Source organism: Flavobacterium sp. 9AF (assembly GCF_902506265.1).
Taxonomy (GTDB): Bacteria; Bacteroidota; Bacteroidia; order Flavobacteriales; family Flavobacteriaceae; genus Flavobacterium.
In genome coordinates, this window is record NZ_LR733556.1 from 403,701 (window position 1) to 461,371 (window position 57,671).

At 29.9% G+C, this 57,671-nt stretch carries 54 protein-coding genes and 1 tRNA gene (2 of these 55 cut by a window edge); 27 read left to right on the plus strand and 28 right to left on the minus strand.

Going from position 1 to position 57,671, the window contains the following annotated elements:
* Positions 1-387, plus strand: the end of a protein-coding gene (locus tag HALO113_RS02020) for a DEAD/DEAH box helicase (protein WP_159777428.1). Its footprint begins 879 nt before the window's first position; the window shows 387 of its 1,266 coding nt (coding positions 880-1,266); the start codon falls outside the window, past its left edge; its stop codon occupies positions 385-387.
* Here HALO113_RS02020 and HALO113_RS02025 read toward each other — a convergent pair.
* From HALO113_RS02025 to holA, 4 genes are all read right to left on the minus strand, one after another.
* Positions 384-2,597 (minus strand): ATP-binding protein, encoded by a 2,214-nt coding sequence (locus tag HALO113_RS02025; protein ID WP_159777429.1) that lies wholly within the window; start codon positions 2,595-2,597, stop codon positions 384-386. The two genes, HALO113_RS02020 and HALO113_RS02025, sit on opposite strands and share 4 nt — an antisense overlap.
* 229 nt (positions 2,598-2,826) lie before the next feature.
* Positions 2,827-4,521: an energy-dependent translational throttle protein EttA gene (gene ettA / locus HALO113_RS02030; protein WP_159777430.1), complete on the minus strand. Its 1,695-nt coding sequence runs from the start codon at positions 4,519-4,521 to the stop codon at positions 2,827-2,829.
* A 42-nt stretch (positions 4,522-4,563) separates the two neighbouring features.
* Positions 4,564-4,746, minus strand: a complete 183-nt coding sequence (locus HALO113_RS02035; RefSeq protein WP_008258152.1) for a CAL67264 family membrane protein — start codon at positions 4,744-4,746, stop codon at positions 4,564-4,566.
* A gap of 63 nt (positions 4,747-4,809) precedes the next feature.
* The gene (gene holA / locus HALO113_RS02040; RefSeq protein ID WP_159777431.1) at positions 4,810-5,814 is read right to left on the minus strand and encodes a DNA polymerase III subunit delta; all 1,005 of its coding nucleotides are present in this window, start codon (positions 5,812-5,814) and stop codon (positions 4,810-4,812) included.
* Positions 5,815-5,871: 57 nt separating this feature from the next.
* Here holA and HALO113_RS02045 point away from each other — a divergent pair, with 57 nt between their 5' ends.
* The 5 genes from HALO113_RS02045 to HALO113_RS02065 all read left to right on the plus strand — a co-directional run bounded on the left by HALO113_RS02045 (position 5,872) and on the right by HALO113_RS02065 (position 9,393).
* Positions 5,872-6,318, plus strand: a complete 447-nt coding sequence (locus tag HALO113_RS02045; protein ID WP_159777432.1) for a type I restriction enzyme HsdR N-terminal domain-containing protein — start codon at positions 5,872-5,874, stop codon at positions 6,316-6,318.
* A 5-nt stretch (positions 6,319-6,323) separates the two neighbouring features.
* Positions 6,324-6,746 carry a hypothetical protein gene (locus HALO113_RS02050; protein ID WP_159777433.1) on the plus strand — a complete coding sequence of 141 codons (423 nt, stop codon included), beginning with the start codon at positions 6,324-6,326 and terminating at the stop codon, positions 6,744-6,746.
* Positions 6,747-7,742 carry a glycosyltransferase family 2 protein gene (locus HALO113_RS02055; RefSeq protein WP_159777434.1) on the plus strand — a complete coding sequence of 332 codons (996 nt, stop codon included), beginning with the start codon at positions 6,747-6,749 and terminating at the stop codon, positions 7,740-7,742.
* A 70-nt stretch (positions 7,743-7,812) separates the two neighbouring features.
* Positions 7,813-8,655 (plus strand): OmpA family protein, encoded by an 843-nt coding sequence (locus tag HALO113_RS02060; RefSeq protein ID WP_159777435.1) that lies wholly within the window; start codon positions 7,813-7,815, stop codon positions 8,653-8,655.
* A 162-nt stretch (positions 8,656-8,817) separates the two neighbouring features.
* The gene (locus tag HALO113_RS02065; RefSeq protein WP_159777436.1) at positions 8,818-9,393 is read left to right on the plus strand and encodes a chalcone isomerase family protein; all 576 of its coding nucleotides are present in this window, start codon (positions 8,818-8,820) and stop codon (positions 9,391-9,393) included.
* 36 nt (positions 9,394-9,429) lie between these two features.
* Here HALO113_RS02065 and HALO113_RS02070 read toward each other — a convergent pair whose 3' ends face one another.
* Positions 9,430-10,452 (minus strand): carboxypeptidase-like regulatory domain-containing protein, encoded by a 1,023-nt coding sequence (locus HALO113_RS02070; RefSeq protein WP_159777437.1) that lies wholly within the window; start codon positions 10,450-10,452, stop codon positions 9,430-9,432.
* Between the two features lie 2 nt (positions 10,453-10,454).
* The gene (locus HALO113_RS02075; protein WP_159777438.1) at positions 10,455-11,075 is read right to left on the minus strand and encodes an L-threonylcarbamoyladenylate synthase; all 621 of its coding nucleotides are present in this window, start codon (positions 11,073-11,075) and stop codon (positions 10,455-10,457) included.
* 196 nt (positions 11,076-11,271) lie between these two features.
* On the opposite strand from HALO113_RS02075, the gene HALO113_RS02080 reads away from it, so the two are divergent.
* The 3 genes from HALO113_RS02080 (at position 11,272) to HALO113_RS02090 (ending at position 16,371) form a co-directional block, all read left to right on the plus strand.
* Positions 11,272-11,667: a hypothetical protein gene (locus tag HALO113_RS02080; RefSeq protein WP_159777439.1), complete on the plus strand. Its 396-nt coding sequence runs from the start codon at positions 11,272-11,274 to the stop codon at positions 11,665-11,667.
* Between the two features lie 135 nt (positions 11,668-11,802).
* Positions 11,803-14,082 (plus strand): GH92 family glycosyl hydrolase, encoded by a 2,280-nt coding sequence (locus HALO113_RS02085; RefSeq protein WP_159777440.1) that lies wholly within the window; start codon positions 11,803-11,805, stop codon positions 14,080-14,082.
* Between the two features lie 3 nt (positions 14,083-14,085).
* On the plus strand, positions 14,086-16,371 hold the full coding sequence (locus HALO113_RS02090) for a GH92 family glycosyl hydrolase (RefSeq protein ID WP_159777441.1): 2,286 nt from the start codon (positions 14,086-14,088) through the stop codon (positions 16,369-16,371).
* Here HALO113_RS02090 and HALO113_RS02095 read toward each other — a convergent pair whose 3' ends face one another.
* Positions 16,372-16,716, minus strand: coding sequence for a helix-turn-helix domain-containing protein (locus HALO113_RS02095; RefSeq protein ID WP_159777442.1), 345 nt, complete (start codon positions 16,714-16,716; stop codon positions 16,372-16,374). It lies immediately after the preceding gene.
* A gap of 114 nt (positions 16,717-16,830) precedes the next feature.
* Between HALO113_RS02095 and HALO113_RS02100 the strand changes: the two genes are divergently transcribed.
* Positions 16,831-17,430, plus strand: coding sequence for an NAD(P)H-dependent oxidoreductase (locus tag HALO113_RS02100; RefSeq protein WP_201297554.1), 600 nt, complete (start codon positions 16,831-16,833; stop codon positions 17,428-17,430).
* Positions 17,431-17,539: 109 nt separating this feature from the next.
* Positions 17,540-18,037, plus strand: a complete 498-nt coding sequence (locus tag HALO113_RS02105) for a hypothetical protein (RefSeq protein ID WP_159777443.1) — start codon at positions 17,540-17,542, stop codon at positions 18,035-18,037.
* A 441-nt stretch (positions 18,038-18,478) separates the two neighbouring features.
* Here the strand turns inward: HALO113_RS02105 and HALO113_RS02110 are convergent, their stop codons facing one another.
* A complete protein-coding gene (locus HALO113_RS02110) occupies positions 18,479-19,522 on the minus strand; it encodes an oxidoreductase (protein ID WP_159777444.1) in 1,044 nt (347 codons plus the stop codon).
* Between the two features lie 352 nt (positions 19,523-19,874).
* On the opposite strand from HALO113_RS02110, the gene hemN reads away from it, so the two are divergent.
* Complete coding sequence (gene hemN / locus HALO113_RS02115) at positions 19,875-21,233, plus strand: oxygen-independent coproporphyrinogen III oxidase (protein WP_159777445.1); 1,359 nt, start codon at positions 19,875-19,877, stop codon at positions 21,231-21,233.
* A gap of 148 nt (positions 21,234-21,381) precedes the next feature.
* A complete protein-coding gene (locus tag HALO113_RS02120; protein ID WP_159777446.1) occupies positions 21,382-22,482 on the plus strand; it encodes a YCF48-related protein in 1,101 nt (366 codons plus the stop codon).
* A gap of 79 nt (positions 22,483-22,561) precedes the next feature.
* Here the strand turns inward: HALO113_RS02120 and HALO113_RS02125 are convergent, their stop codons facing one another.
* Positions 22,562-22,735, minus strand: a complete 174-nt coding sequence (locus HALO113_RS02125; RefSeq protein WP_159777447.1) for a bacteriocin — start codon at positions 22,733-22,735, stop codon at positions 22,562-22,564.
* A gap of 468 nt (positions 22,736-23,203) precedes the next feature.
* Between HALO113_RS02125 and HALO113_RS02130 the strand changes: the two genes are divergently transcribed.
* A complete protein-coding gene (locus HALO113_RS02130; RefSeq protein ID WP_159777448.1) occupies positions 23,204-23,746 on the plus strand; it encodes a hypothetical protein in 543 nt (180 codons plus the stop codon).
* Positions 23,747-23,902: 156 nt separating this feature from the next.
* Here the strand turns inward: HALO113_RS02130 and HALO113_RS02135 are convergent, their stop codons facing one another.
* The 8 genes from HALO113_RS02135 to HALO113_RS02170 all read right to left on the minus strand — a co-directional run bounded on the left by HALO113_RS02135 (position 23,903) and on the right by HALO113_RS02170 (position 32,961).
* Positions 23,903-24,604 carry a sulfite exporter TauE/SafE family protein gene (locus tag HALO113_RS02135; protein ID WP_159777449.1) on the minus strand — a complete coding sequence of 234 codons (702 nt, stop codon included), beginning with the start codon at positions 24,602-24,604 and terminating at the stop codon, positions 23,903-23,905.
* Between the two features lie 228 nt (positions 24,605-24,832).
* Entirely contained in the window at positions 24,833-25,279 is a 447-nt protein-coding gene (locus HALO113_RS02140; protein WP_159777450.1) for a FixH family protein, read from the minus strand.
* A 165-nt stretch (positions 25,280-25,444) separates the two neighbouring features.
* Positions 25,445-26,863: a cytochrome c oxidase accessory protein CcoG gene (gene ccoG, locus HALO113_RS02145; RefSeq protein WP_159777451.1), complete on the minus strand. Its 1,419-nt coding sequence runs from the start codon at positions 26,861-26,863 to the stop codon at positions 25,445-25,447.
* Positions 26,864-26,917: 54 nt separating this feature from the next.
* Positions 26,918-27,868, minus strand: a complete 951-nt coding sequence (locus HALO113_RS02150; RefSeq protein WP_159777452.1) for a cbb3-type cytochrome c oxidase N-terminal domain-containing protein — start codon at positions 27,866-27,868, stop codon at positions 26,918-26,920.
* Positions 27,869-27,905: 37 nt separating this feature from the next.
* Positions 27,906-28,079: a CcoQ/FixQ family Cbb3-type cytochrome c oxidase assembly chaperone gene (locus tag HALO113_RS02155; RefSeq protein WP_159777453.1), complete on the minus strand. Its 174-nt coding sequence runs from the start codon at positions 28,077-28,079 to the stop codon at positions 27,906-27,908.
* A gap of 5 nt (positions 28,080-28,084) precedes the next feature.
* The gene (ccoN, locus tag HALO113_RS02160; protein WP_159777454.1) at positions 28,085-30,283 is read right to left on the minus strand and encodes a cytochrome-c oxidase, cbb3-type subunit I; all 2,199 of its coding nucleotides are present in this window, start codon (positions 30,281-30,283) and stop codon (positions 28,085-28,087) included.
* Positions 30,284-30,307: 24 nt separating this feature from the next.
* A complete protein-coding gene (ccoS, locus tag HALO113_RS02165) occupies positions 30,308-30,481 on the minus strand; it encodes a cbb3-type cytochrome oxidase assembly protein CcoS (RefSeq protein WP_159777455.1) in 174 nt (57 codons plus the stop codon).
* A 98-nt stretch (positions 30,482-30,579) separates the two neighbouring features.
* Positions 30,580-32,961: a heavy metal translocating P-type ATPase metal-binding domain-containing protein gene (locus HALO113_RS02170; RefSeq protein ID WP_159777456.1), complete on the minus strand. Its 2,382-nt coding sequence runs from the start codon at positions 32,959-32,961 to the stop codon at positions 30,580-30,582.
* A 103-nt stretch (positions 32,962-33,064) separates the two neighbouring features.
* On the opposite strand from HALO113_RS02170, the gene HALO113_RS02175 reads away from it, so the two are divergent.
* The 4 genes from HALO113_RS02175 to HALO113_RS02190 all read left to right on the plus strand — a co-directional run bounded on the left by HALO113_RS02175 (position 33,065) and on the right by HALO113_RS02190 (position 37,551).
* The gene (locus tag HALO113_RS02175; RefSeq protein WP_159777457.1) at positions 33,065-33,742 is read left to right on the plus strand and encodes a Crp/Fnr family transcriptional regulator; all 678 of its coding nucleotides are present in this window, start codon (positions 33,065-33,067) and stop codon (positions 33,740-33,742) included.
* Between the two features lie 56 nt (positions 33,743-33,798).
* Complete coding sequence (locus HALO113_RS02180; RefSeq protein ID WP_159777458.1) at positions 33,799-35,055, plus strand: hypothetical protein; 1,257 nt, start codon at positions 33,799-33,801, stop codon at positions 35,053-35,055.
* Positions 35,056-35,137: 82 nt separating this feature from the next.
* A complete protein-coding gene (locus HALO113_RS02185) occupies positions 35,138-36,352 on the plus strand; it encodes an RsmB/NOP family class I SAM-dependent RNA methyltransferase (protein WP_159777459.1) in 1,215 nt (404 codons plus the stop codon).
* A 5-nt stretch (positions 36,353-36,357) separates the two neighbouring features.
* Positions 36,358-37,551, plus strand: coding sequence for an endonuclease (locus tag HALO113_RS02190; RefSeq protein ID WP_159777460.1), 1,194 nt, complete (start codon positions 36,358-36,360; stop codon positions 37,549-37,551).
* 62 nt (positions 37,552-37,613) lie between these two features.
* On the opposite strand, the gene HALO113_RS02195 is transcribed toward HALO113_RS02190, so the two are convergent.
* From HALO113_RS02195 to HALO113_RS02225, 7 genes are all read right to left on the minus strand, one after another.
* A complete protein-coding gene (locus HALO113_RS02195) occupies positions 37,614-37,907 on the minus strand; it encodes an antibiotic biosynthesis monooxygenase (protein WP_159777461.1) in 294 nt (97 codons plus the stop codon).
* Positions 37,908-38,141: 234 nt separating this feature from the next.
* Positions 38,142-38,324, minus strand: coding sequence for a hypothetical protein (locus HALO113_RS02200; RefSeq protein ID WP_159777462.1), 183 nt, complete (start codon positions 38,322-38,324; stop codon positions 38,142-38,144).
* Between the two features lie 7 nt (positions 38,325-38,331).
* Positions 38,332-39,108 (minus strand): HNH endonuclease, encoded by a 777-nt coding sequence (locus tag HALO113_RS02205; protein ID WP_159777463.1) that lies wholly within the window; start codon positions 39,106-39,108, stop codon positions 38,332-38,334.
* 99 nt (positions 39,109-39,207) lie between these two features.
* Entirely contained in the window at positions 39,208-42,855 is a 3,648-nt protein-coding gene (gene purL / locus HALO113_RS02210) for a phosphoribosylformylglycinamidine synthase (RefSeq protein ID WP_159777464.1), read from the minus strand.
* Positions 42,856-43,031: 176 nt separating this feature from the next.
* A complete protein-coding gene (locus HALO113_RS02215; protein ID WP_159777465.1) occupies positions 43,032-44,606 on the minus strand; it encodes an endonuclease in 1,575 nt (524 codons plus the stop codon).
* A gap of 123 nt (positions 44,607-44,729) precedes the next feature.
* The gene (locus HALO113_RS02220) at positions 44,730-45,365 is read right to left on the minus strand and encodes a DUF1579 domain-containing protein (RefSeq protein ID WP_159777466.1); all 636 of its coding nucleotides are present in this window, start codon (positions 45,363-45,365) and stop codon (positions 44,730-44,732) included.
* 115 nt (positions 45,366-45,480) lie between these two features.
* A complete protein-coding gene (locus HALO113_RS02225) occupies positions 45,481-47,016 on the minus strand; it encodes a hypothetical protein (protein WP_159777467.1) in 1,536 nt (511 codons plus the stop codon).
* Positions 47,017-47,144: 128 nt separating this feature from the next.
* Between HALO113_RS02225 and HALO113_RS02230 the strand changes: the two genes are divergently transcribed.
* The 4 genes from HALO113_RS02230 (at position 47,145) to HALO113_RS02245 (ending at position 49,554) form a co-directional block, all read left to right on the plus strand.
* Entirely contained in the window at positions 47,145-47,570 is a 426-nt protein-coding gene (locus tag HALO113_RS02230; RefSeq protein WP_159777468.1) for a PaaI family thioesterase, read from the plus strand.
* The gene (locus tag HALO113_RS02235; RefSeq protein ID WP_159777469.1) at positions 47,570-48,607 is read left to right on the plus strand and encodes a chorismate-binding protein; all 1,038 of its coding nucleotides are present in this window, start codon (positions 47,570-47,572) and stop codon (positions 48,605-48,607) included. The genes HALO113_RS02230 and HALO113_RS02235 overlap by 1 nt, the downstream gene beginning before the upstream one ends.
* A gap of 35 nt (positions 48,608-48,642) precedes the next feature.
* Entirely contained in the window at positions 48,643-49,359 is a 717-nt protein-coding gene (bshB1, locus tag HALO113_RS02240; RefSeq protein ID WP_159777470.1) for a bacillithiol biosynthesis deacetylase BshB1, read from the plus strand.
* Between the two features lie 119 nt (positions 49,360-49,478).
* Positions 49,479-49,554 (plus strand) — tRNA-His (locus HALO113_RS02245).
* A 37-nt stretch (positions 49,555-49,591) separates the two neighbouring features.
* On the opposite strand, the gene HALO113_RS02250 is transcribed toward HALO113_RS02245, so the two are convergent.
* From HALO113_RS02250 to pyrE, 3 genes are all read right to left on the minus strand, one after another.
* Positions 49,592-50,326 carry a sulfite exporter TauE/SafE family protein gene (locus HALO113_RS02250; protein WP_159777471.1) on the minus strand — a complete coding sequence of 245 codons (735 nt, stop codon included), beginning with the start codon at positions 50,324-50,326 and terminating at the stop codon, positions 49,592-49,594.
* A gap of 78 nt (positions 50,327-50,404) precedes the next feature.
* Positions 50,405-50,797 carry an SRPBCC family protein gene (locus HALO113_RS02255; protein WP_159777472.1) on the minus strand — a complete coding sequence of 131 codons (393 nt, stop codon included), beginning with the start codon at positions 50,795-50,797 and terminating at the stop codon, positions 50,405-50,407.
* Positions 50,798-50,810: 13 nt separating this feature from the next.
* A complete protein-coding gene (pyrE, locus tag HALO113_RS02260) occupies positions 50,811-51,458 on the minus strand; it encodes an orotate phosphoribosyltransferase (protein WP_159777473.1) in 648 nt (215 codons plus the stop codon).
* A 7-nt stretch (positions 51,459-51,465) separates the two neighbouring features.
* Here pyrE and HALO113_RS02265 point away from each other — a divergent pair, with 7 nt between their 5' ends.
* From HALO113_RS02265 to HALO113_RS02275, 3 genes are all read left to right on the plus strand, one after another.
* Positions 51,466-52,053: an NUDIX hydrolase gene (locus tag HALO113_RS02265; RefSeq protein WP_159777474.1), complete on the plus strand. Its 588-nt coding sequence runs from the start codon at positions 51,466-51,468 to the stop codon at positions 52,051-52,053.
* Positions 52,054-52,060: 7 nt separating this feature from the next.
* Positions 52,061-53,128, plus strand: coding sequence for a glycosyl hydrolase 53 family protein (locus tag HALO113_RS02270; RefSeq protein WP_159777475.1), 1,068 nt, complete (start codon positions 52,061-52,063; stop codon positions 53,126-53,128).
* Between the two features lie 95 nt (positions 53,129-53,223).
* The gene (locus HALO113_RS02275; protein ID WP_159777476.1) at positions 53,224-53,670 is read left to right on the plus strand and encodes a PA2169 family four-helix-bundle protein; all 447 of its coding nucleotides are present in this window, start codon (positions 53,224-53,226) and stop codon (positions 53,668-53,670) included.
* Between the two features lie 138 nt (positions 53,671-53,808).
* Here HALO113_RS02275 and HALO113_RS02280 read toward each other — a convergent pair whose 3' ends face one another.
* On the minus strand, positions 53,809-55,515 hold the full coding sequence (locus HALO113_RS02280) for a M14 family metallopeptidase (protein WP_159777477.1): 1,707 nt from the start codon (positions 55,513-55,515) through the stop codon (positions 53,809-53,811).
* Between the two features lie 97 nt (positions 55,516-55,612).
* Between HALO113_RS02280 and HALO113_RS02285 the strand changes: the two genes are divergently transcribed.
* A complete protein-coding gene (locus HALO113_RS02285) occupies positions 55,613-56,959 on the plus strand; it encodes a DEAD/DEAH box helicase (protein WP_159777478.1) in 1,347 nt (448 codons plus the stop codon).
* Positions 56,960-56,973: 14 nt separating this feature from the next.
* Positions 56,974-57,671: the 5' portion of a DUF4348 domain-containing protein gene (locus HALO113_RS02290; RefSeq protein ID WP_159777479.1), read on the plus strand. Its footprint extends 34 nt past the window's final position; 698 of the gene's 732 nt are visible here — the first part of the coding sequence; it begins with the start codon at positions 56,974-56,976; its stop codon lies beyond the right edge, outside the window.

Sequence of the window (57,671 nt, forward strand, 5' to 3'; positions counted from 1 at the left end):
CAAGAGATTCCAGTATTAATAGCTACCGATATTGCTGCTCGAGGAATTGACATTGAAAGTTTACCTTTTGTAATTAACTTTGATATCCCAAATATTTCAGAAACCTATGTCCATCGAATAGGGAGAACAGGAAGAGCAGGCAATTCTGGATTAGCTATTTCATTTTGTGGTAAAGATGAGAAAGGCTATTGGAATGATATTGAAAAATTAATTAGAATAAAAGTTAAGATCGTAGAAAACCATCCCTTTCCTTGGAAAGAAGAAGAAGAAAAAAAAGAGGGTACAAAAACGGATTACAGAAATAAAAACAAATCTAAATCAGGCAACAAAAATAATACTTCTCGAAAATCAGATGCTTCTAAAAAGAATAAAAAAAGATGGTATTAATTTAATTCTTCTTCCTTAGAATTAATATATAAACGTATCATTTGAAATAGTTTTCTTGTATCAAAAGGTTTTGCTATAATATCATCAATACCAGCTTGTTTTGCTTTTATTTGTACTTCTTCTTTTTCAAAAGCGGTTACTGCAATAATTGGAATAGTAAAGCCTTTCTGACGTATTAGTTTTGTCGTTTCAAAACCATTGATTTTTGGCATATTGATATCCATTAAAATAGCATCAAATTTTTGTGACTCTAACAATTCTAATGCCACAAAACCGTCATCAGCAATTTCACATTGAAATTTGTGATTTTCTAATAGTTTCTTGGTTACAATTTGATTAATTTTATTGTCTTCAACAACTAATATTTTGTAAGTTTTTGGTAAAGATAAATCTACATCTATATTATTAATAAAATCATTTACTTTATCTTTTCCTGATTCAAAAGGGATAGTAAAAGTAATTGTTGTCCCTTTATTTTCTTCACTTTCTAAATGAATATCTCCCTTAAATAGTTCAATTAATTTCTTAACTATAGTTAAACCAAGGCCTGTTCCTTGGTAATCATCTTCTTTTCTATTTATTTGAACAAATTTATCAAATACTTTTTCTTGAAACTCTTTTGGAATACCCACACCAGTATCAATTACTTTAAATTTTATGTAAATCTGTTCTTTATTTTTGTAATCTAAATCGGCTGTAATAGTTACTTTACCATTATGGGTAAATTTTAGAGAATTACTTACTAAATTTAATATAATTTGAGAAAGACGAACACTGTCTCCGATAATGTATTCTGGAATTTTCTTATCTACTTTTATTATAATATCATTATTGTATTTTAATGCAATATTATCTAATGAGTTTTTTATTGTTTCAAGTTTATCTTCTAAATTAAATAAATTATTTTCTAAAACGACTTTATTTTCTTCAAATTTGTAAACTTTTAAGATATCATTTACTAATGATAATAAATAGTTAGCTGAAAATTTTAAAGCTTTCAAATGCGGACTATTTTTAAGTTCATGATGCTCAACTTCTATAATATCTGTAATACCTATTACACCATACAATGGTGTCCTTAATTCGTGACTAATGGTGGATACGAATTGAGACTTAATTTTTGAGGCTTCTTCCGCTTTTTCTTTAGCAATTCTTAATTCTTCATTAGCTTCTCTTAATTCCTCATTAGATTTTCTTCTAATTTTGTTTAATTTAAGTTGGGAATACAAAATGGTTAATGTGGTAAGAAAAATAACCCCAATAAGAATAATTAAGATTTTAATATTAAAAAATTTTTCGTCTTGGATTCTTTTATCCGCTTCCATTTTTATCAAGTCTCTCTTAACTTCTTCTTTTTCAATCTGTTCCACTAAGCCTTTAACTTTTTCATTTCTTTGAAGTTCAAAAGCTATTTGTCTTAGAGAATCTGTTGCTAACAAATATTTATAAGCCTTGTCATATTGTTTTCTTTTGAAATAGAATTTTGATAGACTTTCGTTCATGCCCACTTCATGAGAAGGATTGAAGTTATTATATTTTGATTGACAAATTTTTAAAGCTTTTAACAAATTATTCTCAGCAATTGATAAATTTCCTTTATATTCTTCATAATCTCCATTTAATGAATAGAAAAAAAATTGCGCTTCATGTTCACCTACTAAAGAGTCAATATGCATTCGTACTTCATCTAAGTGGATTTTTCCTTCTTCAAATTTTTTCTTTTCAAAATAAGTATTTACTAAATTTAATTTATTATATGCAAATTCAACTATATCTACCTTTCTTGCATATTCTAAAGATTTTAAATAATATTTAATCCCAGCTTCTTCATCATTTTTATTATAAGAATAAACATTACCTAAATTATTATATAACCAGCTTTTAATGGTGTCATTATTAGTATTTTCAGCATGAAGGAGTGCTTTATTATAATAATCTATTGCTTTTTCAAAATCATAAATTTCAACAAAATTAAGGCCAATAAAGTTATATGCTTTTGCTATAGAAGATTCATCCTTTTTTTTGATGGCAAGGGCTAATGCTTTTTTTGCATTTTGCAATGATAATTCAGGTTGGCTAGTATGTAAATATTTACCTGATTCTGAAAGATACTCTTTAATAGTTTTTATTTTTTCTTTAGCATTTTGAGAAATGACATTGTTAAAAAAAGAAAAAGTAATGATAAATAATAATACCTTAAAATAATTCATTGATTGGGGCTTGAACAAAATTATAATTGTTACTTGTATGTTAAATATACAAATATTATACAAAAAATTTATTAGTCACGTTATTGTTTTTTGTATTTTAACAAGAAAAATACTTGTTTGTAATCTAACACCTTTATGAATTTAAAATTACATTTATTTTAAAATAAAACAAAAAAATAACCTATTAAAACAAGATAATAGGTTATTTAGAATTGTTATTACTATAGTATTAATTTCTAATTAATTTTTTGTATTTAATACGTGTAGGTGTTACTTCTTTACCTAAACGTTTTTTCTTATTTTCTTCATATTCAGAAAAACTTCCTTCAAAGAAATATACTTGTGAATCTCCTTCAAAGGCTAAAATATGGGTACAAACTCTATCTAGGAACCATCTATCGTGAGAAATAATTACAGCGCAACCTGCAAAATTCTCTAATCCTTCTTCTAGTGCTCGTAGTGTATTAATATCTAAATCATTTGTAGGCTCATCTAGAAGTAAAACATTTCCTTCTTCTTTTAATGTCATAGCTAAATGCAAACGGTTTCTTTCTCCTCCGGATAACGTAGCAACTTTTTTATTTTGATCGCTACCACCAAAATTAAAACGAGATAAATACGCCCGAGAATTTACTTGTTTTCCTCCCATCATCATCAGTTCTTGACCGTCACAAAAGTTTTCATAAATTGATTTTTCTGGATTAATATCGCTATGTGATTGATCTACATACGCAATTTTAACTGTATCTCCTATTTTAAAACTTCCATTATCTGGATTTTCTTCTCCCATAATCATTTTAAAAATAGTAGACTTTCCAGCACCATTGGGTCCAATAATACCAACAATTCCTGCTTGAGGTAAAGTAAAATTCAAATTATCATATAACAATTTATCTCCAAATGCTTTAGCTACTCCTTGAGCTTCAATTACATTAGTTCCTAATCTTGGTCCATTAGGAATATAAATTTCTAATTTCTCTTCCAATACTTTTTGATCTTCATTTAATAAACGATCATAGTTTTGTAAACGTGCTTTTTGTTTTGTTTGACGTCCTTTTGCTCCTTGACGAACCCAATCTAACTCTCGTTCTAATGTTTTTCTACGTTTTGAAGCTACTTTTTCTTCTTGCTCCATACGTTTCGATTTTTGATCTAACCAAGAAGAATAATTTCCTTTCCAAGGAATTCCTTCTCCTCTATCTAATTCTAAAATCCAACCAGCCACATTATCTAAGAAGTAACGATCGTGTGTTACCGCAATAACAGTTCCTGCATATTGTTGCAAATGTTGCTCTAACCACAATACAGATTCAGCATCCAAGTGGTTGGTAGGCTCATCCAATAATAAAACATCCGGTTGTTGTAATAATAAACGACAAAGCGCTACACGTCTTTTTTCTCCACCTGACAAATGTTTTATAGGTGTATCAGCTTCGGGAGTACGAAGTGCATCCATGGCTACTTCAAGCTTATTGTCGATTTCCCATGCACCAGCGGCATCAATCTTATCTTGTAGTTCTGCCTGACGGTCCATCAATTTTTGCATCTTATCTGCATCTTCATACACTTCAGGTAAACCAAAACTATCATTAATTTTATTAAATTCGTCTAATAACCCATAAATTTCAGCCGCACCTTCTCTAACTATTTCGATAACGGTTTTAGTTTCATCTAATTGAGGCTCTTGTTCTAAATATCCTACTGTATAACCAGGAGCAAAAACCAAATCTCCTTGAAAGTTTTTATCTAATCCTGCAATAATTTTCAATAAAGAAGATTTACCTGATCCATTAAGACCAAGGATACCTATTTTAGCTCCATAGAAAAAACTTAAGTATATGTCTTTTAGAACTTGTTTGTTTGTACTAGAGTAAATCTTATTTACTCGTGACATTGAAAATATGACTTTCTTATCGTCTGACATAAAAATGTTTATTATTTATCTTGATTGTTTATTTATCTTATTTTACACTCTCCCTTTTAGTGCATTAAAAACCCATGCAATAGCAAAAAAACCAACGCCTACAGCAGAAAATCCCCAACCGGCTACATCTGCATATCTATAAATTCCTAATCCTATTAAAAGTAATCCCATCAGTATCATGATAAATGTAGCCCATGCTAATACTGTATTTTTATTCATTCCCATTTATTTTATTTTAGATTTGAGTTAAAAAATAGCCTACAAAGATATTAATTATTTAAATTAAATTTAAGTAAAAATCTTGATTAGCATTTCTTTCAATAAATCGTGTTGAGAAATTGAATTCGCTCCTACGCCTTTACTTTTAACGTCAATATCTCGCAAGGAGGATACTATTGCACTCACTTTTTTCATTGGATAATTGCGAACAGCTACATCATAATCAGACACAAAATAAGGATTGATTTTTAACACTTTAGCTACGTTTGCTTTGGATTTATCTTTTAGACCATGATATTGCAATAATTGTGAGAAAAAACCAAAAACTAAACCAGTAGTAACCACTATAGGATTATCTTTTGGGTTTTGTGAGAAAAAAGTAATTATCTTGTATGCTTTTATTTGATCTTTTTCGCCAATGGCTTTTCTAAGTTCAAAATTATTATAATCTTTACTAATCCCAATATTATCTTCGATATCTTTTGCTGTAATGGTATGTCCTTGTGGAAGAATGATTTTTAATTTATCTAATTCATTATTAATTTTTGATAAATCTGTACCTAAAAACTCTACTAACATGGCAGCAGCTTTAGGTTCAATAGCATATTTTTGACCCGATAAAACTCTTTTAATCCAATCTCCTACTTGATTTTCATATAATTTTTTGCTTTCAAAAACCACACCTGTTTTCGCTAACAACTTAGTTACTTTTTTTCTTTTATCTAAAGTTTTGTATTTATAAGCAAAAACTAAAACTGTTGTAGGTTGCGGATTTTCTGCATACGCTTCTAATTTATCAATTGTTCTTGATAATTCTTGAGCTTCTTTTACCACTACAACTTGTCTGTCTGCCATCATGGGATAGCGTTTAGCATTAGACACAATATCTTCTATAGAAGTATCTCTACCATATAAAACAACCTGATTAAACCCTTTTTCATCTTCCGTTAATACATTATCTTCAATATATTCTGTTAATTTATCTATATAATAAGGTTCTTCTCCCATAAAGAAATAAATAGGTTTAAAAATTCCCGATTTGATTTCTTTTATAATTTGTACAACTTCGTCCATAGTATTGTCTAAAACAACTCGTGTTGGCTATTTATTTTATTTAGCTAATTTTGTGAAATGATTCAATTGCATTTTCCAACATATTCCTTTCGGTTCAAAAATAGTGAAAATAAAACCTTTATTTTCGATGAAATCAGAAAAAAATTTGTGGTACTCACACCAGAAGAATGGGTACGTCAAAATACATTACAGTATTTAATTCAGGAAAAAAAATATTCAAAATCCTATGTAAATGTTGAAAAATTAGTAAAAGTAAACGGTATAAACAAACGATATGATATTGTTGTTTTTAATCCAAATGGCACCATTTTTTTATTGATTGAATGCAAAGCACCTGAGATTGTGATTTCCCAACAAACTTTTGATCAAATCGCTAGATATAATTTGGTTTTAAAAGCAAGTTATTTGATGGTTACTAATGGACTAAATCATTATTTTTGTCAAATGGATTTTGAAAATGAGAAGTATGTATTTTTAAAAGATTTACCATATTATAATACCTGAATACTTTGGAAGAAATAGATAATATATTTGGTCGAGAAAGTAAAAAGACTCAATCTGAGAAACAACCTTATTTATATATTCATTTTGATAATCATGCCTACGCATTTACTATTGAAGCTAATATTGAAGGCTTAGAGATTCTTAAAAACGAAATAGCCAATACGATAGTTTCTTGTCCAAAAGATATATATGAAGAAAATTCAATTTTTACCTTAGAAAAAACAAAAGCAATAACCAGTAGCAAACTTTTCTTAGAAAGCATTGAAATAGTAGAGAAAAATCCTCCCCAAAAAGTAAATGAAGAAAATAAAAAATCAAGTATTGAATTGGAAGTAATTGGTTGTTTACTTGTTGTAGCCTTGATTGGAATAGTTTTTATAGTAGGGTTTATCACATCAATAAAATATTTAATTTTTCAATTTTTATAAATGAAAAAAATAGCCGTAGTTATATTAAATTGGAACGGGGTCGATTTACTGAGACAATTTTTACCAAGCGTACTTCAATATTCTGAAGAAGCCACAATCTATGTTGTGGACAATGCTTCAAATGATGATTCCATTTCGGTTTTAAAATCTGAATTTCCAGAGGTTCAGATAATTGAAAACGAAGGCAATTATGGCTTTGCTAAAGGTTATAATGAAGGATTGCAAAATATAAAAGAAGAATATTTAGCTTTAGTAAACAGTGATATTGAGGTAACAGCAAACTGGCTGAAACCAATTATCCATATATTTGAAAAAGAATCTGAAATAGCCATTATTCAACCTAAAATTTTAGATTTTAAAAACAAATCTTATTTTGAATATGCTGGTGCTGCTGGAGGTTTTATTGACAAATATGGTTACCCGTTTTGTAGAGGCCGTATTTTTGATAGTGTAGAAAAAGATGATGGGCAATATGATTCGGATAGAAAGATTTTTTGGGCGTCTGGAGCGTGTTTTTTTATTAGAAATAAAGTATATCAAGAATTAAAAGGTTTTGATGAAGATTTTTTTGCACATCAAGAAGAAATTGACTTATGTTGGAGGGCTTTCAATCTTGGACACGTTATTAAATATTCGCATCAATCAGTAGTTTATCATATAGGGGGAGCAACCTTATCTGTTGGTAATCCTAAAAAAACATATCTAAATTTTAGGAATTCATTGTATATGTTAACTAAAAATTTACCAAAAGACAAACTATTTAAAATTCTATTTTTAAGAATGGTACTAGATGGTATAGCTGGTATTCAATTTTTAATAAAAGGAAAATGGAAACATTTTCACTCTATATTAAAAGCTCATTATCAATTCTATATAAACTTCAAACATCATTATAGGAAAAGAAATTTAAATAATAAGGATAATTACTATGCAATAAGTTCTATTATCATTCGTTTTTTTATTAAAAAGCAACATTTTTATAAGAACTTATTTTAACAATAGTTTAGCTATATTAATTTTAATAATACACAAAATTGTCATTAATTTTGTACCAAATAATTGAATTATGAAAAAAATAACAGTAATTGCAACAGCATTAATCCTCACACTTTCTTCGTGTGTTTCAAAAAAGAAATTTACAGAATTAGAAAACAAAAATAAAGAAATTCAAGATTTACTAAATACAGCTACCGTTAAATTAAATAACTGTTTAACTGAAAAATCAGCTATTACGGATCAATTAGATTATTTAAAAAAGAATAATGCCGATTTAATTAACAGTTCGAAAGAGTTAACTGTTTTAACTACAAAAGGAGCTGAGAATCTAGAAAAATCTTTAGAAAGCTTAAAAGAAAAAGATTTAAAAATATCGAGATTACAAGACGCCTTATCTAAAAAAGACAGTGTTACCCTTGCATTAGTTACTAGTTTGAAAAAAGAAGTCGGTTTAAATGATCCAGATATCAATGTAAATGTAGAAAAAGGAGTGGTTTTCATTTCTATTGCAGATAATTTATTATTTAAATCAGGAAGTTATGAAGTAAGTCCTGGAGCAAAAACTGTTTTAGCAAAAGTAGCAAAAGTAATTAATAGTAAACCAGATTTTGAATGTATGGTTGAAGGTCATACGGATAACGTGCCAATTAAAAATACAGTATTATTAGACAATTGGGATCTATCAGTTAAAAGAGCAACATCTATTGTGAGAGTTTTACAAAACGATTTAGGTGTAGACCCAAAACAACTTATACCTGCAGGAAGAAGTTACTTTATTCCATTAGTTGCAAATGATACTCCTGAGAATCGTTCTAAAAATAGAAGAACAAAGATTATTATTTTGCCTAAAATCGATCAGTTTTATGATATGATTGAAAAAGAAATGAAAAATCTTAGTGGAGACAAAAAATAATTATTAATAAAATTAAATATGAAAAGTATGGTATTTTTTGCCATACTTTTTTTTTGGCATTAAATTTGCAAATAGTTTTTTAAGAAAAAATGGTTTTTTTATTAAAAAATCGTTATCTTTATTATTAATTAATTAGTTTTGCAATCCCCAATTTTGAAATTTATGAAAAAAATTATTTTGTTATTAGCTTTTCTTGTAAGCTTTTCATCTTTTTCACAAGATGATTTAGACGTAGACGGAATCAAAATTAAAAAAAGTATAAAAGTTAGAGATTCTGGTGGTAAAACCAAATTAGTTCTAAACGGTTATGGAATTCGAGATAAAATGTGGATTAATTTATATGTACAAGCATTATATCTTACTGAAAAAACAGATGACCCTAAGAAAATTCTGGATTCTGATGAAACTATTGCAACGAGATTATATGTTACTTCTTCTTTAGTAACTAGAGAAAAATTAATCAAAGCTATCGAAGAAGGTATTGAAAAATCATATCAAAGTGAAATTGAGCCCTTAAGAGATCGAATGCATAAATTTATGTCTTTCTTCGAAAACGTTACAGAAAAGGGATATCTAGAATTTGTGTATTCTAAAGAAGATGTTAAAACGTATGTTTTCATAAATGACAAACTAACTGGTGAGATTGAAGGTTTAGACTTTAGAAAAGCTCTTTTCGGTATTTGGCTAGAAGAACGATGCGTAGATAGAACGCTTAAGAAAAGATTATTAGGTAAATAAATATAAAAAATGCCTCTTTATTAAAAGAGGCATTTTTTATAGCCCATAATTTGATGGTAATAAATCACCTATTTTTCTTTTAGTGATATCTCCAGAAAAAAAGATGTCATTATAATTTGAAAATAAACCAAATTTATCTACAAAAAATGCCTCTCTAAAAAAACTTATTTTTGATTGCTCTTTATTATTATATAAAATATTAAACTCCGCTACTAATCCTTTTTTATTTAAACCTTTTTCTTGTTTAACAACATTTACTTTATAAAAAGGATTGTTAACATCTTCAGAAATTACAAAATGCTCATCTGGATTAGTCATAAGACTTCCTTTAAATAATATGAAATCATCTTTTCCCCATTTTTTTGCCACCAAATTCCTAAAAAAATGTAAAGATGAACCAAAATATGACGCATCTCTTCTTTTTATAAATTTCTTATCATTTTCAATAGCTGTAAAAAAAGAAGTCCCAGCATACAATGAACTCAACATATCTGATGTATTTAAACTAATCTTATAAAATTTACATTGAAAGTCTACCAATTGATAGGTAATTTTATAACTTAAATAATTATTTCTAATTAATAAAGGTTTGTCTGAATAAGCCTTTAAAACAAAGTTTTTACTATCATAATCAAAATAAATTTCATCTTCATTTTCAATTTCACAGTCAGACCCAGCTTTATTGGTACCTAAAAATTGTTCTTTAAAAAATTGAAGCATTCGCTTTCTTGAAAAAGGGCATTGTTGTACAATAACTTCTTTTAAAGATTTTATTTCCTCTGTCAAAACAATATTAATACTTTTTTGCGTTCCTTCTGTGGCTATGTATTGAGTAATAAATCCAAAATAACTAATTACAACGACAGAATTAATTGTACTGGATAATGTAAGTAAAAAATAACCTTTATCATCATTTGTTGTACCAATAGTTGTTCCATCAATATAGATAGATGCACCTAATAAAGGTATCTGATTAGTATCTTTTACAAAACCCTCAATTGTTATTTGTGAATAAATACTTTTCGTGAAAAGTAGGAAAAACAAAAGAATTAATCTCATTATTATAAAATATCTAAGCTTCCTTTGCCTTCACGAATTACTTCAGGTTCATATCCTGATAAATCGATAATAGTTGACGCTACATTATCTCCATAACCTCCGTCAATAACTACATCAACTTTATTTTGCCATTTCTCAAAAATTAATTCTGGATCAGTAGAATATTCTAAAACTTCGTCTTCATCATGTATTGATGTTGAAACTATTGGATTACCTAATACTCTTACTATTTCTAAAGCAATATTATTTTTAGGCACACGTATACCTACAGTTTTCTTCTTTCTAAATTCTTTTGGCAACTCATTATTACCTGATAAAATAAATGTATAAGGTCCTGGCAAGGCTCTTTTTAAAATCTTAAACGTACTTGTATCTATCTGTTTTATATAGTCAGAAATGTTGCTTAGATCACAACATACAAAAGAAAAATTAGCTTTTTCAAGTTTAATACCTTTTATTTTAGCAATTCTTTCCAATGCCCTAGAATTTGTTATATCGCATCCTAAACCATAAACTGTATCCGTGGGATATATTACTAATCCACCATCTCGTAATACATCTACCACTTTTTTAATAGCAGCTTCACTAGGCTTATCTTCGTAAATCTTAATAAATTGAGCCATAATATTATAAAATAGTAAGTAAAGATAGAAGAAAAAAACTATTTCAATTCTAATTACAACACAAATACATATTAATCATTTTTTTAATCATTTTTTTAAAAAGTTTATATAAAAAAAATTAAAAAATTAAATATTTATTGTATATTTAATTTAAACTTTTAAATATCCTACTAATATTAACCAAATCATTATGTCTATGGTAAAAAAATACTTTCTCATTTTATTATTTTTTAATTCTTTAAATCAACTTCATAGCCAACATATTAACTTATCTGAAGAAGAAGTTATAGCTACATTATGCCATACATGGAGTTTAAGTTTTGCTTCAATACAAGGAAAACCAATACAAATTAACATTGATTTAAAAGTCCAATTCAATCCTGATAATTCATATTTTCTTTTGAGTAATCCGCAAAAAATAGGAAAATGGAGATATAATCAGAAAGGGAAATTTATTGAATTAACTACTAATGACAGAACGGCTCGGATAACAACATTAAATAAAAAAGAAATGGTATTTATTGAAATGCAAGTTGATGAACACCAAAGAGTAACTCCTCAAAAATCCCAATTTCATTTTATAAGAGAATAAACAAATTAGAAAAAATTTTGAAACTAAATATTTTAACTATACAATAGCACAACTTCCTCATATTTGTTTTCGTGATAAAGAATAGAATTAAGTATATTTGAACAATACAAATAAACAAATTAATTCTTTTCTTTAATGAATCAAAAGATATTTAAAGTGATTTTTATAATTACTTTATACTGTAATGCTCAAAATGTTTCCAAACCTAATGATTTAGTAGATTGGATAAATCCACTCATGGGAACCGACAGTAGTTATGAATTAAGTAATGGAAACACTTATCCTTCCATTGCTTTACCTTGGGGAATGAATGCTTGGACACCACAAACTGGCAACAATGGCAACGGTTGGCAATATACCTATGATGCTAATAAAATTAGAGGATTCAAACAAACACACCAGCCTTCACCCTGGATGAACGATTACGGTCCGTTTTCTTTAATGCCGATGACTAAAAAAGGTACTATTGATGAAGAAGAAAGAGCCAGTTGGTTCAGTCATAAGTCTGAAATCGCCAAACCCTATTATTATAGTGTTTATCTAGCGGATTATGATGTTACTACAGAAATCACTCCAACAGAAAGAGCCGCTTCCTTTCGATTTACTTTTCCTAAAACAGACAGTGCTTTTGTAGCCATTGATGCCTATGACAGAGGTTCGTACATCAAAATCATTCCTTCAGAAAATAAAATTATTGGTTACAGCTCGAGATATGCACGAGGAAAATTAAATAATTTCAAAAATTATTTTGTCATTGTTTTTGATACTCCTTTTATAACTACTTCACTTTGGAATGATAAAACTAAAATTGACACAAATGAACTTTCTGGATCACATATAAGTAGTCTTGTTCATTTTATAACAAAAAATAAAAACACAATTATTCACGCTAAAGTTGCTTCATCCTTTATCAGTTTTGACCAAGCTGAACAAAATCTAAAAGAAATTGGCTCTGACAACTTTGATACTGTTAAACAAAAAGCCAAGAAAATTTGGAATACAACTTTAGAAAAAATACAAGTTGAAGGAGGTACAACAGACCAAGTAAGAACATTCTACTCTACCTTGTATCGTACCCTCTTTTTCCCAATGAAAATGTACGAAATTGATACTAATGGAAATATAGTTCATTATAGTCCCTATTCTGGTAAAACCATTCCAGGATATCGCTTTGCTGGAACTGGTTTTTGGGATACTTTTCGAGCACTTTACCCTTTTTTAAATTTAATGTATCCTTCCATTAATAAGGAAATGCAAGAAGGGCTACTAAACGATTATAAAGAGGGTGGTTGGTTACCCGAATGGAGCAGTCCATCCTACAGTGACATCATGATTGGTAATAACTCAGCATCAGTTGTAGCAGATGCCTACATAAAAGGGTTGCGAGGATATGATATCGAAAAACTGTACGAAGCACTACTTCATGGTGCTAACAATGAAGGACCACAAGCTACAGGAAGAAAAGGAGTTCAATATTATAATGAATTAGGTTATGTCCCTTACAATGTTGACATTAATGAAAGTGCTGCTAGAACCCTAGAATATGCTTACGATGATTTTGCAATTAGTCGTTTGGCCAAATTATTGAATCGTCCACAAAAAGAAATTGAGTTGTATGAAAATAGAAGTAAAAATTACAAACATCTTTTTGATTCTGAAACAAAATTAATGCGTGGAAAAAATAAAGATGGAAAATTTCAGAAACCTTTTAATCCTTTAAAATGGGGTGATGCATTTACAGAAGGTAACAGTTGGCATTATACTTGGAGTGTTTTTCACGATATTGAAGGATTAGCACAACTAATGGGTGGACATCAACAATTTATCACTATGCTAGATTCTGTGTTTAAAATGGCTCCAGTTTTTGATGATAGTTATTATGGAGGCACTATTCATGAAATACGTGAGATGCAAATTGCAAATATGGGACAATATGCGCATGGAAACCAACCCATTCAACATATGATTTATTTATACAATTATGCGGGCCAACCTTGGAAAACACAATATTGGGTTAGAGAAGTTATGGAACGCATGTACAAACCAACTCCAGATGGCTATTGCGGTGATGAAGATAACGGACAAACTTCTGCTTGGTATGTTTTTTCTGCTTTAGGTTTCTACCCTGTTTGTCCTGCAACGAATCAATACATATTGGGTTCGCCTTTATTTAAAAAAGTAACGTTACATCTTGAAAATGGCAAAACATTTACCATTGAAGCGCCTAATTCTAATTCGGAAAATAAATATGTTGATAAAATTAAATTAAACGGGAAAGAATACAAAAATAATTGGATTAGCCATGAAGATATCTTAAAGGGCGGTACTTTTAATTTTATTATGAACAACATACCTAATACAAAAAGAGGAACAACAACCGATACTTTCCCTTTCTCACTATCTACTAACAATTAAAACATGAAAACATTATTTTCAGCAGTTAGCTGTTTTTTTACACTGCTTATTTTTGGCCAACAAACTTCAAAAAACTTAATTCCGTTTGTAAAACCAATTATTGGAACACAACGCATGGGTCATGTTTATCCCGGTGCTACCGCTCCATTTGGAATGGTACAACTAAGTCCAGATACCGATACCATTCCTTATGCTGTTAATGGAAAATACAATCCCGATGTATATAAATATTGTGCGGGTTACCAGTACGATGACAAAACTATAGTTGGTTTTAGCCATACCCATTTTAGTGGAACAGGCCATTCCGATTTAGGGGATTTCTTAATTATGCCAACAACAGGAAATTTACAATTAAATCCGGGAACAGCAAAAGCACCTTCAAAAGGGTTTAGATCTACTTTTTCTCATGAAAATGAAGTTGCTGAAGCAGGATATTACAAAGTGAAACTAGATGATTACGATATTACAGCAGAATTAACAACTTCTATTCGTGTAGGTATGCATCAATACACCTTTCCAAAAACCGATCAAGCTCATATTATTTTAGATTTAATGGCTGGAATTTACAATTATGACGAAAAAAATGTTTGGACTTACATAAGAGTTGTAAATGATACTTTGGTAACGGGTTATAAACAAACCAATGGTTGGGCTAGAACCAGAACAGTCTATTTTGCCATGAGTTTCTCCAAGCCTTTTAAGAATTATGGTCAGAAAAACTTTGATGAAAAACAAGTATACCGAGGTTTTTGGAGAAAATTTGATCAAGAAGATAATTTCCCAGAAATAGCGGGTAAAAAAATAAGAATGTTTTTTGATTTTGATACAGAAGCAAATGAAAAAATTAAAGTTAAATTTGCTTTATCACCTGTAAGTCAAAAAAATGCTCTTCAAAATTTAATAGAAGAAATACCGCATTGGGATTTTGAAAAAGTAAAAAAACAAACACAAGATGACTGGAATCAAGAATTAAATAAAATCCAAGTTGATGCCACTCTTGATGATAAAACCAACTTCTACACCGCTATGTATCATGCTTTTATAACACCTACTGTTTATCAAGACAGAAATGGAGAATACAAAGGGTTAGATCAAGATGTACATCAAACTAATGATTTTACCAATTATACTACTTTTTCACTTTGGGATACGTATAGAACCTTACATCCATTATTTAATGTTCTCCAACCCAAAAGAAATGCAGATATGGTGGCTTCTATGATAGCTCATTATGACCAAAGTAGTTTACATATGCTTCCTATTTGGAGTCACCATGCGAATGACAATTGGTGCATGAGTGGTTATCACAGTGTATCTGTAATTGCAGACGCTATCTTAAAAGGAACGTATACAGGTGATGCAGAAGCTGCTTTAAATGCTTGTGTAATTACAGCAAGGAAGCGCAATTATGAAGGAATTGGTTACTATATCGACAAAGGGTATATTCCAGCCGAAAAAAGTGGTATTTCGGTTTCCAATACTTTAGAATATGCCTATGACGATTGGACTATTGCACAATTGGCAAAAAAATTAAATAAGACTGATATTTACAACGAGTTTATACAACGTTCCGAAAATTGGAGAAATAATTTCAATCCGGTTTCAGGTTTTATGGAACCCAAATTAGCCAATGGAACATTCAAAAAAGATTTTGATGCTTATAGTACTCATGGGCAAGGATTTATTGAAGGAAACAGTTGGAATTACAGCTTTTTTGTACCGCACAATCCTGCTGCATTGGTAACAATTATGGGAGGCAAAAAACAATTTGGTAAAAAATTAGACACCCTTTTCACCATGCATTTATCTGATGCTTTCTTTGCAGAAACCGAAGACATCACAAGAGATGGAATTATAGGAGGTTATGTACACGGAAATGAGCCTGCACATCATGTTGTTTATTTGTATAATTGGGCAGATCAACCTTGGAAAACGCAAGAAAGAGTGCGTCATATATTAAAAATGCAATACAAACCTACACCAGATGGTTTAGGAGGAAATGACGATTGCGGACAAATGAGTGCTTGGTATATTTTCAGTGCTATGGGGTTTTATCCAGTAGCTCCAGGTTCTTTAGAATACGCTATTGGTAGTCCTTTAATTAACAATGCAATCATTCATTTAGAAAATGGGAAAACTTTTGAAGTTGTTACTCAAAACCAATCAGAAACTAATCCATATGTAAAAAGAATTATCCTGAATGGAAAAACGTTAGATCGTTATTACATTACCCATGATGAAATTATGAATGGCGGAAAAATAACCTTCATAATGAGTTCTAAAAAATAATTATATAGTGGTTTCCAATTCATTTTTCACTACATAATCACCCCATTTAGCCATTTCTTGCAAAAGTGGAATAAGCGTTTTTCCAAAATCGGTTAATGAATATTCCACTTTTAAAGGAGGCTTTGTAGTATATACCTGCCTTTGAATCACACCATCAGCTTCTAGGTCTTTTAACTGCAAACTCAAGGTGCGTTCGGTAACATCTTTCATTTTTTTTCGTAGTTCATTGTAACGTAAAGGTTCTTTAATCAAATAAAATAAAATCACCGATTTCCACTTACCACCAATAATCCCCATCGTAACACTGGTACAACAAGGATATTCTTTTCCTTTTACTGTATACATACTTTTATTTTTTATTAAATTTAAACTATCCTTTTTGACCGTTATTGCACAACAAAAATACTATACTTACTTTTGTAACTATAAAAAATATAGTATAAATCAAATCACAAAAATATGAGTTTTATTGCAGCTATACAAGAGCGTTACACGACAAAAAAATACGATGCTTCTAAAAAAATTGAAAAAAAAACCTTAGAACAATTAAAAGAAATTGTAAGACTGAGTCCGTCCTCAATAAACAGTCAACCTTGGAAATTTACTTTTATTAGTGATGAAAAAACCAAAAACGAATTAGCCAAAGCATCTTTTTTTAATGATACCAAAGTAATCAATTGTGATACGCTAGTTGTTTTTAGCCGAATTGATAGTATTGTCGAGTTTGAAAAACAAATTCAGGCCACACTTCCAGAAGGTGCTGTAGGATATTACAACCAATTTATTAAACCTTTACCGGAAGCAGAAATAAAAGCATGGTTTGACAAACAAGTATATTTAGCTCTAGGCGTTTTCTTGAGTGCTTGTGCAGCAATGCATATCGATTCTACTCCAATGGAAGGTATCGAACCCTATAAATATGATGCAATTCTAAAATCTGAAAATCATCATGCCTTAGTAGCTGTTGCTATTGGTTATAGGGATATTGAAGATGCCAATCAACCCCAAATAAAACCAAAATCGAGAAGAGGAATTGAAGAAGTTGTTAAAACTGTTTAATTCAATTTGAAAATAAATTAATATAAAGCGTAAACTAATTTTGTTTGCGCTTTTTCATTATAAATCACCTATTAATCTAACTATTTTGTTTATATTTCAAAATTAATTCATGCTTTATCAATACAATATGGCACATACTATTAATGGAATTATTACTAGTTTTAAATATGATGGAAAATTGCCACATGTTAACTTAGTTGGAAACTATTATTTAATAACATTTGTACCAAAATATAGTTCTAGTTATTCTGAAAAAAAAATTGAACCTTTTCAAGAATTAACTTCAGAAATTAAACAAGTTATAAAAGAATTGTCTTTCAAGGGCAAATGTATATATATTGAAACCGATTATTTTGGTGGTCCAGGTTATCAAATGTCCATGATTTGGGAAAATGGAAAAGCTGTTTCAGAGCCTCTTATTTCATATGATATGATTGAAAATCCAAAAACACCTGAAAAAGCAAAATTAGTAACTAATGCCATTAATATTGCATTACATCACATAGGCATTTACACTCATGAAAACAAAGATGAATTTGACACAGTTAGACTAGGAGACTATCGTTCTTATGAAGATGTGATGGAAGAATTTTTGAAAACTAAATAAAGTAAGATAAGATTTAAAAACTTTGAAAATAAAACTAGTTCTATTTATATTATTTATAACTTTAAGTTACCCTAATTGTTTTTCACAAACTAAAAGTTGTGATACTATATATGATTCAAAAGAAATAAAAGCACATTATAAAAAATTGAATTAGAACTAAATAAATTTGTTATTAAACAGCTAATACCAATAATTGTAAAATGTAGAGAAAAAAATCATTATACTATTTCTTCTTTTTTTTATGTATTTAACGATTGATTCTAATGGGAAGATTATAGCTATTAAATTTGCATGAACTAAACTTAGTGAAGCTTGTAAAAAAAATTATAAAAGAACTTTTAACTATGGAAGGATAGCAACCCGCTTTACTGAATAACCAACTCGTTTGCAGTATCTATATTTTACCAATACATTGTTTAAAAAGACAATAAAAATCATTTATTACTCTCTAAACCTTAACTCCACTACTCTATTTTTACCTGCTGCATAGGCTATCGAATCATTAAGAAATCGCAACGTATATAAATCATTATCTTTTGCTAATTTTTTCCAAGTTACACCACTATCATTTGAAAAATGTATGCCTGTTCCTCCTACACAAACTAACGATTTTCCATCACTTTTGGGTACAAATTGAACACAAGATGCATATCCAAAGCCCTCATTTCGTCCTACCAATTTCCAAGTTTTACCACCATCATTTGTAATAGCTTTATTGTCAATATTGGCTTCTTGTTTTTCATAATCTCCTCCAGCAATAAAACCTATCTTTTCATTATAAAAATCGGCAGTAAAAATACCCGTCATTGCTTTTCCTTGTACAATAGGAGTTTCATATACTTGCCAAGTAATTCCTTTATCTTCACTAACAAAACAACGCGCTTTTTTCCCACCAGAAACAATAAAAATTTTGCTTCCACGTAAGATAACATTCGTATTACTCGCAGCAAATGCGGCTTCACCTTCTGTTACTTTAGGCAATTTTTCACAAGGTATTTTCTGCCAAGAATTGCCTCCATCATGAGTAATAATAATATTCAAGCAATCTAAAACAGGATCACCCATTGCTACACCGAAAGAATCATCTAAAAATTGCATACTGTCGTAAAATACTTTTTCATCTACTTCATGATACACCAATTTTACCACTGTTTTATCTTTACTAATCTTGTACAACAAACCTGGATTAGCTACACTCAATACAAAAATAGCTTCTTTCGTTTTAGCTATACTTCTAAATTCTGGATGCAATGAATCCTTTGCTATTCTTCCTCTAAATTTCTTTTGGGTGACTAAATCTATCGCTCCATATTTTCCATTATTACCTGCAAACCATAATTCGTTACTATCTATAGCTATAGCTCTTATACTAATAGAATCGTTATGAATATCTTTTAAAAAAACACTATTAATGGTTATTAAGGATTTATCTGAACAAGCCGTAAATAGTATTGGTAAACAAAAAAATAATAGTAATTTTTGCATTTTTGAAGAATTTTATTACGAATTTACAACTTATTTTTAATTATTTAGTAATATGAACTCTTTCGGTTAGAACCTAGTAGATACCCAACCAATTGAATATACTAATAACTTCTCGATACTTCGACTGACCGCTCATTAGATAAAAGAAAGTTGTAATAAATATAATATAACAAATTAAAAACAAATAATTGTTATCAAAAAAATCAGTACTAATTACTGAATGCTTATCAATTTCTACTTTCGACTTTTCACTTTCAACTTTTGACTTTCGACTTTTGACTTTCGACTTCCACATGATATTTATCATTTTTAGCCTGCAACTGTCTGTTTACTTTTGAATAAATTTTGTACCATGAGTTTGATTCAAAAATATAATGTTCCTGGACCAAGATATACCAGTTATCCCACAGTTCCTTATTGGGAAGAAAATTTATTTACAATAGATCAATGGAAAAAAAAATTGAAAGAATCATTTATAAGTTCTAATAGTAATGAAGGGATTAGTTTATATATACACTTGCCTTTTTGTGAAAGTCTATGTACTTTTTGTGGTTGCAATAAAAGAATCACGAAGAGACATGATGTAGAACATCCTTATATTACTGCAGTATTAAAAGAATGGGAATTATACTGTGAATTATTACCACAAAGACCACAAATTAAAGAAATCCATCTAGGAGGAGGAACTCCTACATTCTTTTCTCCAGAAAACCTAACATTACTTATAAATGGATTATTTATAAATGCAGATAAAGCGGAAAACTATGAATTTAGCTTTGAAGGACATCCTAATAATACGACATATGAACACCTGCAAACTTTATATCATTTAGGTTTTAGAAGAGTGAGTTTTGGAGTACAAGATTATGCTGAAAAGGTACAAAATGCCATTCATAGAAAACAATCGTTTCACAATGTAGCCAAAGTAACTTTTTGGGCGAGAGAAATTGGTTATACCTCTGTTGGTCACGATTTAATTTTTGGACTACCTTTTCAAACCTTAGAAAATGTACTAGATACCATTGCAAAAACTAATTCTTTACAACCCGATCGATTGGCTTTTTATAGTTACGCACATGTTCCTTGGATTAAAGGTAACGGTCAACGTGGGTTTAATGATGAAGATTTACCAAAGGACGAGATTAAAAGAGAATTATATGAACAAGGCAAATTAGAACTTCTACACCGAAAATACATTGAAATAGGAATGGATCATTTTGCTTTAAAAAATGATAGCATGACTACTGCTTTTAAAAAAGGAATGTTACATCGCAATTTTATGGGTTATACTGCTTCTAAAACAGAAGTTATGATTGGGTTGGGTGTTTCGTCTATTAGTGATTCATGGACCGCTTTTGCGCAAAATGCAAAAACAATTGAAGAATATTATTCGAAATTAGACCAAGATGAATTACCTATTTTTAGAGGACATATTTTAACTCAGGAAGATTTAATTATTCGCAAACACATACTCAATTTAATGTGTCAATTTCAAACTTCATGGAAAACACAAGATTCTTACTTTCCAGAAATAGAAATCATTCTAGATTCTTTGTATGAAATGGAGCATGATGGCTTATTAAAAATTAATGACAAGACAATCATAGTAACGGAAAAAGGAAAACCTTTTGTTAGAAATATTTGTATGGCATTTGATTTACGATTAAAAAGAAAAGCACCACAAACGCAATTATTCTCAATGACAATATAAATCCAGAATTAAAATCAATAGAAAAAATTATATATCAAGAGTTTATAAGAAATTTTACTTCTTAACTATAAATTAATACTTGTAAGGTTTAATTTTGTGTAATTTTGTAAAATAAATCATACAAATATTTAAACCAAATTATTTTTAAATGAAAAAAAAGTTTTTCTCAAGTATTATTGCATTAGTAATTCTATTAACCAGCTGTTCTAATGAGGATACTCAATCTCAACAAACTGATTCACCTCAAAATGAGATATTCATTACTTCAGCTACAACAGTAACAACTGCTACTACAAAAAATTTACATTCAATTCATTTTATCTCTCAAAATATAGGTTATATTGCTGGAGGAAATGCTTCATTAGTAACACAAGATCAAAATGCTATTATTTTAAAATCAATAGATGGTGGAGTTACTTGGAATTCAATTTATACTTCTCAAAATGGATTTTATATTACACATATAACAGATCACAATGGTATTTTATACGCAACTACAAATTCCAATATTTTATTAAAATCATTAGATTCTGGTGCTTCTTGGTCAGAAAGTAGTATTACTACTGAATCCTTTTATGCTTCTAGAATATACTTCATTGATGCTAATAATGGTTTTATTCTAGGCTCTTTAAATGCTAATGGAAAATTGTTGAAAACTACCGATGGTGGAAACACGTGGGAAGAAGCATTAAGCAATGAAGATCAGAATACCTATTTAACAAATACAAAACTAGAAAGTATAACTTCCTATTTTGAAAATGGTAAATATGTTTTATTAATCACCGGAGGAAATTATACCCAAGGAAAGGTATTGAAAAGCATTGATAGTGGCACAACTTGGACAACTACCACTATAACTACTGAAATACTTTTAACGGATATTTCTTTACAGGGCTCAGAAGGTTATATGGTGGGCAATAATGGAGTAACTTCATCTAATGAATTTGGAGAAGTATATAAAACCACAAATAAAGGACTTACTTGGAATAAAATTAATACCAATTATACTAATAAATTAAATCGAGTTGCTTATAAAAATAACACTATAGGAATCATTGGTACCAATTCATTTAATGATTTAACCAATCCTGAATTTATTATTGTATCTAAAAATAATGGCCAAACTTGGCAAAAAATCAATCATAATTTTGTTGTTGCTGGTTGGAACGATATAGCCTTTATAAATGATTACAAAATGATTGTTGTTGGATATAATGGCAAATGTATTTTGATTAACCTTTCTAATTAAAAAAGTAAAACTTAGACCATTTTGAACTAAAAAGGCAATCCTATAGATTGCCTTTTAGTTTTATTAATCTTAATCATTGTTATGGACAGTAAGATTGCCCTCCAGGAATAGTGCAGCACCATACACCTGAAACTGCCATTTGTCCCCAAAAACCTCCCATAGCGTCACAGCTTTCCTTCGTTTTCCAACCTCCATTAATGTTTTTAAGCTCATCTTTACTTAGGCTTTTACCTATCATTTTTACATTTTTCATAATTAAATTGTTTGTATGTTGAATTATTTGTAAGATACATTTAATTTTTTAAATTACTTCTTATACAGAAGACTTTATGAAATTATTAACAGTTAACCCGTTGATTTTTAAAAACACTTCAACCTTTTTCAACAATACTTTTCTCTCATTTTTCGTTCAATATTCATATTTATATGTCAATATAAAAAGAGATGTTACACACTAGTGAAGCTAACTGACAAATTACTACACTTATATCAGTTAGAAAGTAAAAAATCGAAAAAGAAAAGAGATTAATAGAAGAGCATTTTTAGGTTAATAACTTAACTTTTTAAACCTAAATACCTAAATTTTATGTCTAATAACCTAAATTTATACTTAAAGGATAAATTTTAGGTTTTATACCATTCATCAAACTAATAAAATCTTGAAAATTCTATTTTTATTATTTTTACATTGGAGATTAATAATTACATCTCATCTTACAATATGACATTAGAAAATCTAGAAATTAAAATATCCGATGTAACCAAATGCTTAATTACTATGGTAAATGATCTTTGCTGTAATACCCTATCTAAAAATTGGTATTATATATTATCGGAAATTGATGAAACTATTGGTAAGAATTTATTTGAAAAAAATAAAATTAGAAAAAAAACTAATGAAGGTATAGCTCCTAAACATTTAGAAGAAATTACGCAAGATTTAGCTTTACTTTATACTAATCTGTATGATATAAATTTCTACATTTATAAGGCTACAAAAGATAAAACCGTTATTGATATTAAATATTTTCTAAAAACTTCTCATACTAAAGATTTCTATGAAACGATAAAGAACAATGATCCCATGTGGCATTGTAAAGTGGCTATACCTCCTTATTTAAGTTCTATTGGAAAGCCTACAAAAGAAAAAAAGAAGTTTGATGTTAATTGGCAATTAGGTGGAATAAGATATGAATGGTATCTTTTTTTATATCGTTTTGAGTATTATTTATATAAAACTAGAAAAGGATTCACAAACTTGTAATATTGTAAACATTTCATAAGTAGCTCACTCATAATATTACTTACTGAATGAGACCTTTACAGGGTGACAAGATTGCGAGTATTTAATTACCTTTATAAAACAACCTTTAACTTTAAAACCCTTAAACAATTTTAAACAATCTTAAACCATTTCTACCTAATGACAATTGGCTTCTGCTTGTACAAAAAGGCTGGTTGTACTTGGAGAAATGTAAGGAATATTTAAGCCTAGTCCTCTTGTAATAAATAAAATGCCAATAAAAATTGCTATCAAAGGAATTACTTTTTGTATAGTATTTCTAATTGGATTTGTAATTAAATTTGAGACTAATACTACCAAACTCATTAAAGGGATGGTTCCTAAACCATAAAGAAGCATATATAAAATACTATAAGATAGATAAGGCATAGCCAATGCTCCAAAAAGTGCTACATAAACCATTCCGCAAGGTAAATAACCATTTAGCAATCCTATTGTAAAAAGTGAAGAATACGATTTCTTTTTAAATTGTTTGCCTAAATGAGTCTTTACTTTGGAAATAATTTTATAAACTGGTTTTGAAAAATTATATTGGGCCAAAGTTTTTTCAGGTATCAATGCAATTAAAATTATTAGAATACCAACTAATATAGATAATTGTTGTTGCATTCCTGCCAAGAAAAAACCTTTACCCAATACCCCAAAAACTAAACCTAATGAACTATAGGCAATTATTCTGCCCAAGTGATACACAAATATTTGTGTTATTTTTTTAACTTTATTATTTCTATCCACAGGTAACATCATAGCAATAGGTCCGCACATACCAATGCAGTGAAAACTACTGATTAAACCAAATATGATAGCGGTGTAAAGCATTTTTTTGACTGATATCTGTTATGTGTTTTTTGTTTGTGTTTAAAAATTGAAACGTGATTTTTAGCCCCGATAGCAGTAGAAATCCTTTTCTTTTTGTCATTTTGAGCGCAGTCGAAAAGCAAAAAGAAAAGATTGTAACGGATAGCGGGTGTGATCTTCTTCCGAAGCCGTATTGTTATGCTCCTTAAAATACTAACCACTAATTACAAACTACTAATCACTAAAAAACTAATAATAAACCGACTGTTTGTTTCTATATTGCACGCCATCGTATTCCCATTCTACTGTAATGTCCCAAAGACCGCCTACCAAGTTACTTTTAGGTATGAGCAAATTTGAAGAAGACAATGAAATTTCCATTTCAGAATCTAATTTCTGGTTAGACGGTCTATATAAGGACACTTTACCTTTTATATTTTTATAGTTAAAATCGTTTGGAAAAGCAACTTGAATTCCTTCTGTAACTTTTTCAATTTTTACTTTATTAATCAAAGCATTTGCATTTGATGTTCGATTGATATTTCCCTGTACTTTAAGTTCTTGTTGGTAATAATCCTCTGTTACCAATTCGTTATCGTATTTAGAATTAGATTGCACTTTGAACACAAAAAACAAGATAAATGTCATAAACAATCCAAACGCAATTACAATACCTGTTCCCCAATTTATTTTCATATTTTTTGTCATTACGAGGAACGAAGTAATCGCATCCTCTGTTAGTATTTTATATATATATCGTCAATTCGAGTAATCTTTACACCATCAAATGAATTGAAAAATGCATAAGAACCACAGTGTAGCAAACAAAACTTCTCGAATGCGCTCGAAGTGACAACTCTGTTAATTAAAAGACCTTGGTCCTAAGAATGTTGTGGTTGTAGTTTCGATTAATTTGCCATCGTTATACACTCCAATTTTAACTTTCATTTTATCTTCTTTTACTTCATTAATGGGTATTTCAATAAATAATGTTCCTTGGTACAAGGCTTCTTTTTTTACTACAATATGTTTGTTACCGACTAATTTAATTTCTCCTAGTGGTTTTTCTAATTTAAAGGAAACATTTTCAAAATCTTTGACAGTTTTATTCACTATTTTGTAAGTAAAAACATTACTTATTACTGTCCCTTTTTGTTCATATAGTTGTCCTGGTAGTCTGAATACATTAGCTTCCACATCATTACGCAAGAAAAGTAGACCAATCAAAACACCTATGAGAATGGTTAATACTGCAATGTAACCTTTCATTCTGGTTGTAAGTTTGAACTTTTCTTTCTTTACAATTTCATCTTCACTGGCATAACGAATCAATCCTTTAGGTAAACCTACTTTATCCATAATAGTATCACACTCATCGATACACGCTGTACAATTGATACATTCTAGTTGAGTTCCATTTCGAATATCTATTCCTGTAGGACAAACTACAATACATTGTTTGCAATCGATACAATCTCCTTTACCAGAAATGCTTCTATCTTCTCTTTTGTCCCATTTGGCTCTTCCTTTTTCGCCTTCACCCCTTACATGATCATAAGCAACATTTATTGATTTATTATCTAATAAAACACCTTGCATTCTTCCATAGGGACAAGCTATAATACAAACTTGTTCTCTAAACCATGCAAAAATAAAATAGAACACTCCTGTAAAAATGAGTAAAGCAATAAGAGTACTTATATTCTCGCTTGGTCCTTCTTCTATGTATTCTAACAATTTATCACTACCTATAAGATACGCAAGAAATACATTAGCAATTAAAAAAGAAATTACAAAAAATATAACCCATTTTATAAGTCTTTTTCTAATTTTTTCTGCATTCCATTCTTGTTTTGCCAAACGCATTTGTGCGCCTCTATCTCCATCAATCCAATATTCTATTCTTCTGAAAACCATTTCCATAAAAATAGTCTGTGGACAAAACCAACCGCAAAATATGCGCCCAAAAGCAACTGTAAATAAGGTTAAACCCACCACTCCTATAATCATCGATAATACAAAAATATAGAAATCTTGTGGCCAAAATGGGAAACCAAAAATGGAAAACTTACGTTCTAATACATTAAATAATAAAAACTGATTACCATTTATTTTAATAAAAGGTGCCGAGAGTAAAAATGCTAAAAGAAAATAACTTAATAACTTTCTCTTATCATAATATTTTCCAGAGGGTTTTTTAGGAAAAATAAAATTTCGTTTTCCTTCTTCGTTTATAGTAGCAATGCTATCTCTAAAACTTTCATCTGGTAAATTTGACATAATTATATAAATTAATTTGATTAAAAAAGAGGTTTATAATAAACCTCTAATTTACTACTCAGCTACGATACTATCAGTAACTTTTGTTACTTCATCAGTTATTTTTTTAGCTTCTACAGCTGCTCCTTCTTCTACCCAAAGTTCCCCTTCAGGTGCTTTTGCATTTGCAGGATTAGAACCTTGTAATGAAATAATATAACTTGCTAATTTCTGAATATCAGTTGGTTTAATTACTTCTTTCCAAGGAGCCATTACTGTATTTTTTTGACTACCTTCAGAAATTACTTTAAAGATATTTTTTATTCCTCCACCATTGATCCAATAAGCGTCAGTTAAATTTGGACCAATATTACCTTCTAAATTTTCTTTATGACAAGAAGCACAGTTATTTTCAGTAAAAATTCTTTTACCATCTGCGATACTTGCTGCATCTTTCATAAGTTCAACATTATCCAAATTCACTAAATCGGGAGCATTTTTCAAATATTCTTCATGTTCTTTTTGCGCATCTAACATAGCCATTTCATATTCTTCTTTTTGAGTATAATCTCCAACAATATGAAAACGAATTAAATAAACTGCTGCAAAAATTAGTGTTCCATAAAATAAATACACCCACCAAGGAGGTAATACATTATCTAATTCTTTAATACCATCATAATTGTGATCTAACATAACATCGGCTTCTTGCTCAATCGCTTTGGACCTTGTTAATTTTTTCATGATATTTTTATAGAATGCACTTTCTGTAAATGGTAACTCTTGTGCTTCTTTTAATTGTTTTTTCTGTTCTTCGCTCAATAGTTGATAAGTAACTTTATCCACCGCGCTAATTACTATTTCAATTGCAATTAAAAGAAATAGAAAAACAAATAAGAAGACAGAAACCATAGGGTACTCTATAAAAGCCGGTTTTTCACCAGAATCTATAAAGTATTCCATTCCTGCAAAAACGGCTGCAAAGATTAATGGAACTCTAACGTATGAAGGGATGATGTTTTTCATATATGTAATTTTATTTATAATAGATTGTATCTATATATTATAATTCGTCTTTTATGGGTAATTCGCTTAATTCTTTTATTTTTTCCTTTTTATAAGTAAAAACCCATATAAAAAGAACTAGAAAGAATGTAAAAAATATACCTAAGGATAGGATTGGATAAATCTCAACACCCGCTATTGTTTCTAAATTATGTTTGATAAATTTTAACATACTGTTTATTTTTTAGCGTTATCTTCTTTTGTAATATCAGTTCCTAAACGTTGTAAGTAAGCAATCAAAGCAGTAATTTCTCTATCTTTTACAGGTACAAATTCCGCACCACTAGTTGCTTTTTGCTCATCAAATGATTTTTTGATATCATTATTCTTCATTAAGTTTGCCTCAATCTTAGAAGCTTGCTCTTTCATATTTATATGAGCATTTTTTACATCTTCATTTGTATATGGCACACCTAATGTTTGCATTACTTTCATTTTTTCTTGAGTAGTAGATGTATCTAATTTATTTCTAATTACCCATTTATAGCCTGGCATAATAGAACCAGAAGAAGTACTTTGCGGGTCCCATAAGTGATTGAAATGCCAATCATCTGAACGTCCACCATTATTTGGTTTACCCGAAACGCCTTCACGAGCTAAATCTGGGCCTGTACGTTTAGAACCCCATAAAAATGGATGGTCATATACAAATTCTCCTGCTTTTGAATATTCTCCATAACGCACAACTTCGGAACGGAAAGGCCTTACCATTTGAGAGTGACAGTTATTACACCCCTCTCTAATGTAAATATCTCTACCTTCTAATTCTAAAGGCGTGTAAGGTTTTACACTAGCTATAGTGGGGATATTTGATTTTACCATGATAGTAGGTACAATTTGCAAAATACCTCCAATTAAAATCGCAATGGTTGCTAAAATAGTTAACTGAATTGGCTTTCTTTCTAACCATGGATGGAATTTTTCACCTTTTAATCGTCCAGAAGCAATTTTAGTTAATGCCGGTGCTTCAGCTAATTCGTCTTCCACTGGTTTTCCCGCCATTACCGTGCGAGCCACATTGTAAACTAATACTAATAATCCAATTACAAATAATGTTCCTCCAATAGCTCTCATCAAATACATAGGCATAATTTCAGTAACTGTTTCTAAGAAATTTCCGTATTGTAAAGTGCCATCAGGTTTAAATTGTTTCCACATAGAAGCTTGTGTAAATCCTGCTACATACATTGGTAACGCATATAAAATAATTCCAAGAGTTCCAATCCAGAAATGGAAATTAGCTAAAGCAGTAGAATATAGTTTTGTTTTAGTCATTCTAGGAATTAACCAATAAATCATACCAAATGTCATAAAACCGTTCCATGCTAATGCTCCAACATGAACGTGAGCTACAATCCAATCCGTAAAATGGGCAATTGCGTTTACATTTTTAAGAGACAACATTGGTCCTTCAAAAGTAGCCATACCATAACCTGTAATACCTACAACAAAGAATTTTAAAACAGGTTCTGTACGCACTTTATCCCAAACACCTCTTAAAGTTAATAACCCATTAATCATTCCTCCCCAAGATGGAGCAATAAGCATTACAGAAAAAACTACTCCTAAATTTTGTGCCCAATCTGGTAGAGCAGTATATAATAGATGGTGAGGACCTGCCCAAATGTAAATGAAGATTAATGACCAAAAATGTATAATGGATAAGCGATAAGAATATACAGGTCTGTTTGCAGCTTTAGGTACAAAATAATACATCAATCCAAGGAAAGGTGTGGTTAAAAAGAAAGCCACCGCATTGTGTCCATACCACCATTGTACTAAAGCATCTTGAACACCAGCATATACAGAATAACTTTTTAATGCAGAAACAGGTAGTTCCAAACTATTAAAGATATGTAATACGGCAACAGTTACAAAAGTGGCAATATAAAACCAGATAGCTACATATAAATGTCGCTCTCTTCTACGTAAAATTGTCATAATCATATTGATACCAAATACTACCCAAATTAAGGCAATAGCAATATCTATAGGCCATTCTAATTCTGCATATTCTTTAGAAGTTGTATATCCTAAAGGTAAGGTAATGGCAGCTGCTACAATGATTAATTGCCATCCCCAGAAATTAATGTTACTTAAAACATCACTATACATTCTAGTTTTTAATAATCTTTGTAACGAATAGTACACACCTGCAAAAATAGCATTACCTACAAAGGCAAAAATAACAGCATTAGTGTGTAACGGTCTTAATCTTCCAAAACTTAACCAAGAGATTCCATCGGTCATATTTGGAAAAAGAAACATAAAGGCAACTGTGAGACCAACGAGCATACCTACCACTCCAAACAAGATACTTGCATAAAGGAATTTCTTTACAATTTTGTTGTCGTAATAAAATTGTTGCATTTCCATAATTAGATTAATTTTTTTGTTTTTCTACTTTTTAATTATTTTACTTGGGCTTTTTTTTAATTCATCGTCAAATAGCATTCTGACTGATGGTGTATAATCGTCGTCAAATTGCCCACTTCGCACTGCTTTTATAAAAGCAACTAAAAAGACAATTGCAACTAAAATACTTACTGTGATTAAAATATAAATGACACTCATACCTTAAAATTATGTTAACAAAGTTAATAGTACGCTTTTTCAAAAAATATGATATTTATCATACTTACCTTATTTGAAAGCAAACCAATATGAACTTTTTATTTTCGATTCTTTTTTGCATAAAAATTACTCATTAAAGTCACAAAACTTACTATGGTAATTGAACTTAAGGGCATTATTATTGCAGCTACTAAAGGTGATAAATTTCCTGAAACAGCAAAGGACAAGCCTACTAAGTTGTATAATAATGATAAACCAAAACTCATGTATATAGTTTTCATTGCATTTTTGGAATAGTCCAAATAATATCCAATATTTGAAAATTCGCTAGCATCCATAATACCATCACATGCTGGAGAAAAAACGTTTACATTTTCTGAAATGGATATTCCCACATTACTTTGTGCCAGAGCTCCAGCATCATTAAGACCATCTCCTATCATCATTACATTTTTACCTTCCTTTTGCAAATTTTCTATGTATTTCAACTTTTGCTCTGGTTTTTGGTTAAAAATGAGTTGTGTATCTTTAGGTAACATTTTTTCTAAGATCTTCCTTTCACCATCATTATCACCAGATAAAATACTCAAATGATATTTTTTAGATAAATTTTCAAATAATTCTTCCAACCCCTGTCTGTACTGATTATTAAAAACAAAACTTCCTTTGTAAATCCCATTAATTTCAATATGAACTTTGGTTTTTTTATGAGTATTTTCACTAATATGATTTAGATAATCTGAAGACCCTAATTTTAATGTGTTTTCATTGAAACTAGCTTCAACTCCTTTACCAATAATTTCTTCGAAATGTGTGGGTGCTATTTTATCGGTTTGGGGTAAGTAATCATATAACCTTCTACTCAAAGGATGATTAGAACCTCGTAGCGCATTTTTTAAAAACATTACTTCATTTTCACTTAAATTTTTGCCTTCATAAGTAATCGAAGTCTTTTTATTAGTAGTTATTGTACCTGTTTTATCAAAGACTAAAGTATCTACTTTTGCTAATTGTTCAATTACCAATGCATTCTTCAAATACATTTTTTGTTTTCCCATGATTCGTAGGACATTTCCTAATGTAAAAGGTGCTGTTAAAGCTAAGGCACAAGGACAAGCTACAATTAAAACAGCCGTAAAAACAGTAAAGGCAGTTTTTAAATCAATAAACAACCAAATGAAGAAAACAGAAAAAGCTAATATTAATAAAATAGGAGTAAAATAATGACTCACACGGTCTGTAATTGTTTTATGCTTTTGTTGGATTTTCTTTTGAAAAACATCATTGCCCCATAATTGTGTTAAATAACTTTGGGAAACAGAAAAAAGCACTTCAATTTCTATACTTTTTCCGGTCAATTTTCCGCCAGCAAAAACTTTATCTCCTGATTTTTTTTCAATCGGTACAGCTTCACCTGTAACGAAACTATAATCAATGGCTGCTTTTTCAGAAATTAGAACTGCATCTACTGGTAATAATTCTTGATTACGTATTAATAATCGATCCCCTTTTTCAATATCATATACTTGAACAGGAATTTCTGAGCCATCATTATTCAATTTTGTAATTGCAATAGGAAAATAGGATTTATAATCGCGTTCAAAGGATAAGAAATTGTATGTTTTTTGTTGAAATAATTTTCCTAACAACATAAAGAAAACTAGTCCTGTCAAACTATCAAAAAAACCTTGCCCATAGTCAAAAATAATATCAACTGTACTGCGAATAAACATAACTATGATTCCTAATGCAATAGGAATATCAATATTTAGTAATTTAGATTTGATACTTTTATAAGCAGAAACATAATAATCACTAGCAGAATAAATAAAAGATGGCAAAGACAAAGCAAAAATTAACCAACGAAAGAACCCTCTGTATTGATTAATCCAATATTCTTCAACTTCAAAATATTCTGGAAAGGATAATAGCATAATATTTCCAAAACAAAAAAAAGCTACTCCTAATTTATATATTAGACTTCGATCAACATTTTTTTTACCCGCTTCAAAATTTTCTAAACTTATATAAGGCTCATATCCAATAGAACTTAACAAATAAGTAATTTCTTTTAAAGAAGTTTTAGAAGCATCGAAAGTTATACGAACTTTTTTCTCCGGGAAATTAACTTGTGAACTACTTATTCCTTCTTGCAACTTTTGTAAATTTTCCAAAATCCAAATACACGAGCTACAATGTATATGAGGTATGAAAAGTGAAACAATAGATGTTGTCTCTTCTTGAAAATCCAGTAGTTTATTAATAATTTTTTCATCATCTAAAAAATCATATTTTCCTATAATATCTTGTGGTGTCGCTCCTGGAGCTTGTTCAAAGTCATAATAACAAGTTAAATCATTTTGATTAAAAATTTCGTAAACCGTTTTACAACCATTACAACAAAAACTTCTGTTATCAAAAATAATTTCTTCATTATTAGACACTTCAGTACCACAATGGAAACAATTTTTTGTATCCATAAATTTGCTCATTTTACCTGTAACAAAGGTTGCAATTGTATCAAATTAAAAATATGATATTTGTCATACTTTAATTATATTTGAAAAAAAATAGTAAATCTTTATGAGCAAGTGCGAACAATGCATTGTAAGACAATTTAGTTCTATTAAAGCACTAACCAAAGAACAGTTGGTTCAAATGGCTAATTGTAAAACTTCTTATACAATTAAAAAAGGAGAATCAATATTTGAAGAAGGAGAAAATTTAAATGGCGTATATTGTATAAAAGATGGAGTTTGCAAATTATCTAAATTAAGTTCTAACGGAAAAGATCAAATTGTAAAATTAGTTAAGGCTGGAGAACTTTTAGGTCAACGCTCCATGATAAGTGAAGAATCGGCAAATTTATCGGCCGTTGCTTTAGAAGATATGGAGGTCTGCTTTGTACCCAAAAGTGAAATATTACAATTTTTCAATCAAAACAATGATTTTTCAATGAATGTAATGAAAACGATTTGTGGTGATTTAAAAGAGGCTGATGATCATATGGTCGATATGGCTCAAAAAACAGTTAAGCAACGTTTAGCTGAAACTTTAATTTATTTAGAGGAAACCTTTGGAAAAAATGAAGATCAAAGTATAAAAATTCAACTTTCTAGAGAAGAACTAGCTGGAATGATAGGTACAGCAACTGAAAGTTGTATTCGCTTATTATCAGAATTCAACAAGAGTAAAATCATTGATTTACAAGGTAAAAAGATTTTTTTAAAAGATAAAAAAGCGCTTCAAAAAATCAGTTAATTTATTTTTGGCACAATAATTGGATTATAATTCATGTAACATAAAACATGAATAATATGAAAACGAATTTACTTACAGGAATATTTAGTTTTTTCTTTGCTGTGACTTCCTTTGCGCAAGATAAAACAACAGTAACTGCAAATAGCAGTGATATAAGTGATAATTTGGATTTAAGAGCAGTAGCTACTATTTTTGGTGATGCTTCAGATTTAGAAGATTTTGAAAGAAGATTAAATGATCCAAAATCTCAAATTTCAAATTTAGATTTAAATAATGACAATTATGTCGATTATTTACGTGTTATTGAATCGGTAGAAGGTGCTGCACATATTATAGTAATTCAAGCTGTTTTAGATAAAGACATTTATCAAGATGTTGCTTCTATTGAAGTAGAAAGAGACAACAATAATAATGTACAAGTACAAGTTGTGGGAGATGTATATATGTATGGATCAAATTATATATATGAACCTGTTTATGTACACAGACCTGTAATCTATACTACCTTTTGGGTAAGTAGTTATCGTCCTTACTGTTCAAGCTGGTATTGGAATTACTATCCTACTTATTACACTTATTGGAGACCTTTTCCTATCTTTAGATATAGAAATCATATAGCAGTTCACATTAATTTTGGTCATTCTTATCACTATGTTACTACCAGAAGATGTGCTTATGCTTACAATACTTATTATGGAAGAAGATGCAATGGCTATGAGAGAAGATATCCAAACCATTCCTTTAGTCATAGAAATTCTGGATATAGCAATAGATATGAAATGGATCAAAATAGATCAATTAGCACAAGAGTTCCAGGTTCAAGAGAATTAGCATATAACAATAATAGAACATCGGGTCAAATAAGAGAAGGAAGAACAAATACTGAAGGATCTACGAGAGGTTATACTTCTACAAGAAATTCAAGCTCGGATGTGGCAACTACAAGAGGGCATTCTTCTATTACAAGAGATAACAATACATCCTCTACTAGAAATTATTCCTCTACAAGAGATAACAACACCAATGGAACAAGAAATTATTCTTCAACAAGAGATACAAAATCAATTACAAGTACTCCTAGAGATTATTCTTCAACGAGATCAAATTCGAGTTCCACAAGAAATTATGAATCAATTAGAAGTTCATCAGCAACCCGTAATAATAATGCCCAAATGAACACTTCAAGAAGTTCTAGCTCCCAAAGAGAAAGCACTAACAGAAGTTACAGTGGTTCTTCTAGACAGAATGGTAGTTCGAGTAATAATAGAAGTGCTAATGGAAGAGGTGATTCACAGAGAGGTGGAAGAGGATAATATTGAAATATAGAAAGAAAGCTGTCTTCTAAGACAGCTTTTTTTGTTTAAATTACTATCTTTGCAGGCTGATTAAATAAAAATGAGATTACACAGAAATTTAGTTTTTACGGTTATTGATTCTTTATTAGCTATATTCAATGAAGGAGAATATGCAGATAAAGTAGTAGCTCGTGCTTTAAAAAAAGATAAACGTTGGGGTAGCAACGATAGAAAATTTGTAGCAGAAACCATTTATGAAATTGTACGTTGGAAAAGGTTATATGCTGAAATTGCAGAAGTAAAAGAACCTTACGATAGAGATAACGTTTGGCGAATCTTTGCTGTTTGGGCCGTTTTAAGAGGCATCACGCTTCCTGATTGGAAATATTTTGAATCGACTCCAACGAGAAAAATTAAAGGCCGTTTTGATGAGCTATCAAAGATTAGAAAATTCAAAGAATCTATTCCTGATTGGATGGATGAATTGGGTATAGAGGAACTAGGTGAAGTAACTTGGTCTAAAGAATTAGAAGCGCAAAATAAACAAGCTGAAGTAATTCTAAGAGTCAATACGCTAAAAACAACTAAGGAAAAATTAAGAGCGCAATTAATGGATTTAAATATAGAAACTTCTATATCCAAAGACTATCCTGATGCACTTATTTTAAAGGAAAGAGCCAATGTATTTATGACCGATTTATTTAAAGAAGGTTATTTTGAAGTACAAGATGCTTCTTCTCAATTAGTGGCCTACTTTTTAGATGTAGCTCCTGGAATGCGAGTAGTTGATACTTGTGCAGGTGCAGGTGGTAAAACATTACATTTAGCTTCTTTAATGCAAAATAAAGGCCAATTGATTGCTATGGATATTTATGAAAGTAAATTAAAGCAATTAAAATTGCGTGCTAAGAGAAATGGTGTTCACAATGTTGAATTTCGTGTGATTGATTCTACTAAAGTGATAAAAAAACTACATGAAAAAGCAGATCGTGTATTAATAGATGCTCCATGTAGTGGATTAGGCGTTATGAAACGCAATCCTGATAGTAAATGGAAACTACAACCTGAATTTATCGATAATATAAAACAAGTACAAGCAGAAGTTTTACAAAACTATTCTAAAATAGTAAAACCAGGTGGAAAAATGGTATATGCTACTTGTTCTGTTTTACCTTCTGAAAATGAAGAACAAGTTAAGCATTTCTTAAGCACAGATGCAGGAAAAAACTTTACTTTTGTAAAAGAAAACAAAGTTTTAGCTCATGAAAGTGGTTATGACGGATTTTATATGGCTCTATTAGAACGTAAACTATAAAAAAAATGAAAAACAAAATTACTCTATTACTATTATTATTTCTAACATACAGTTTCTCTCAAATTCCAGCAGGATATTATGACTCTGCTACAGGTACAGGATATGCTTTAAAAACGCAATTGAAAAAAATTATTGATGATAATAATGATGGATTGCCTACAGAGTATCTTCATATTGACAGAGGTTATGGTAGCGGAACAAGCACAACCAATAATGGGTTATGGACTGCTTATGGAACAACAGACAGGGATATGGGCATAGGTTATGAAAATGACAATACCATTGTTGACATGTATTCAGAAAACCCAGCAGCTTCAGATTCATATAATTTCAATTACAATACGGCTTTAGGAGCAAATAATGGTCAATGTGGAACCTATTCTAACGAAGGTGATTGCTACAATAGAGAACATTTAGTACCTCAGGCTTATTTTGATCATTATCAAGTTAATCCAATGAAAAATGATCCTAATTTTGTAATTCCAACTGATGGAAAAGTTAATGGAATTAGAGATAATTACCCTTTTGGAGTTGTTAACATAGCAAGTTATACATCTCAAAATGGTTCAAAATTAGGTTCGAATTTAAACTCTGGCTATTCATCTGGTTATACTGGCACTGTTTTTGAACCTATAGATGAGTTCAAAGGAGATATAGCACGTTGTATCTTATATTTTGCAACTCGTTATGAAGATTTAATGGATAATTTTTATACGGGTGCTTCTGTGCAATCTAAAAACATGTTTGATGGTTCAACAAATAAAGTTTTTTCAAATACTTTTTTAAATATTTTATTGAAGTGGCATTTACAAGATCCTGTTAGTACAAAAGAAATTAATAGAAATAACGCAATTTTTGTATTTCAAAATAATAGAAATCCTTACATAGATCATCCAGAATATGTATGTCAAATTTGGTCTTCACAATGTGCTGTTTTAAGTTCTGAAAATTTTGCTTCTTTAGATGGTTTATTGATTTATCCTAATCCAACAAACAATAATACAGTTTTTATATCTTCACCAACCTCTTTAAAAGAAATGGTGATTTACAATATCAATGGGCAAATTGTACAAGAAATTAAAAATCTAAATACAATTTCTAATGAAACGTATCAAATAAATAATTTAAATAGTGGTTTTTATATGGTAAAAGTAGCATCTGAAAATGCTACAATCACTAAAAAGATTATTGTAAATTAAATATTTCTATATAGGTCTATAAAAAGAGGTTTAATTTAAATATTAAACCTCTTTTGTTTTTGTTAGAATCCAAAATCGTATTCTCTCTCTATTTTTGCGATTCTCACCTTGTAGTTTTTATACCATGTACTTCTCCCCTTTTCTTGAGCAACCAAATGATCAATATTGGTTTTCCAATTTCGAATCGCTTCTAAACTTTCCCAATACGATACAGTTATGCCAATTTCATTTCTAGCACTTTCAACACTTATAAATCCAGGCTGTAATCGCGCTAAAACCTCCATCTTTTCAGCCATTTTAGCATAACCATTGTCATTTTCGGTTCTTATTGAAGTAAAAATTACTGCGTAATACATCTTTTTAGGAATTAGTTGTTAGTTGTTAGTTGTTAGTTGTTAGAAAATTATAAATTTGTTTTGAAAAAACCCTTTTTAAATAAAAAAAGAACTAAATACTATGATTTCTTCGCTTCTTCCCAAAATGGTAGAACTATTTGAAAATCATAGATTTTCCAATTCCTTATTTTGGCAAACGCTTCGCTTCTTCCCAAAATGGTAGAACTATTTGAAAATCATAGATTTTCCAATTCCTTATTTTGGCAAACGCTTCGCTTCTTCCCAAAATGGTAGAACTATTTGAAAATCATAGATTTTCCAATTCCGTGTTAGACTATCTGTAATTTTAAGGGCTGCGTTAATTTCTGATATATTTTGACTAAAAGTAGTAATAGAAAAAATTATGATTATGGTTTGAAGTAGTTTTTTTATTATCATTTTATAATTATTTTTCATCAATTATCCGTAATGTAAAATCAACATCAATTAACTTTCTAATTAAGATGGCATTTTTAAAAATACCTTTTTTTAAATCAAATGATTTTTTGATATAATTAAGGTAATTTTCTTTTGAATATTCTTTTTTTGGTATTGAAAAAACATGTCCGAGAAACTCAATTTCAGTAAAAAAATCATCATCATATAAATACTCCATCCTATCAAACATTAATATTGGAGTTTCAGATTCTCTTTCAAACATTATAAAGATGCCAATATTTCTTTCAAAATATAAAATTGGAATATCATATTTATTGAATCTAGCAAAGTTTCTAATGTAATCAAATTTAGAATCTAAACATAAAAGATGATTTGTTTGCCTATCATACTCTTCAAACCACATTTTTACTAAACCTCGTTTAAAATTTATACATGATTCTTTTTGAAAATCAGATTTTAATAAAAATGTTCGTTTTATTACAATTCTAGTTTTACCATTCCTTTCTTTAATGTCAAAAAATTTAGATTTAAACTTACCAATCTGTCTTTTCGTTTTTCTATTAATTAAAAACCTTTGCCTTGATAAACAAAAAGTTTCTTTTAAAGCTTCTTCAATCGAATAGCCGTTTTTTTTTGTAGTTTTTCCAAAATATTCATTACAATCGTCACATACATTTTTATTGAAGCGCTGTCCACCAAGAGATTTGGGGATTGTATGAGCTTTTTTAATAAAAGTTACTTTGTCTTCACTTTTTAAACACCAAATACATTTTTTTTGATTCAATTATAATTACTTTTAAAAAAGTAAATATAAAACATTTCTAAAAACAAAACAGCCTCAATTGTCATATTGAGGCTGTTTAAAGAGCTTATTTTTCTAAACTTATTTTCTTTTTTCAATCCATTCTCTTGCATTTACAAAAGCTTCAATCCATGGAGAAACTTCATCGTTTCTGTCTTTTGGATAATGTGCCCAGTTCCAAGGGAAAGTAGAACGCTCAATATGTGGCATCATTACTAAATGTCTTCCAGTATTGTCACACAACATCGCTGCATTGTAATCGGAACCGTTTGGATTCGCTGGATAGCCTTCATAACCATATTTGGCTACAATATTGTATTGATCTTCACTGTAAGGTAAATTGAATTTCCCTTCTCCATGTGAAATCCAAACACCTAAGGTACTTCCTGCTAAGGTTTTTAACATCACCGAATTGTTTTCTTGAATGGTTACGGAAGTAAAGCCACTTTCGTGTTTATGTGATTCATTGTGTAGCATTTTACCATGAACTTCATGCTCTGGATGAATTAATTCTAATTCCATCATTAATTGACAACCATTACAAATGCCCACCGATAAAGTGTCTTCACGTTTAAAGAAGTTCTTTAAAGCGGTATTGGCTTTTTCATTGTATAAAAAGGCTCCAGCCCAACCTTTAGCACTTCCTAAAACGTCAGAATTTGAAAAGCCTCCAACAGCACCAATAAATTGAATGTCTTCTAAAGTTTCACGTCCCGAAATTAAATCGGTCATGTGTACGTCTTTTACATCAAAACCTGCTAAATACATCGCATTTGCCATTTCACGTTCTGAATTACTTCCTTTTTCACGAATAACCGCTGCTTTTGGTCTTGTTTTTCCAGAAGTGACAGGAGCTAATCCTGTAAAATGACTTGGGAAAGTATACTGTAAAGGTTGGTTTGCAAAGTTTTCAAAACGCTCTAACGATTTTCCGTTTTTAGTTTGTTTTTGATCGAGTAGGAAAGAGGTTTCAAACCACATTTCTCTATATTTATTAATATCGAAAGTTAATAATCCAAGGTCCAAAGTTCCGCTGTTAGTAACTTTTCCTAATTTAAAAATTTCGATCCCTTCCATTGCTTTTTCAAAAGCCGAATCTTCATTGGCTTGTAAAACAATTCCAATATTTTCTGAGAACAATACTTTTACTACATCGGTTTCATTTAACGAACTCAAATCTAATGTAGCGCCTAATTGAATATCGGCAAAACACATTTCTAATAAAGTCGTTATCAAACCACCACTTCCAATATCGTGACCCGCTGCAATTGCATTGGCTTTAATGGCTTCTTGAATGGCGTTAAATGCATTTTTGAAGAAATTACTATCTAAAATGGTAGGTGTTTCTGTACCAATTTTATTTTGTGTTTGAGCAAAAGAACTACCACCTAATTTAAAAGAATCTTGTGATAAATTGATATAATATACAGAACCTTTCTCTTTTTGAAATACAGGTTCTACTACTTTAGTGATGTCATTACAATTCCCAACAGCAGAGATAATAACAGTACCAGGAGCAATAACTTCATCGTTTGGATATTTCTGTTTCATCGAAAGCGAATCTTTGCCCGTTGGGATATTAATTCCTAATTCGATTGCAAATTGCGAACACGCTTCCACAGCTTCATATAAACGTGCATCTTCTCCTTCATTTTTACATGGCCACATCCAATTGGCAGACAAAGAAACACTTTGTAAATTGTCTTTTAACGGAGCAAAAACAATATTAGATAAAGCCTCAGCAATGGCATTTCTACTTCCTGCTTTTGGATCAATAATAGCAGCAATAGGAGCGTGACCTATTGATGTTGCAATTCCTTCTTTGCCTTTGTAATCTAAGGCCATTACACCCACATTATTTAATGGTAATTGCAAAGGTCCTGCACATTGTTGTTTAGCAACTTTTCCACCCACACAACGATCTACTTTATTGGTTAACCAGTCTTTACAAGCAACCGCTTCTAACTTTAAGATTTCTTCAAGGTAAGTAGATATGTTTTCTTGCGAATACTCGATTTCAGTATAGTTTCTTTTTATAGTTGAATCGGTCATGATCGTTTTTGGTGAACTTCCAAAGAAATCCTCTAAAGCATAATCCATTGGTTTGGCACCTGTAGTTTTGCTTTCAAAAGTAAAACGATGATCACCCGTTACATCACCTACTTGATACATTGGAGTACGCTCTCTTTCCGCAATGCGTTCCAAAGTGTCTATATTTTCTTTTCCAATAACCAATCCCATTCTTTCCTGAGATTCATTACCAATAATTTCTTTAGCCGATAAGGTAGGATCTCCAACAGGCAATTGATCTAAATCGATTAAACCACCCGTTTCTTCTACTAATTCAGATAAGCAGTTTAAGTGACCACCAGCACCATGATCATGAATAGAAACAATTGGATTATTATCGCTTTCTACTAAACCACGAATGGCATTGGCTGCTCTTTTTTGCATTTCAGGATTAGAACGTTGAATAGCATTTAATTCAATTCCTGAACTGAAAGCACCAGTGTCTGCTGAAGAAACAGCTGCGCCACCCATTCCAATTCTATAATTTTCGCCTCCTAAGATGACAATTTTATCACCTGTTTGCGGTTTCTTTTTAATGGCTTGATCTAGTTTTCCATATCCAATTCCACCCGCTTGCATAATGACTTTATCATATCCTAATTTGCGCGCTTCTTCTTCATGCTCAAAAGTTAATATAGAACCTGTGATTAAAGGTTGACCAAATTTATTACCAAAGTCAGAAGCTCCATTAGAAGCTTTAATCAAAATATCCATAGGAGTTTGATACAACCATTTTCTCTCAGCCATTCCGTTTTCATAACTTCTGTTATTGGTTAAACGAGAATAAGATGTCATATAAACAGCTGTTCCTGCTAAAGGAATAGAACCTTGGCCACCTGCCAATCGGTCACGAATTTCTCCTCCCGAACCTGTAGCTGCACCATTGAAAGGTTCTACAGTAGTAGGGAAATTATGAGTTTCGGCTTTTAAAGAAAGTACGGATTCAAACTCTTTTTTCTCATAAAAGTCAGGCTTATCTGCCGATTTAGGTGCAAATTGTTCTGTTTTTGGTCCTTTAATAAAAGCAACATTATCTTTATAAGCAGAAACAATATCATTCGGATTTTCAGCAGAAGTTTTTTTGATTAATTTGAATAAAGAAGTTTCTTTTTCCAATCCATCAATAATAAAGGTGCCGTTAAAAATTTTGTGACGACAATGCTCCGAATTTGCTTGAGAAAAGGCAAATACTTCTGAGTCGGTTAATTTTCTACCAATTTTTAGGGATAAGTTATTTAAATATTCAATTTCTTCATCATTTAAAGCCAAACCTTCCGTTTGATTGTATTGTGCAATATCATCAATTTCTAAAATGGGTTCCGGTTGAATGTTGATGGTATAAATAGTTTGATTTAAGCCCTCATATTTTTGAGATAACATGGGGTCAAAATCAGTAAAATCGGCCTCAACTTTTTGAAATTCTTCAATTCGAAGAATGCCATTGATACCCATATTTTGAGTGATTTCTACCGCATTGGTACTCCAAGGTGTAATCATAGTTGCTCTTGGTCCAACAAAAAAATCCGTAAGTACGGATTTTTCTATTTTATGGGTGTTGCCAAAAAGCCAATTTAATTTTGAAATGTTTTCTGCCGAAAGTTCGTTTTGCGTTTGTACCGCAAAAACAGTGTTACTTTCGTTTCCGAAGAAATGAATCATTGTGTTGTATTGTTTTATTCTTTGGTGTTCCTAATAAGCTGGGTTCACCTCAGGAGTTGTTGTTGATGTTGCAAATTTATTTTAAAAAAACTGAAGTTCAAAGTATATTTTTAGCAACTTAATAAAAAAATACCTACCATTTGTTAACAGTAGGTATTTAGTATTTATTCTAGTGATTATTCAACAATTATTCGTAAAGTTTTATTATTGCTTTGATTAGAAACGGTAACATGATATATACCTTGAGTTAGGTTGTTTATTTGTATTTCATTTTCACTTGTTACATTCTTTTCAAAAACTTTTTGACCTAAAAGAGAGTAAATTTGAATCAAATAGGTTTCATTCTTTTCACTAAAGGATAAAGTAAATGTTCCTTTATTAGGATTTGGATATGCAAGAATTTCAATTTGAGAAGTATTATTTACTTCTTGAGCGGTTCTATTACCTAAGTCACTACATGAATCTACAGAATAAGTATTCCAATCTGTGCTAGAATAAGTTGATTTTGGAGCTGTTGCTGTAGATTTCCTCCTAAGCGTAACATCAGCAGCAAAATTTGAAGTTCCACCATTAAATGTTCCAATTATATCAATTAAGACGCCATTTTTAAATAAACCAACCGCATCATTACCATTAAATGTTAATTCGGTAGATGAAGTAGAAATATTAGCATTTGTTTTTGTGTAGCAAGTAGAAGAAATTGAACTATTTACAATTACAAATTTTCCATTATTAGCTAGTGATCCTGTTAATGCTAATCCCGAACTCCATGAACCAGAACCGTTAGTTTGTTTTTTGATAGAATATGAACTAAGACTTATTGATGCACCTGTTTCATTTTTTATTTCCAAAGCTTTGTTATTAGATGAACCTTCTACATATTCTGAAAAGTATAAATCACTTTTTGTACCTGTTGAAGATCCACCACCAGTTGATCCACCACTAGATGTTCCTCCCCAAATAGCATTTACATAGCTAGGGTTATCAATAAAAGGATTTCGGTTACCTTGTCTTGCATAAATTGCATTATTTCTTTCAATTTCTCTTGCACTTACAGGATCTTGAGCATGCCAAGCTAATAACATATTCAGAAAGGGAGTAGTAAAAACTTGATTGCTTGTTTTATTGAACATATCATAAGTATAAGAAGCAACTGTATTTTCATATCTTGTAGCAAAATAAAAATACATTCTTGCAATATCTCCTTTAAAAGCATCAGCAGGTTCAAAAACAGTACCGCTGTAACCAGAAACTGCACTTGTTCCTAATTTACTTCCATTTTTAGTGGTAGTGGATGCTGTTGCTACATTTCCATGAGGATAATTAGATCGAATGCCATTTACCTTACCGTCAGTTGGAGGAATATGATGTGCATCTGAAACCATAGGTGCAGAAGAATTAAAAACAGATTGAGGTATCATGTGTTCTCTGTTATAGCAATTTCCTTCTACGGAATATGTACCACATTGATTGGTTCCATAAGTAAAATTATAAGGATCTTTGCCGTTTTGAATTTCAGAATATAAATCGAAAATGGTATTGTCATTTTCATTTTGATGATCTCTATCAGAAGTGCTGTAGGTTGTCCATAAACCACTGTAGCCTCTATCCGTATGATTTTTAATAATGTTATACAATTGAGTCTTTAAAGTATAACCCGTTCCAGTTGCAGAAGAATAATAACCACTTGGTGCTTGACCAAAGCTTAAAGAAGCAATTAAAATTGCAAATAATACGTTAATTTTTTTCATTTGTTTATTGTTTATTAGTTACTTAGCAAATCTATAGACAAAAAACAAATCTAAAATTAACGTATTATTAATTTATTAACACACTTATTAATAATTTCTTAATATTAAATTCTTTTAAATTACTTATTTTCTTTTTAATATCGCTTCCATACTTTTAAATTCTTTACCATCAAAATCGATATCGTACATTTCCATTTTTTGCGTATTGTTGTCAATGTAGGTAAATATTTCACGCATTTTCTTTTCTTTTCTTGTAAGTGGGTCAATTGTTGTACCTGATAAATGAATAGATTTTGTATTTGGATTAAATTGTCCTCTCATGACCATTATACCTGTTCCCATATTATCTATCCAAGTAGAAACATATTCTTGAGCGGTATTATCATAAGCCAAAGTACTTTTACCTTCAAAAGGCATCCCCATCATAAGACCTTTATGAATAGATTCTTGATATCTTCCTCCTAGAATCATTTTATTTTCAACCATTAATTTGAAAGTATTGGGTTCACTTTTGCGGTGAGCCCAAAAAGTAATTTCTTCATCCCAACGGCCGTTATCATTAGCCATTATTTCATGAGTTTTAGTAGGAGTCATGTGTTTTTCCCATGCTTTACTAACAGTAGCAGAATCAGGAGGTAACTGATTTTGAACTATTACTTCGGGAATTTCTAAATTATATTCGCCATCTGCTTTTGGAGTAATGTCTTTACAAGAAGATAAACAAAAAAATACAAACAAAAAGGGTAGAGTTGTTTTCATAATAGTAGATATTAGGTTGTTTAACCAAATATACTAAAAAAACATCAAATTATGTATATGTTTAATAATTTATTTAAATAACTAAATAATTATCAAAAAATTTAGAAAAATTATATTAATTTATAAATTGATATGCTCCAATGTCTGGGTTAGTATTTGTTCCTGTAGGTCTAGGATTTCCTTTAATATCATTGAAGTTTGGGCTTAAATTAATGCCTTGATTAATTACTGCTGCATCTTCTTCAATATTTAATTCATTTCCATTTGGATTGGCAAATTTTGGATTGTTAACTAAACTTGATGTAGCAATTAAACAATTAGAAAATTTAGATGAATTAAATGGATAAAGTGGATTGTTTAATTCATTGTATCGAATCAAACAATTATTAAACTGATAGTTAAAATTAGTATCTACACCTTCTTGTTCAAAAGCAAGTGCTTTATTAGTAGATCCATAAATAATACAATTTTCAAAAATTGCATTTAATGTATATTCAGTTGCTCCATTATAATCATCTAAATAAAGTGAGTATTGGCTAGGGGACGACCAATAATTCGCGAATGTACATTGTTTAAAATCATAATTTCCTCCAAAAGTACAAGCTATGCTAGCTTCACCACAATTATTTGTAACAATATTTTTTCCTGTTATAAATCCTGTTCTTGCAAGAATACCCACATTACTGCAATTATAAACTTGAATATTATTTAAGCTTAAGTTTGAATTTCCTTCATTTCCTGTTACAAAAAGTCCAACAGTAGCATTTTTTATAGTTACATGATTTAAAGAATTGTTTATACTGCCAAGTGTAAACCAAATTGTTCCCCATTGTCCAGGTACTTCAGAAAAATCAGGCTCTAATCGGTCGCTTTCAAAAATAACTTCATTTTCTAAGGCTTCGGTTGTAGATAAATTTCCGTTAATTTGTAAAGAAGCATTATCAGCAACAATCAATCCAGATTCAGAATGAAAATGTATTCGTGCTCCAGCATCAACCAAAAGAGTTTCACCATTTGGGACAACCGCATAACCATACACTACATACGGTTTTGTATTAGTCCAATGCAATTCATCTCCATTTATGGGGTCATTATTTGATAAAATACTTGCTTTAATAGTTACTGGATTTCCGTTTTCATCAACACCCAAACTTACGCTTTCATAGGTATATGTATTATCTGGATTTTGTACCCTTTCAGGATATATGAAATAAGCATCTTGTATTAATGTAACTAATTCCACCTTTTGAAAATTACTATCTGTTCCAAAACGGATTTGGTCCGTATATAGAAAATCGGTTGGATTAGCATCGGCAACATCAGAGGTTACTTCCACAAAAATAAATAAACTATCATTTGCTAAAAGTTCTACATTATCAAATATTTTTCCCGGTAAACCATCAACCATTAATCTGTAATTTGAATTTAATCCTTTTCCTAATTGAATTTTTGGAATAGAGATATTCTTATCACTTTTATTATATACTTTTAGTGTGTAAGTACTAGAGCCAATGTTAGTAAATACGGTATCTAGATAAACAGTGTCTCTTGAAAATTCTAAATTTCCAACACTCGGTTCAAAATCAAAATCATTTCTACAAGAAGTAACTGTAATAAATATTAGAATTACTATATAATAATAGTGTTTCATTGTTTCTTAATCGTTAGCAATTTTATATTGGTAAATGTACTATTTTTAAAAATAAAACGAAATTAATCTTATTTTCTTATGCTATCCAAAAAAAGATTAATTTGTATTTTTGCGAAAATTAATAAAAAATGTTTAATAAAGAAGAAATACTTAGAGTTTGTACTCAATTATCTCAAAATACCTTAATGCAAACTTTAGAGATTGAATATATTGATGCTGGTGAAGATTTTTTAACTGCTAAAATGCCAGTTAACCCTAGAGTGCACCAACCTATGGGATTATTGCATGGAGGAGCTTCAGTTGCGCTTGCTGAGAGTGTTGGAAGTGCTGCTTCAATTATGTTTATCGATCCTGAAAAATTTGAAGTAAGAGGTATTGAAATTAGTGCTAATCATTTAAAAAGTAAAAGAGAAGGTACGGTATATGCTACGGCAAAAATAATTCATAAAGGAAGAAGTATTCATTTGTGGGAAATAAGAATTGTAGATGAAAACGATTCGTTAATTTCTCTTTGTAAATTAACCAATATGGTTTTACCAAGAAGAAAAGTGTAATGCAAGATATTATTACTAAAGCGAGAATTAGTTATCAGGCAAGAAAACCTTTTGTCCTTTTTGCTAACTCAAATAGTTCAACTTTAAATGCCTATTTTCAAAAAGATGATACTTTGGTTTCTTTTGAAGGTCAAGAAGGTTTTGTTTTCGTTTCTTTTAATAAAGAGCATAGATATATTATTCCTAAAACGAATAGTATTTTTCTATCTGAGGAAATACAGTATTATAATTCTAATTTAGGTGTTTTTGAAAAAGATTCTTTTAAAATAAAGCATAAAAAGGATTTTGAAAATTTAGTTTCTAAAGGAATTCATGCTATTAAAAATCTTTATTTTTCTAAAGTTGTATTATCAAGAAGAGTTTCACTTCATTTTAAAATAGATTTTGAAGCATCTTATTTAAATATGTTAAACACTTACAAATCGGCTTTTCGATATTTGTTTTATCATCCAAAAATTGGAATGTGGATGGGTGCCTCTCCAGAACAATTAATTAATATTGATGATAATATATTATATACGGTTGCATTAGCTGGAACACAAGTATATAAAGAAGATTTATTTTGGGAAAATAAAGAAAAACAAGAACAACAATTTGTAACAGATTATATTGTATCAGAAATTCAACCTTTTGCAGAAAAAGTAATGGTTTCTGAACCTTTTACTGTTCAAGCGGGAAATTTAGCACATATTAAAACAACTATTGAAGCAAATCTATTAAATAGTTGTAACTCATTAGAAATTGTAAAAAAAATGCATCCTACACCAGCGGTTTGTGGATTGCCTAAAGAACCAGCTTATAATTTTATCATTCAAAATGAAAATTATGATAGAAAGTTTTATACTGGTTATTTAGGAGAATGGAACACTAAAAATAAGAATTTATTTGTAAATTTAAGGTGTATTGAAATAGAAGAAGATAACTTGCATTTTTATGTAGGTTGTGGTATTACAAAAGATAGTGTTCCTGAAAAAGAATTCTTTGAAACAGAGAATAAATTAGAAACCATGAGTAAAATTATTAAGTTAAAAGTGTAGTTTTTACTCAGTATAAATATAGTTGAAAATAAAATATGAAATTAAATATATTAGCTTTTGGAGCCCATCCTGATGATGTGGAATTAGGTTGTTCAGGAACTATTGCCAAAGAAATTTCACTTGGAAAGAAAGTAGGAATAATTGATTTAACTAGAGGAGAATTAGGAACAAGAGGTTCTGCTGAAATTAGAGATAAAGAAGCACAAAAATCTGCAAAAATTTTAGGTGTATCAGTAAGAGAAAATTTATCTTTCAGAGATGGTTTTTTTGTTAATGACGAATTTCATCAATTAGAAATTATAAAAAAGATTCGTAAATACCAACCTGAGATTGTTTTGTGTAATGCAATTGATGATAGACATATTGATCATGGAAAAGCAAGCAAACTAGTGAGTGATGCTTGTTTTTTGTCAGGTTTAATTAAGATTGAAACAGAATTAGATAGTGTGGTTCAAAAAGCGTGGAGGCCCAAAATGGTGTATCATTATATTCAATGGAAAAATATAGAACCCGATTTTGCTGTAGACATCACCGGATTTATAGATATAAAAATGGAAAGTGTTTTAGCATATGGAACTCAATTTTATGATCCAAATTCAAAAGAACCTGTTACTCCTATAACCTCAAAAAACTTTTTGGATTCCATAAAATATCGTGCTCAAGACCTCGGAAGACTTATTGGAGTTGAATATGCTGAAGGTTTTACTGTAGAAAGATGTTTGGCAGTCAGTAGCTTAGAAAATTTAATATAAAAAAGTTTAATTTTTTTTTGTCAGATTTAGATAAACTACTATATTTGCACTCGCAAATGAGGCTATGCTTATTCACTTTTTAAAATAAGAATAATATTAGTTTCAAAAGCATACCAAATGGTGATTGTAGCTCAGTTGGTTAGAGCGTCGGATTGTGGTTCCGAAGGTCGCGGGTTCGAGACCCGTCTTTCACCCTAAAATGCAAAAGTGTTGAAGTAATTCAACACTTTTTTTAGTTTATATAAGTTTGTATACCCATTATTATTCCTATTAAAAGAATTAATACTAATGAGATTTGTTTAAATTTTTCCTGAGGGATAAATTGTAGGATATATTTTCCAATATAAGTACCTACTAGACCTATAACTAATAAGAATGGAACATATATTAAATCATGTTGGTGTATAAACCCATTTTTAAAATAAACAATAGTTCTCGTAAAATCAATAGCGAAATCAATTGCTGCAGAGGTAGCAATAAAAACAGATTTTTCTAAATTAAAAGCGGCCATAGTTATACCTCTTATTGCACCACCAGTTCCTAATAAACCTGCTGTAAACCCAGATAAAGACCCTCCTATAATTGATTCTCTAGGTTCTGGTTTAATTACTAATTCCTTTTTAATTAGAAATAACAAACTAAAACCAATTAAAAATAACATTAAAATAATTTTCAGAATAGTAGTGTTTAAGTATGTTGTTAAAATACCTCCAATGATTACAAAAATAACAGAGGGTAATCCTATATATAATAATAACTTCTTATCTAATCCTTTTCTAAAAAGGGCTATTTTGCTAATATTACTTGATAAGTGAAAAATTGCTGTTAGTCCTAATACGGTTTGAAAATCGAAAAAGAAACTGGCTAAAGGAACAAAGAAAACCGAAGAACCAAATCCGCCAATGGTTCCAACAATTTCTGCCAAAACAGCAAAAAATAAAAATACTATACTAATTCGATCAAGCATTAAAGATATTTCTTTCAAATATATATAAAAAAACTCCTGTTTAATCAGGAGTTTGTAAGAATTAAATTATAGTAAGAATTATAATTTGTGCATGTTCTGAGCTAAAGTTTCTATGAACTTACCTATTGGTCCTTTAACCATCATTGCCATCATAGGATTAAAATCACCTTCAAAAAATAATTGAACTTCAGTTTTATTTTCTTCAATTGTATTTAAATTTCCAGTTAAGGTAAAAGGTAATTTGCTCGATGCCGCTCCTAAAACAATTTTAGAATGTGGAGTTGCTTCTTTTTTAACTAATTTGATTTCTGGCATACCTTTTAAACCAAACTCAAAACAATTTTCATCTATCACTTCAAATTTAGCAATATTTTCAGGCATTAACTTTTCAAAGTTTTTTACATCTGTTAATGCATTAAAAATATATTCATTTGATTTTTCTACTACAACTTTTGTACTCTCTAAGTTCATTTCTAGTTAATTATTAAATATTTGTATTCCAAGTAGCTGGACTTTTTTTCCATTCTTGCAAAGTAGTTATTTCATTCTCATCAATATATTTTCGGTTCACAGCTTCATGAAGTAAATTGTCATAATTACTTAAGGTAAAAAGGGTTACGTTTGCTTCTTTAAAACGTTCAACCGACACATCAAATCCATAAGTAAATATAGCAGCCATTCCTTTTATAGTAGCACCTTCACTTCGTAAAGCCTCTATTGCTTGTAAACTACTTCCTCCTGTACTTATTAGATCTTCCACTACAACCACATTCTGTCCTTTTTCTAAATAGCCTTCCACTTGATTCTGTCTACCATGTTTTTTGGGCTCAGGTCTAACATACACAAAAGGTAATTCTAAAGCTTCTGCAACAAGTATCCCTATTCCAATAGCTCCTGTTGCAACACCTGCTATAACATCTGGTTTACCAAATTTTTCTTCAATATTTTTAGCAAATTCATCTCTTATGAAGTTTCTAATTGCTGGAAATGAGAGGATTATTCGGTTGTCACAATAAATAGGAGACTTCCATCCTGATGCCCATGTAAAAGGATTTTTAGAATTTAATTTAATTGCGTTTATTTGTAAAAGCAATTCGGCAGTTTTTTCGGCAGTGTTGTTATTAAAAATCATATTGCAAATGTATAAAGTTTTTGTAAACGATAAGGCACTTTTTTTAACAAATGAAGTTCAAAAAGAGACAAATTTTAAAATTTTTCTTTTAGAAAGTATTGATATAAAAAAACTAATTATAAAATTATTTCAAAATAAAATTGAAAATGCTTTTTTATATCATCCTGATGAAAAATTGATGATGAAGACTTTAAAGGCGAAAATACCTGTTGTAAAAGCAGGTGGTGGATTAGTTTATAATGAAGAGGGATGTGTTCTTTTTATATACAGAAATGGAAAATGGGATTTGCCAAAAGGAGGAACTGAAAAAAATGAAACAATGGAAGAAACTGCCATGAGAGAAGTGGAAGAAGAAACAGGTGTTACAGGTTTATCTATTTCAAAAAAATTGCAAAAAACGTATCATGTCTTTAAAAGGAATGGTAGATATAAATTGAAACAAACTTATTGGTATGAGATGAAATCGACTTTTAAAGGTAAGCCTAAAGGTCAATTAGATGAAGGAATTGAAAAAGTAGAATGGATTCACCCTAGTGATATTCCGCAATTGCTTGAAAACTCTTATGAAAATATAAAATTGTTATTTATGAAATAATTTTACAATGAAAATTTTAAAATTTATTTTAATTTTTGCCTTCTTTTTTTATTCATGCTCTAAAAATGAATTAGGAAATGATCCCAAAATAGAGGAGAATAACTTACAAATAAAAGGAGCTGATATTTCTTTTTTGCCAGAAATAAGGCAAACAAACATAGTTTTAAAAAATAGAAATAATCAAATAGAAGACCCTTTACATACTTTAAAAGCGGAAGGAGTAAATACAATACGATTGCGTTTATGGAAAAATCCTTCTACTAACAATTCAAGTTTTGAAACAGTCAAACAATTAAGTGAGGAAGCTAAAAGTTTAGGATTAAAGGTATTATTGACGGTACATTATTCTGATACTTGGGCAGATCCAGCTAATCAGATCAAGCCATCACTTTGGAATTCATTATCAATTTCTAACTTAAAAGATAGTGTATACAATTACACTAAGAAAATTGTTAATGAGATTAATCCCGAATATCTTCAAATTGGTAATGAAATCAACAATGGCCTTCTTTGGCCTGAAGGAAATGTAAATAATTTGCCTCAAATGCTCGAATTATTACAATCGGGTATAAATGCTGTTAGAGAAACTAATGTATCGACCAAAATTATTTTACATTTTGCAGGACATGCCAATGCAAATTGGTTCTTTTCTCAAGTTAATTCTTTAAATTACGATATTATAGGAATAAGTTATTATCCAAAATGGCATGGAAAAGATTTAAATGCTTTGCAAGAAAATTTAATTACTTTATCTACCACATTTAACAAACCCATTTTTATAGCAGAAACTTCATACGGATTTACAACCTCTTATAATGATTGGACAAATAATATTATGTATGATCAAAATGATTACTTACCACAATTTTCGATTAGTTCTGATGGACAAAAAGAGTATATGACAGAAATTAAAAATATTATAAACCATGTTCCCAAAGGAATTGGTTTTTGTTATTGGGGTGGTGAATGGATAAGTTATAAAGGCCCACAATCAACTAATGGCTCCACTTGGGAAAATCAAGCTATGTGGGATTTTACTAATAAGGCTTTACCAGTTATGCAAATTTTTAATTAAAAATAGTTATATTTTATAAACTTTCCGCAAAATAGTATAACACATAGGTTTTCGTTTTTTTTGAAATTTGTAACATAATAAAAAAACAAAAACACATGGAAACGAAAAAAAACATCGAAATTTTAAACGAATTAATTTCAATTTTAGAAGACGGTAGAGTAGGCTACACCAATGCTGCAGAAAACAGTGAAGACGGTAGTCTTAAAACTGTATTTTTAGGAATTGCTAGAGATCGTTCATTAATGGTTGTTCAATTACAGGACGAAATTAATAAATTAGGAAAATCAACCGAAGCAACTGATGGACCTCTAGGAGCAATACATAGAGTTTGGATTGATTTCAAAGCAATGATTACAGGACATGATAATGATGCTATTATTGAAGCTTGTTTAACTGGTGAAAATGCAGCTTTAGATAAATTTAGAGAGGCATTAAAAAATGACAGTCTTTCTCCTTCATTATATGGTTTACTATCCTCTCAATTAATTTCAATAGAGAATGCTATTGCTACAATAAAATCATATAAAAATATTACAGTATAATTTTTTTGTTTTTATTCTCATGTAGCGATAATTATATTGCTTAATGAGGCAAAAGAAGCTGGCTAAAAGTGAATTACTTTATTATAATTAATTGTATTGTGAATGTTCGCTTTATTACTTTTAGTCCAGCTTCTATTTTTATGGTATTCTATAAATAGGATATTGTAAATGTGCTTTTTCGTAATATTCTGAATTTCTATAAATCCAATCTAATTGCGCTTCTCCACTTGCAGCAAAATCTTTATCCATCATTTTTTTAGCATCAAATTCGGCTTTTAATTTGGCACTCTTATCTAATAATTCTTTAGCTAAATCTTCAAATACATAAGCAGAAAAATATTCTTTTTGTTGTAAAATGGCATCGAAGAAATTCCAATTAAAGTAACTGTCAACCGCTTCTGGTTCTAATGTTTCTATTAAATATTTTACACCTTTTTGTTGTGTTTTAATTAAAAAATCCCCTTTTTTAAAAGTTACTTCTTGTGAGTTTTTAGTAGCTATTGTATTAAAGTGACCATAATGACCTTCATAAGGGCGTTTGCTCGTTTCATAAGATGCAATTTTATAACTTTCTACTAAAATAATGGTATCATTTTTAATAGAACTCATTTCAATTTCATTCAATTTTAATAATTCTAAAATAGGCCATTCCGACTTTGGAACAACATAATAGGAAGGAATTGTTGTTTCTTTAGTGGCTTTATAATTGTTATAAAAATTAATTTTTTTGGTAAACGGTTGTTTTCGATCATAATACAGTCTGTTTTTACCAGTTACTTCACTGGTTTTATAATTGCCTTGATAACCTTTAAATTCCATTTTGGTAACTTTTGAAGAATCCAATTCCCATTGTAAGGGATATTTCATACCTATCGTATAATTTTTTAGATTTTCGGCTTTTAATTTCTTAATTTTTAAAAAATTTTTATCTACATAGTTAATGGTACTCAACATGTATTCATAAGTTACTGCTACACGGTCTTTGTAAGGTTTTAGCATGTGTGTTTCTGGTACCGACCCTAACGTATTGAAAAGCGTGGTATAACCTGTAGCATATCTTGGTGAATCCATAAATTGTGAAAAACCATCATCAGGTTTATCTCCATGAACATTCACATAAGGTGTGCTTTCAATTTTTTTCTTTTTTAAATCTTTCATGATTTCTGGATGCATTTCATTTTTGTAAAACTCTCCTAGTTTTCCGCCTAAACGTTGGTGTTGTGTGGCAATACAAGTAAAAGTGTATTGGTAATCGGCACCATTAGAAACATGATTGTCTATAAACATATCGGGATTTACTTCATGAAATATTTGTTGGAAACTTCTCGAATTTCTGGAATCCGATTTGATAAAATCTCTATTTAAATCAAAATTTCTTGCATTTCCTCTAAAACCATAAGCTTCCGGACCATTTTGATTGGCTCTCGAATGGGAATTTCTATTTAAACTTCCGCCAATATTATAAATGGGAATGACTACAATAATCGTATTTTTTGGAACTTTTATTTTGGCAGTTGCCAAATCACGAAATAATAGCATGGTGGCATCAATTCCGTCTGGTTCACCTGGATGAATGCCGTTGTTGATTAAAATAACGCCTTTATTTTGACTATAATCGAAGTTTTTATTTTCTGAAAAAGTAATAATATGTAGAGGCTCACCTGAATCTGTCAAACCCATTTCTTCCATTTGTATAGTTTGATACTGATTAGCTAATTGTGTATAGTAAGCAATACAATCTTCATAAGTCGTCGATTGATTTCCATTTCCTTTTTCAAAAGGGGTTTTTAGGTTTTGCGAAAAAACAAAAGTGGAGAAGAGTAAGAATAGTGATAGTTTTTTCATATAGGTAGTTTTGTTTTCTCAAATGTAATAAAAAAGAAACAGTTATTAAATGCCTATCAAAATTCGTAATTCAAATTTCTAAAACTATCTTTGCCAAATGAATTATAATTCTTTATCTGATACGCTGCTTTTGAATTTAGGAATTCAAGAGTTAAATGATATGCAAGAAGCGGCTCAAACGGCTATCTTGAATGATCCTAATGTGTTGTTACTATCACCAACAGGTTCTGGTAAAACATTGGCTTTTTTATTACCCATATACCAAATGCTTGAAACGGAAAAAAATGGAGTACAAGCTTTAATTTTAATCCCTTCTCGTGAGTTAGGATTGCAAATCGAAAAGGTTTGGAAAAAAATGAATACGGCTTTTAAAGCCAATGTTTGTTATGGCGGACATTCGTTTGAAACCGAATTAAAAAATTTGAGCGCACCACCTGCGTTACTTATTGGTACACCAGGAAGAATTGCCGATCATCTTGATAGGGAAAGTTTTGATACGAAGAACATACAAACCTTTGTATTAGATGAATTTGATAAATCGTTGCAATTAGGCTTTCATGAAGAAATGTCTTACATCATCAAACGATTGCCCAAAATTAACAAGCGTATTTTAGTGTCTGCAACTGCTGCAGTGGAAATACCAAAGTTTACAGGCGTAAATTATCCAACCGTACTCGATTTTACGGAAGAAGAAAAAACAAATGAAAATTTAACTACTCGAATCGTTGTATCGCCTTCTAAAGATAAAGTAGAAACACTCTTACAATTAATTTGCTCCTTACAATCAGAAGCAGCAATTATTTTTTGCAATCATAGAGAAGCAGTCGAAAGGGTTTATGATTGGTTAACAAAAAAAGGAATTATAGCAACTTTCTATCATGGTGGTTTAAATCAGGACGAACGTGAAAGGGCTTTAATTCAGTTTCGAAATAAAAGCGTTTCGTATTTAATTACTACCGATTTAGGAGCTCGTGGTTTGGATATTCCAGAAATGAAACACGTAATACATTATCATTTACCAGTAAAAGAAGAAGATTTTATTCATAGAAATGGGCGAACTGCTCGTATGTTGGCCACCGGAACGGCTTATGTTTTGGTTACTGAAACTGAGAAAAAAGTGGACTATTTTGATTATGATGGTTTTGTTTTGGATGTCTCCAAAGCGAAAAAGTTACCAGAAGCACCTCTTTTTCAAACTTTATATATAAGTGGAGGTAAGAAGAATAAATTGAATAAAGTAGATATTGTTGGTTTTTTATCTCAAAAAGCAAATTTAAGTAAAGAGGATATTGGCTTAATTGAAGTCAAAGATTTTATTTCTTTTGCAGCCATTCGTTCTCATAAAGTACAACCCATTTTATTGAAAATAAAAGACCAAAAGATAAAAGGGAAAAAGTACAAAATTGAAGTAGCACGAAAGGTGATTAAAAAAGAAGAGGACTAAAAATAATTTTGTTTATGAAGTACTTGTTTTTAATTGTAATATTTGGTTTAATTTCATGTAAGTCTGATAAAAAAAAGTTGGAAGATTTTCAGGAAATTGCAGTAGAAATGGATCAGAAAAGTTCTACTGTTTCAATTGATACAATTCCTTTTATGGAATTTTTTGAAAATTTTATTTTTGATAAAAGACTTCAAAATAGCAATGAAGACCATTCTATTGATTATGATTTTTTCTCAACGAAAGATTTTATCGCTTACTTGAATATGGACACTCTATCTGTTTTTGAAGAAAGAAATCATTTAGACAAACAGGATTTGATAATTCTTGATTTTAATAAAGGAAAAAATTTAAAATTTAAGTTTAAAAATATAGATAATAAATGGATATTTTCAGGTTCTAATACTGTTAATATTAATAATTTGCCTGAAAAGGGCTTTATTGATTTTTTAATTAAATTTTCACAGGATAGTATTTATCAAAAAGAGCATATTTTATTCCCTTTAGCTGATTATTCTCTTGATGATGATTATAAAACCATATCAAAAAAAATAAATAAAGAAGATTGGGATTATTTTAATCTTGTTAAGGAAATAGAAAGTTTACTATTTTTTGCAAATATCGATTCAAATAATTTTTTTAGAAATATTTGTTATAGAGGAATTGGTAATGGAATTTTAGTAAAGTTAACTTTTAAGAGAGTTAATAATGAGTG

What these genes read in the sequence shown, in the direction of transcription:
- HALO113_RS02025 (WP_159777429.1), bottom strand. Translation starts at nt 2,597, where the DNA reads ATGAATTATTTTAAGGTATTATTATTTATCATTACTTTTTCTTTTTTT.
- ettA (WP_159777430.1), bottom strand. Translation starts at nt 4,521, where the DNA reads ATGTCAGACGATAAGAAAGTCATATTTTCAATGTCACGAGTAAATAAG.
- HALO113_RS02035 (WP_008258152.1), bottom strand. Translation starts at nt 4,746, where the DNA reads ATGGGAATGAATAAAAATACAGTATTAGCATGGGCTACATTTATCATG.
- holA (WP_159777431.1), bottom strand. Translation starts at nt 5,814, where the DNA reads ATGGACGAAGTTGTACAAATTATAAAAGAAATCAAATCGGGAATTTTT.
- HALO113_RS02045 (WP_159777432.1), top strand. Translation starts at nt 5,872, where the DNA reads ATGATTCAATTGCATTTTCCAACATATTCCTTTCGGTTCAAAAATAGT.
- HALO113_RS02055 (WP_159777434.1), top strand. Translation starts at nt 6,747, where the DNA reads ATGAAAAAAATAGCCGTAGTTATATTAAATTGGAACGGGGTCGATTTA.
- HALO113_RS02060 (WP_159777435.1), top strand. Translation starts at nt 7,813, where the DNA reads ATGAAAAAAATAACAGTAATTGCAACAGCATTAATCCTCACACTTTCT.
- HALO113_RS02065 (WP_159777436.1), top strand. Translation starts at nt 8,818, where the DNA reads ATGAAAAAAATTATTTTGTTATTAGCTTTTCTTGTAAGCTTTTCATCT.
- HALO113_RS02070 (WP_159777437.1), bottom strand. Translation starts at nt 10,452, where the DNA reads ATGAGATTAATTCTTTTGTTTTTCCTACTTTTCACGAAAAGTATTTAT.
- HALO113_RS02075 (WP_159777438.1), bottom strand. Translation starts at nt 11,075, where the DNA reads ATGGCTCAATTTATTAAGATTTACGAAGATAAGCCTAGTGAAGCTGCT.
- HALO113_RS02080 (WP_159777439.1), top strand. Translation starts at nt 11,272, where the DNA reads ATGGTAAAAAAATACTTTCTCATTTTATTATTTTTTAATTCTTTAAAT.
- HALO113_RS02085 (WP_159777440.1), top strand. Translation starts at nt 11,803, where the DNA reads ATGAATCAAAAGATATTTAAAGTGATTTTTATAATTACTTTATACTGT.
- HALO113_RS02090 (WP_159777441.1), top strand. Translation starts at nt 14,086, where the DNA reads ATGAAAACATTATTTTCAGCAGTTAGCTGTTTTTTTACACTGCTTATT.
- HALO113_RS02095 (WP_159777442.1), bottom strand. Translation starts at nt 16,716, where the DNA reads ATGTATACAGTAAAAGGAAAAGAATATCCTTGTTGTACCAGTGTTACG.
- HALO113_RS02100 (WP_201297554.1), top strand. Translation starts at nt 16,831, where the DNA reads ATGAGTTTTATTGCAGCTATACAAGAGCGTTACACGACAAAAAAATAC.
- HALO113_RS02105 (WP_159777443.1), top strand. Translation starts at nt 17,540, where the DNA reads ATGCTTTATCAATACAATATGGCACATACTATTAATGGAATTATTACT.
- HALO113_RS02110 (WP_159777444.1), bottom strand. Translation starts at nt 19,522, where the DNA reads ATGCAAAAATTACTATTATTTTTTTGTTTACCAATACTATTTACGGCT.
- hemN (WP_159777445.1), top strand. Translation starts at nt 19,875, where the DNA reads ATGAGTTTGATTCAAAAATATAATGTTCCTGGACCAAGATATACCAGT.
- HALO113_RS02120 (WP_159777446.1), top strand. Translation starts at nt 21,382, where the DNA reads ATGAAAAAAAAGTTTTTCTCAAGTATTATTGCATTAGTAATTCTATTA.
- HALO113_RS02125 (WP_159777447.1), bottom strand. Translation starts at nt 22,735, where the DNA reads ATGAAAAATGTAAAAATGATAGGTAAAAGCCTAAGTAAAGATGAGCTT.
- HALO113_RS02130 (WP_159777448.1), top strand. Translation starts at nt 23,204, where the DNA reads ATGACATTAGAAAATCTAGAAATTAAAATATCCGATGTAACCAAATGC.
- HALO113_RS02135 (WP_159777449.1), bottom strand. Translation starts at nt 24,604, where the DNA reads ATGCTTTACACCGCTATCATATTTGGTTTAATCAGTAGTTTTCACTGC.
- HALO113_RS02140 (WP_159777450.1), bottom strand. Translation starts at nt 25,279, where the DNA reads ATGAAAATAAATTGGGGAACAGGTATTGTAATTGCGTTTGGATTGTTT.
- ccoG (WP_159777451.1), bottom strand. Translation starts at nt 26,863, where the DNA reads ATGTCAAATTTACCAGATGAAAGTTTTAGAGATAGCATTGCTACTATA.
- HALO113_RS02150 (WP_159777452.1), bottom strand. Translation starts at nt 27,868, where the DNA reads ATGAAAAACATCATCCCTTCATACGTTAGAGTTCCATTAATCTTTGCA.
- HALO113_RS02155 (WP_159777453.1), bottom strand. Translation starts at nt 28,079, where the DNA reads ATGTTAAAATTTATCAAACATAATTTAGAAACAATAGCGGGTGTTGAG.
- ccoN (WP_159777454.1), bottom strand. Translation starts at nt 30,283, where the DNA reads ATGGAAATGCAACAATTTTATTACGACAACAAAATTGTAAAGAAATTC.
- ccoS (WP_159777455.1), bottom strand. Translation starts at nt 30,481, where the DNA reads ATGAGTGTCATTTATATTTTAATCACAGTAAGTATTTTAGTTGCAATT.
- HALO113_RS02170 (WP_159777456.1), bottom strand. Translation starts at nt 32,961, where the DNA reads ATGGATACAAAAAATTGTTTCCATTGTGGTACTGAAGTGTCTAATAAT.
- HALO113_RS02175 (WP_159777457.1), top strand. Translation starts at nt 33,065, where the DNA reads ATGAGCAAGTGCGAACAATGCATTGTAAGACAATTTAGTTCTATTAAA.
- HALO113_RS02180 (WP_159777458.1), top strand. Translation starts at nt 33,799, where the DNA reads ATGAAAACGAATTTACTTACAGGAATATTTAGTTTTTTCTTTGCTGTG.
- HALO113_RS02185 (WP_159777459.1), top strand. Translation starts at nt 35,138, where the DNA reads ATGAGATTACACAGAAATTTAGTTTTTACGGTTATTGATTCTTTATTA.
- HALO113_RS02190 (WP_159777460.1), top strand. Translation starts at nt 36,358, where the DNA reads ATGAAAAACAAAATTACTCTATTACTATTATTATTTCTAACATACAGT.
- HALO113_RS02195 (WP_159777461.1), bottom strand. Translation starts at nt 37,907, where the DNA reads ATGTATTACGCAGTAATTTTTACTTCAATAAGAACCGAAAATGACAAT.
- HALO113_RS02200 (WP_159777462.1), bottom strand. Translation starts at nt 38,324, where the DNA reads ATGATAATAAAAAAACTACTTCAAACCATAATCATAATTTTTTCTATT.
- purL (WP_159777464.1), bottom strand. Translation starts at nt 42,855, where the DNA reads ATGATTCATTTCTTCGGAAACGAAAGTAACACTGTTTTTGCGGTACAA.
- HALO113_RS02215 (WP_159777465.1), bottom strand. Translation starts at nt 44,606, where the DNA reads ATGAAAAAAATTAACGTATTATTTGCAATTTTAATTGCTTCTTTAAGC.
- HALO113_RS02220 (WP_159777466.1), bottom strand. Translation starts at nt 45,365, where the DNA reads ATGAAAACAACTCTACCCTTTTTGTTTGTATTTTTTTGTTTATCTTCT.
- HALO113_RS02225 (WP_159777467.1), bottom strand. Translation starts at nt 47,016, where the DNA reads ATGAAACACTATTATTATATAGTAATTCTAATATTTATTACAGTTACT.
- HALO113_RS02230 (WP_159777468.1), top strand. Translation starts at nt 47,145, where the DNA reads ATGTTTAATAAAGAAGAAATACTTAGAGTTTGTACTCAATTATCTCAA.
- HALO113_RS02235 (WP_159777469.1), top strand. Translation starts at nt 47,570, where the DNA reads ATGCAAGATATTATTACTAAAGCGAGAATTAGTTATCAGGCAAGAAAA.
- bshB1 (WP_159777470.1), top strand. Translation starts at nt 48,643, where the DNA reads ATGAAATTAAATATATTAGCTTTTGGAGCCCATCCTGATGATGTGGAA.
- HALO113_RS02250 (WP_159777471.1), bottom strand. Translation starts at nt 50,326, where the DNA reads ATGCTTGATCGAATTAGTATAGTATTTTTATTTTTTGCTGTTTTGGCA.
- HALO113_RS02255 (WP_159777472.1), bottom strand. Translation starts at nt 50,797, where the DNA reads ATGAACTTAGAGAGTACAAAAGTTGTAGTAGAAAAATCAAATGAATAT.
- pyrE (WP_159777473.1), bottom strand. Translation starts at nt 51,458, where the DNA reads ATGATTTTTAATAACAACACTGCCGAAAAAACTGCCGAATTGCTTTTA.
- HALO113_RS02265 (WP_159777474.1), top strand. Translation starts at nt 51,466, where the DNA reads ATGTATAAAGTTTTTGTAAACGATAAGGCACTTTTTTTAACAAATGAA.
- HALO113_RS02270 (WP_159777475.1), top strand. Translation starts at nt 52,061, where the DNA reads ATGAAAATTTTAAAATTTATTTTAATTTTTGCCTTCTTTTTTTATTCA.
- HALO113_RS02275 (WP_159777476.1), top strand. Translation starts at nt 53,224, where the DNA reads ATGGAAACGAAAAAAAACATCGAAATTTTAAACGAATTAATTTCAATT.
- HALO113_RS02280 (WP_159777477.1), bottom strand. Translation starts at nt 55,515, where the DNA reads ATGAAAAAACTATCACTATTCTTACTCTTCTCCACTTTTGTTTTTTCG.
- HALO113_RS02285 (WP_159777478.1), top strand. Translation starts at nt 55,613, where the DNA reads ATGAATTATAATTCTTTATCTGATACGCTGCTTTTGAATTTAGGAATT.